Here is a 55825-nt window from a genome sequence, read left to right as displayed (position 1 = left end):
ATGTATTCCTGGTCCTCAGCAGTTGCTTCAAAAGCTGCTGCCAGTTCTTCGATGATTGCAGGATCTGTTCCTTCAGGTGCTACATAACCACGGTTGATGCTCATATTGATATCGTAGCCTTCTTCCTGGAAAGTAGGAACATCCGGCAAGTTTTCAACTCGCTCATCCGTACCGATGGCGATAAATTTCATAAGGCCCGCTTCAACAAATTCATTGGCAGAAGAATAATCGACAATTGCTGCGTCAATATGGCCGCCTGAAAGTGCTTGGATCGCTTCACTTAATCCTTCATAGCCCACCAGGTTGTAGTTGATCTCAAGCTCTTTACCTAATTGCTCCACCCATACGCGTGGAATGCCTGCCACTGTTCCGCCAAAACGGATTTCATTTTCCTTGCCGTAAGCCACAAATTCCTCAAGGGTATCTGCTTCGAAATCGCTCGGCACCGCTAAAATCTGGTCGGAAGAAGACATCGCAGCAATCGGTATGAACGTATCATAATTGATCGTTGTGATATCAGTATGATGTGCCACCAGCAGCCCTTCATGGATTTGGCCTATATTATAGCCGTTGGCTTCTTTCTCAGCCAGTTCTTCAAGGCCCACAGTGCCGCCCACTCCAGGAGAATTGATGACAACAAACGAAGTATCCAGGTTTTGTTCTGTATGCTGAGCAACCAGTCTGCCTTCGATGTCGCTGCCGCCACCTGGAGACCACGGGATAGTCAGTTCAATTTCACGTTCTGGATATGATTCAGCAGAACCGCCGCTTTCTTCGCCGCAAGCCGTCAGACCAAGCGCTGTCAAAGCCATAGCGGCTGTCATCATCGTTTTTTTAAATGTTTTATTGATCATATCAATTCTCCCCTTTGTTTTAAATTCCGGTGACCGCTCCGTATGCTAGAGCCAACGCAATTACCGCTGCCGGATGCACTTTCATCCGCTCCAGCATCAAATAACTTATAGCCATTATAGCAACAGTCTGAATATTTCCAAGTGCGGATTGAGATTCAATTACAAATTGCAATGTCATAAAGCCAATGAGCACAGCGATGACCGGCTTCACCACTTTCGAAATATTTTTTACTTCCGCTGAATCCTTATATTTAAACAGAATCGCCATTAATCCAAGCATCAGGATAAGGGATGGTGCGATTGTGCCGAACAGGCCGATAAACGCTCCCAGCAATCCGCCTTCCATATAGCCGATATAGCCTGCCATTTTTGTGGCGATTGGGCCAGGAAGTGCATTGCCGAGTGCCAGCACTTCACCGAATTCTTGTGTCGACATCCAGCCATACCGCTCGACCACTTCTTCTTCAACGAGCGGAATGGATGCAGGACCGCCTCCATAACCCAGAATACCGGGTATGAAAAATGCAATGAAAATTTGCCAGTAAATCATTTACTCACCACCCTTTTAATAAAGGGAACCAGGACCACCGCAATGAGGGCCGCAATCAGAATTGCCGGATGAACTCCGAGGACTTCCATTACGATGATTGAAATCACGATGAGGAAAATAGCGACGCCCCAGCCAAGAGCTTTTTGAGATTGCTGGACGAAATTCCAGGTGAGGACTCCGAGCATAACCGCAACGACGGGTACGACTGTCTGAGACATATTCTGCACCCACGGTACATCTTTATAGCTCTGGAGCACACCAAGCAGCAGCACCATCAGGACCACTGTCGGAATGACCGACGCCGCGAGCGCAACAAGCAAGCCCCATAACCCGCCGATCTTGTAGCCAATATAGCCCGCCAGTTTTGTCGCGATCGGCCCCGGCATCGTGTTCGACAAAGCGATGGTATCGCCGAACTCATCGTCGTTCATCCAGTGGTAGCGTTCCACTACTTCTTTTTGAAGTAGCGGTATGACTGCGGGCCCTCCTCCGAATCCCAGCATCCCTGATCGGAAAAACGCCATAAAGACGTTGCTGTATCGAATTTTATCTGTTTTTACCAAGCTGCAACCGCTCCGTCCGTCCGAGATTCGGTTCCGCCGGCAAGCACCCCCGTCTCTGGATTTCTCCAGATGATTTGTCCTCTTCCAAAGGTGCCGCCATCCGGCAATACTTCAATGTCGTGGCCTTTGCGCTGCAATGCCTGAACGAGGTAATTTGGGAATTCAGGCTCCACGTGAATTTTCTTGCCGCCGACCCATTGCCATCTCGGCATATCGAGGGCTGCCTGCGGGTTAAGCAGGTAATCCAGCGTATTCACCACAACCTGGAAATGTCCTTGAGGCTGCATATAGCCGCCCATCACTCCGAACGGTCCGACGGCTTTTCCGTCTTTTGTCAGGAAGCCTGGAATGATTGTATGGAATGTTTTCTTGCCCGGCTTCAGCACATTCGGATGGCTTTCATCGAGTGAGAAATCTGCTCCGCGATTCTGCAGGCCTATGCCCGTTCCCGGGATGACGATTCCGGAGCCGAAGCCCATGTAATTGCTTTGAATAAAGGAAACCATATTGCCTTCCGCGTCAGCTGTCGACAAGTAAACTGTCCCGCCTGCCGGAAGATCGTAGGGCACCGGTTCGATTGCCGTGTCGCCGAGAAGAACCGCCCGTTTTTTGGCGTATTCTTCAGACAGCAGATGTTCCGCTGTTACCGGCATATGTTGTTGTTCAGTGATAAATGCCTGGCCGTCCGTATACGCCAGTTTCATCGATTCAATCTGCTGATGAAATGTCTTCGCCGATTGCCATTCAGGTGCGTCGAGCTGACTGAAAATATTCAGCGCCATCTGCGCGACCATGCCTTGCCCGTTCGGTGGAATTTCCCACACTTCGTGGCCTTTGTAAGTCGTTGAGATCGGCTCCACCCATTCCGGCTGATAGCTGGCAAGATCTTCTTTTCGCAGGAAGCCGCCATGTTCCTGCATGAATGCGTCGATCTCGTCGGCAATAGAACCTTCGTAAAACTCTCGGGCATCGCTTTCGCCAATTTTACGAAGCGTCTCTGCGTGACCTGGCGACTTCCAAACTTCTCCGATTGCTGGCGCTTTACCATCTGGCGCAAACGTCTCAAACCAGCCTTCGAATTCTTTTGCCGTAAATGATCCTTTGAAACTGTTATAGGCTTTTTGCCAGAATTTCCCGAGAATTGGCGTCAGCGGATAGCCCTCTTCGGCGTAGCTGATTGCCGGCTGCAGTGTTTCAAGCAATGAAAGTTTGCCGAATTTTCGTGAAAGCTCCGCCCAGGCAGCGGGGACACCCGGCACCGTTACCGGAACCAGGCCGTGCACCGGCATCTTATCGTGGCCGTGGCCTTTCACGGCTTCTATGGTCAATCCTTTTGGCGAAGGCCCTGAGGCATTCAATCCGTATAACTCGCCCTTCACCCATACCAATGCAAAAGCGTCCCCGCCGATGCCATTCGATGTCGGTTCGAGCACCGTCAAGGATGCGGCTGTTGCAATCGCCGCATCAATGGCATTGCCGCCTTTTTTCATAATTTCAATTCCCGCCTGTGCCGCTAGGGGCTGTGAAGTTGCCACCATACCTTTTTTTGCGAATACTGTATTTCTCTTAGATGGAAACGGGTGATTTAAATAATCCAAAATCTCTCCTCCTGACTAATGTTTACAGATCTGATGAACTTTCCGTTTCTAGCTGTTTCATTTTTTTCGTATATCTGATTTCAGTGATGATTCCATACAGAATAGATAGGATTGCCAATACAAGTATGACTCCTGATAAAGGACGAGTGAAAAAAAGCGTCAAATCCGAGCTTGTAGCTACCGCTCTCCGTAAATTTTCTTCTGTCAAAGGACCAAGTATTATGCCGAGCACAAAAGCCGGGAGTGAAAAACCTGAGTTTTTCATCAAATAACCGATTACACCGAACAGCAAGAGAACCCAGATGTCAAAAACCCTGTTGTTTAATGCAAAACTTCCTAAAGCACATAAGATTATGACGACCGGCAACAGGAAGTGCATTGGAATATCATTGATTTTCAAAAATAATCTTATGCCCAGAGACTGGACGACCAGCATCAATATAGCTGAGATAAAGAAAGATAGGAAAATGCCGTATGCCAGTACCGGCTGAGATACGAAAAAATACGGACCTGGCTGGATTCCATGGACCAGTAATGCGCCCATCATCATAACCGTAACAGCACTTCCAGGTATCCCCAGTGCCAGCGTCGGAATCAACGCACCACCTTCTGAGGAATTATTTGCCGTTTCAGCGGCAATAACTCCATCTTTCGTTCCAGTTCCATAAAGTTCTGGTTTTTTGGATAGTTTCTTTGCAACGTCATAACTCATGATATTGGCAATGCTCGAACCTGCTCCCGGAAGAGCACCAATGATTGTTCCGATAATAGAAGAACGAATAACGTTCACAAAAGAGCCGCCCATATCTTTCAATGTTTTCCCTATCGGATATGACAGACTGATTTTCGTATCGACTTCACTTTTTCCACCTGAATGCTTGCCAATTTCAGATAATAACTGGGAAAAAGCAAAAATACCGATCAGTACTGGGAGATAGCTGAAACCTGCCATCATTGATACTGCTCCAAACGTAAACCTCTCAGTGCCAAGAACCGGATCCAGCCCGAACATTCCAAAGAACATTCCCAGCAAACCTGCCAAGATCCCTTTGATCAAGCTGCCATTTCCGAGACTCGCGATTGCACTTAAACCTAATACCATCAGTGCGAAAAATTCCCAAGGTCCAAATTGAATAGCCCATTGAGATAATAGAGGCGCCCCGATTATCAATATGGCTCCACCAATCAAAGAACCAAAAAATGAAGACCATAAGCCGATTGCCAAAGCACGCCCCGGTTCACCTTTCTTAGCCATCGGAAAACCATCAAATGTAGTGGCCACCGACGAAGGTGTTCCCGGAATTCCAAGCAGGATGGATGAAATCAGGCCACCCGAAGCTCCTCCCAGCCAGACACCCATCATCAACGCAATTCCTGATAAAGGCTCCAATCCGAAGCTGAACGGCAAAGTTAAAGCAACGGCCATCGTAATAGTAAAACCCGGTATTGAACCGAAGATTATACCCATAATTACTCCAATTAGCATTAAGAGCAATACTTCCCATTGAGTAACTGCCTGCAGACTCATCATTAAATTCCCCAAAATCTCACCTCTTTAGAAAAATAGCCCTTTTGGCAGATACACTGACAGGAACCTCTCAAATATGAATGTCAGTGTTATTGAAACCACCAGCAAAAACCCTATCGATACAGCATGTTTCTTAACAGTCTTTTTAAGTGGCGTTGCAGTAATAGCGATTAAATAAACAATTGTCATAAATAGAAACGATGAAAAGGTGAAGCCTAAAATGTCTATCAGCAAAATATAGATTGCAAACAAGACAAATATCAACGGAACTTTCCACCATTTTCTTGATGGTCCTGATTCTTCACCTTGTTCGACTTTCTTCACGGCTGCACTTTTAATAAAGAACGATCTTATCAATAACAGCAGAGCAAGCGCTGCGATTCCGACAAGTAAAACCCGTGGAAAGAAAGTGGCTTCCAAGCCAGTCAAATTTTGATTGCTGATTCCAAAACTTTGATAGTAGAAGAACGCACAAAATACTAGAATAACAATACCTGCTATGCGGTCATGATTCATTTTCCGTCTCCCTCTCGCGATTCTTAGAACTTCATTTTTCAATAATATTCTGGCGGGTAAGCATTCCTTCCAGGTGTTCTACATCGTCCTCTAAGTAGTTCGTGTATTCTTCAGTGTCTTTATAATTCACATCGACTCCCATTGCTTCCATTTCTTTTATAAACTCAGGATTTTCAGCTACGTTCTTCAGCGCTTCGTCCATGACATCAACAATTTCCTGTGGAGTGTCTTTCGGGAAGAAGTAGCCCCGATTAGTCGCATTCACGAAATCAATGCCTTGCTCTTTTAAAGTAGGAATATCCGGTAATGCCGGATTTCTTTCTTCAGAAGCGATTCCCAGCATTTTTAATTGATTGGCTTTCATATATTCTTTCGCAGCAGGGATTGTAGTGGATCCGAGGTCCAAATGATTCCCTAATAATGCCTGCGTACGCTGAGCCGTTCCTTCATAGGCTACGATATTGAACTTCACGTCCTGGCTATCCATTATTCCGAGTGGGACAATGTGTGTCGTTGATCCGATACTCGCTCCGAAACTTATGGATTCAGGGTTTTCTTTTAATTCATCGACAACGTCCTGCATATTTTCCCAATCGTTTGCCACGTTTGTCGCTATCAATTGATTTGCAGTCGTCATCAATGATACCGGTTCAAAATCATCGTATGAAAAATCTGCTTTGCCCATGAGATGGGATACTGCGATTGAATCGTGGCCAGCCAGCATGGAATACCCATCCGGATTTTGCTTCATAAATTCCTGAGCTCCGATGGTGCCGCCTCCGCCGCCCATATTCGTCACTACGATTTTCACATCCAACTCTTCTTCGAGATATTTATTGATGGTACGCGCTATTACATCAGAGTCCCCGCCTGCACCCCATGGAAGCATCAATTGAATTTGCTTGTTCGGATATCCCTCTGCCGTTTCTGCCGAACCAGAAGAACCTTCAGATGAACAACCTGCTAATAGTAATCCTGCAGCCACAGCTGCTGTGGCCGTCTTAAACATTTTCGACTTTATGAATATATTCATGAATTTTTTTCCCCCTCAGTTTTTTGTTTTTACTAGATTTATTATCTTATGAAGTTCTTTCGATGTATTTATACAATCCGCCCTCCAACCTTTTCAAAGAATAAATAATTGATAATTTAAACTTATTGCAATCTTACAAAACATTGTATGGATTAGTAAAATTAAATATATTTAATGTTATAATTAATAAAACTCAATATGGAGGTGTACCATGGAACACAAACTTGAAATCTTTGTCACGACAGCCGAACAGAAAAGCTTTACCCGGGCGGCTGAATTACTGCATATGACGCCCTCTGCCATCAGTCTGAGCATTAAAGCTTTAGAAAGTAAACTTGAGTGCCGACTCTTCGATCGGACCAACAAATATGTCGAATTGACACCAGAAGGCTCAGTTGTATACACCCATGCAAAAGAGATTCTTATGCAATACCATGATATGACACAATCACTTATTAACTTGGATCCTTCAAAGAATATACCGATTTCGATAGGCGCCGCTTATACATTCGGTGAATATTTCCTTCCCGCCATCCTTTATGCTTTTAATAAGAAACATCCCAATATCCTTCCTAATATCACCATTCAGAATTCTAAAGTCATTGCGGAACAAATTCACAAACAGGAACTTGACATCGGCTTTATCGTTGAAGCTGATGTCGCCGAATATGATGTCGATGTCAATCTGTTTTCAGAGGAGATGATGCTTATTGTGGCTCGTCCCGACCATCCTATCAATAAAAACTCATCCATTGATATGAAAATGCTGGAAGCAGAAACCTGGATCATCCGTGAAGAAGGTTCAGGAACTCGAGATGTCACTAATAAATTCTTCTCCCAGCTCGGCATTGCGCCAAAACGCATCATGAGTTTCGGAAGCTCGCAGACCATTAAGGAGTCGGTGGCACTCGGGCTTGGAGTCTCATACCTGTCGGAATCGGTCATTAAATCCGATGTACAGGTCGGCACGCTAAAGGGCGTCAGTCTTAGTGATTACCCAAATGAAACCAGTTTCCATTACATCACCCACCAATCGAAACTACACACACAGGCCGTGCAGATCTTTAAAGAATTTTTAGATTCCTATGTACTCGGCGAGAAAATTTCTGTCCACACCAAAAAGAAAATTAAATAAAACTATTGCAGAATTCATAGGAATGTTGATTCCCCATAAATGCGTGTCCACGAAAAAAAGCTGTCTTCCTTTTAACAAGGAGACAGCTTTTTATCATCCCTTCAAATCCATCACCGGATTCACCAGCGTCTCAAATCCGTCAATGCGGCATTCCACCACATCGCCGTCACGGATGACGACGGCTCCCGGTGTGCCCGTCGAGATGATGTCTCCCGGCAAAAGCGTCATGACTTTTGAGTGGAAGGAAATCAGCTGCTGCGGCTGGAAGGTCATATTGGACACGAGGTTATCGCGATGGATTTCCCCGTTGATGACCGTCGCCACCTTTAGTTCGAGCACATCTTCCACTTCTTCCGCTGTCACGAGCTGCGGACCGAAACTGAAGAAGGTGTCGAAACTTTTTGCCCGCGTCAGATAACGCGGGTTTTTCTGGAGAATGTCTTCCGCGGTCATGTCGATGATGGTGGTGTAGCCCGAAATGACGCTGAGCGCCTCTTCCTCTTCAACGTCCTTGCAAATCTTGCCGATGATGATGCCAAGTTCAGACTCCGCCGTTGTCCGCTCGGATTGCAGCGGCACACGGATCGTGTCTCCGGGTCCGATGATCGTCGTATCAGGTTTCATGAAACTGGCCGGCTCCGTGTTCGGCGAGACTTCGCTGAGGTCTGCGGCATGTTCGACGTAATTCAGCCCGATGCCCCAAATTTTGCGCGGATGGCGGTAAAGCGGACCGAATTTGGCGCCCTGAATAACCAATTGCTCGAGCGCTTCCGTATTTTGTCCGGCGACCCATTCTTTGAATGGCTCCAATTTCTCGAGCGGCAGCAGGTCAAAAAGTTGTGGCGGCCACTGCTGGCCAAACTCTTTATTGATGGTTTCGACTGGAATTGCCCCAGCTGCTGTGACGACGGCAGCCGTCTCTTTTCCGTCCAGTCGAATGGTTGCTAAGCGCATATGTATCTACCCTTCCGTATCGTTAGTCTATAGAATAAAACCGCCGCCCACCAATGAGATGGACGGCGATTCCATTTTCCTTATTGTGCCGTGTAGCCGCCGTCCACCAGTATAGTGGCGCCTGTCATGAAATCATTTTCACTGAGGAAGATGATGGCATGCGCGATTTCGTCCGCTGTGCCGAGGCGTCCGATCGGATGTTTCTGGACCAGCTGATCGTAGAATTCCGGTCCCAGTGCGTCGCGGCTGACCATGCCGGATTCCACATAGCCCGGCGCCACTGCATTGACGCGGATATTTTTATTGGCATACTGTAGCGCCAGTGATTTGGTCATCAAGTTGACGGCCCCTTTTGAAGCATTATAGGCAAAAGCCCCGCCCTCCCCGACACTGCCCAGGATAGAAGCGGTGTTGACGATGACGCCGCCGCCGTTGTTCATCATGTGGCGAACGGCATGTTTCGAGCCGAAGAACACGCCATCCTGGTTTACCGCAATGACTTTGTGATAATCTTCATAGCTCAGTTCGTGTGTTTCGCCCAGTGCGCCGATCCCAGCATTATTCACCAGTATGTCGATGGTGCCAAACGTGTCGATGGCAAACTGAATCATGTTCTGAACCGATTCTTCGCTTGCCACGTCCACTTGGACAAATTCCACTTCGCCGCTGCCCTTCAGGTTTTCAGCTTCCTTCTTGCCGCCTTCTTCATTGAAGTCCGCAATCACCACTTTCGCGCCTTTTGCCAGATACGCTTTTGCTGCGGCAAGCCCGATTCCCGAAGCGCCGCCTGTCACTACTGCCACTTTTCCTGCTAAATCCATGTACGTGTCCTCCTTTTTTATGATGGTTCACTCTTATATTATCGAAATAGTTAATTTATTGATAATAAAATCACTTGTCTCTGCCATAAGTCTCTTCGTGTATACTGTTAGTTAAAAAGGGGGGATCCAGTTTGATCATACTTCGACGGCTCTATCTGCAGGCGACAAGCTTATCCTGGCTTATCCTTACGCTAAGCACGGTGCTGCTGATCGCTATCAGCACCCTGCTGCTGCCTGCAATTGAGCCATCCACTTTCACCAGCTATGCCGATTCGTTATGGTTCACGATGACGACCATGCTGACTGTGGGTTATGGTGACCTTTACCCTTCCACATCCGGCGGAAGAATCTTCACTGTCTTTTTCCTGTACATAATCGGCATCGGGCTGTTTGCATCATTTATCGGAAAGGCGTTTGAAAGTCTGAGCCTGCACAAAAAACGCGAAGAAAGGGGTGAGCTGATGTTTAAAGGAAAAAACCATATCGTCATCATCGATTGGTCCCACAAAGCTGAAAATGCAATTGCCGAAATTCTGAAACAGGATGACCAAACCGATGTTGTGGTGATCGACCGGCTGGATAAAGCGAAAGAGATCCACCCGCGCATCCATTACGTGAAAGGCAATGCCACCCACGAAGATGTGCTTCGCCAGGCCAATATCCAGCAGGCCAAGGCGGTGCTGATTTTTGCGGATGACCGGATTGAAGACCAGATGCTGACTGACGGAAAATCCCTGTTGATCGCCACTGCTGTGGAACGGATGTCGCCGGATGTCTTCACGACGGTCGAAGTGGAACGGGAAGAGCATCTCCCGAACTTCTCACATGTCAAAGTCGATAAGTTCATCATGTCCAACGGCACGATCGCCAGAATGGCCGTGAATTCCATTTTTACTGAAACAAGCGAAATGTAAAAAAGAACGCCGGGCTGGCCATTTTTAATGGCTTCACCGGCGTTCTTTTTACTTTACGAGCAGGATTCAATTTTCTTCGTCAGCACAAATCCCATTTGTTCAATAGCGATTTTCAGTGTCGCTTCCATTCTTTCGCCTTTCAGCGAATGGGCGAAATGCGGAACATTCAATGCGATGGATGGAGTGATTCCTGTAATGACCGGGGTCACACCCATGATTTTCAAGATTTTCACCAAATCCAGCAATGGCTGCTCGATTTGCGGATCGATTTCTGTGATTCCTGAAAAATCGATGATCAGAAAATCGAGCTCACCGCCTGCTTTATTGACTGTGTCCTCAATCATCTGTTTGGCACGTGTAAGAGTGATGTGGCCAATGATCGGCAGAATGGAGATGCCATCGGTCAAAGGAACAAGCGGAGAGGAAAGTTTCTGTATTTCCTTTTTGGCCGTTTCCAGTTCCAAAATATACGTCAGCAGTGAAGACATCATCTCGAACATTTCCTGGTCTTCCGGCGTGAAATCATACGGATGCTTATCCAAGCCGCAAATGGTGCCGTAGACCTTACCGTTTTCATAATAAATCGGGATGCCCATAAAAGAACCTTTATCGAAATTGGATGCAATTTCAAGAGTCTGGGCATTTTCATCCTTCGATATATCATCTATCCTGAGCACATCCTGCCCATGCTGGATCGAGAGGTTGCAGAAAGTCTGGTTCAAAGGCGACTCACTGCCTTCTTTAACCAATTCTTCGTCCCGATTAAAAGCTTTTGTGATGGTATTGGTTTCGCCGTCATTTTTCGCGATAAACAAAGTGTTGATATTCATACGGCCGCTTAACATTTTGAGCACCTGATTGGCTGCTTCATTGAAATTTTCGAATTGCCGGGACGAACCCGCAGTTGACTGTGCCATCATATTCCTCCATTTTGGGATTGTACTTTCTCTATATTGCTGCACTTTTACTTACGATCATTTTCAGACACCAACTAATATGATACCCGTCAACGATAAAGTATAACCTTTCAGTGTCAGAAATGCTCACTGGCACGTCCGGTTTCGGAAAGAATTTTCACAGTGGCTTGCCGTGCCGGGAAATCGACTGTTTCTTATGCCAGCCACCTGAAAATTTTCATGAATGAAGAAAAAGACCAGCAGCATAGTTTTTTGTTGCATTTGCAATAAAAATAGAGTAGATTTTATTTATACTAATTAGACGGAGGCTGTTTTCAATGACTGAAATTCTGCGTGAAATCGGCATGATTGCCCGGGCTTTGGATTCCATCAGCAATATCGAATTCAAAGAACTGGATCTGACCAAGGGCCAGTACCTCTATTTGGTACGGATCTGTGAGAATCCCGGAATCATCCAGGAACAATTGCTGGAATTGATAAAAGTGGACCGCTCTACAGCGACCCGCGCTATTCAAAAACTGGAGCTGAACGGTTTTATTGAAAAAGAGCCCGACACCGAAAATAAGAAGATCAAGCGATTGTTCCCGAGTGAAAAAGGAAAAGAAGCTTACCCTTTCATCAAAAGGGAAAATGAGCATTCCAATCACGTTGCGCTGGAAGGGTTCACTGAAACCGAGGCCGAACTGGCCGCCCTCCTGCTGCGACGGATTCGAAAGAATATTGAAAAGGATTGGGAATCGGTCAAAAAAGGACAAAAACGACATTATTAAAGGAGCGCGCTGCATATGCCATTAATCAAATGTACACCTGAACATCTGCCTGAACTTCAGGCCATAAGCCGGGAGACGTTCACTGAAACTTTCAAGGAGCAGAATTCGCCCGAACACTTGAATGCATACTTGGAGAAAGCCTATAATCAGGAGCAATTGGCGCTTGAACTGGAGAATCCGGAATCACGATTTTATTTCGTTCACAGCGACGACGAAGTCGCGGGCTATCTGAAAATCAATGTCGGCGAAGCGCAGTCGGAAAAGATGGGCGCTGATTCGCTTGAAGTCGAGCGTATTTATGTAAAGAAGAAGTTCCATAAAAAAGGGCTTGGCAAGCTCTTGCTGGAGAAAGCTTTTGATGTGGCGGCTGAACTGGAGAAGAAGAAAGTGTGGCTGGGCGTCTGGGAACATAACGAAAACGCCATTGCCTTCTATAAGCAGAAAGGATTTGTCCAAACCGGCGCGCATCCATTTTACATGGGCGACGACAAGCAAATCGATTTGATCATGACAAAAACAATGTGATGCTGTTATTCAGAAAGGCGGATTGAAATGTATATCCCAATGTTCTATAAAGTTACCGATATTGATGAGATAGTGGAATTTGTGCAGCATCATTCGTTCGGCACGCTTGTCACGACAAGAAAAGGCAGGCCTATCGCGACTCATTTGCCGCTGCAGCTGGTGAAAGAAGAGGAAGATTATTACGTAACCGGCCATATGGCATACGGAAATCCCCAGTGGCGGACTTTTGAGCAGGTTGAAGAAATATTGATCATGTTCCAGGGACCGCATTCCTATATCTCCTCTTCCTGGTACGAGCAGGAAAACGTCCCGACATGGAATTACCAGGCAGTCCATATATACGGCGCCGCCCAAATTCTGGACGGTGAAGAATTGAAGCGGGATTTGACGAAGCTGATGGAAAAATACGAGCACCACCGGCCGGATCCCGTTCTGTGGGACAAGCTGTCCCCTTCTCTATTAGAAACAGAAATGAAAGGCATTGTCGGCTTTAAGGTGAAGGTGAGCGATATCCAAGCTGCCTTCAAGATGAGCCAGAACCGCAACAACACCGATTACCGCAATATCATCGAGCAGCTGCGGAATGAAGGCAACGCGGAATCCAGCCGGATGGCGGATGAGATGGAGAAGAAAATGGAGGAGCGTTGAGCTTCTGGTTAAATATAAAAGCTGTCCTGTTGAATTTTCTCAACAGGACAGCTTTTTTGCTTGGAAATTTTTAATTTTCTTCTTCCTTATCACTCACTTCCGCCGAGATTACCAGCACCAGGAATGCAGTGACGATCAGAGCGATGGCCATGATGAGCATCGAATTTCCTCCTCACTATTTGACGTATGGCTATCTTCATCTTCAGATTTTCACGGTTTTTACATATTTGAGCAATTCAGACTAAAAAATTATATATTTTCTAATGAATTTACCAATTTATTGTGTATACTTTAATTAAATAAATATTTTAAATATTTATTTAATTACATTCTATAGGTTTTTAACGGTATTATCCATCCTTTTCAGGAATTAAGTTTTCATCGTCCAACAATAGTCTTTGATCGGCAGATAACAAGCTTCGGCAAAACGACATGCAGATGAAAGGAGGAATTCCGTAATGAAGAATGCTCCGAGAGACACTAACAAGAACCGGGATCATACCGATTCCGCGGAAACATCATTAAAAGGCACCTTTACATCCGTACTGATCATCGCCGTTTTCATGCTGATATCCTGGTTCAGTGTTTTCATCTTATTTTTGGAGCGCAATTAAGAGCGGGCCACTACAGAAATCGGAAAGGAGATTCAACATATGCATATCCATCGTTATGAAAAGCTGTGGCTGATCATCGGTTCCATCATCCTGTTCATCTTTCTTGGCATTGTTGCGGTTCAAACATTCTTCCTGGATATGGGGCCGCCGAGCCATGCAGAAATGATCGATCCCCAAAGTGTCCGGGAATCAGAAATTTTTGCAGATCCGGAGCTGAAAGAAATCGGTGATAACGAATACGAAATTGCCATCATCGCGGAAATGTTCACTTTCCAGCCAGGAGATCTGGAAATTCCTGCAGGAGCAACCGTCCATTTCACTCTGGCTTCCCCGGATGTGACGCACGGGTTTAAAATCACTGACACCAACGTCAATGTCATGGTGGTGCCCGGCCATATCTCGAAAGTCAGCCACACGTTCGACGAACCCGGCGAATACCTGATTCTTTGCAACGAATATTGTGGTCTCGGCCATGAGTTCATGGCAAATACCATCACAGTCAAATAACCAAAGAAAGAAGGGGAAATAATGGCTCATATCAATGAAGCACCGATTCTCCATAAAGGAGTGGCCGTGAATGACGCAGCGGCTTCCGGTATCACCAGCCGCGATATCCGTTTATCCGCCGCCAATTTATCCATTGCTTTTATCGCCCTTATGGTAGGCGGGATTGCAGGCCTCCTGCAGGGACTGGTTCGGAGCGGCTTTTTGGAGCTCCCTTCCTGGATCAGCTATTACGCACTTCTGACCGCTCACGGCGTGATGTTCATCCTGGTGCTGACTTCGTTTTTCAGCATCGGTTATTTATACGCCGGCACTTCCCGGGTCCTTGGCGGACTGGCCGATAAAACAATCGCTTTCGGCTGGGCCGGTTTTGCGCTCATGTCCGTCGGAACGGTAATGGCCGCGTTCTTCATCCTGACGGGCAATGCGAATGTGCTGTATACCTTTTATACGCCTATGCAGGCACATCCCTGGTTCTACGTCGGACTGGCGCTCATCGTCGTCGGCATCCTGTTGAATTGCGTCGGCATGTTCATCACTTATCAAAGCTGGAGAAAACGGAATCCCGGAAAATTGACGCCGCTGTTCGCCTTTTTCGCAAATGCCGTCTTCGTGCTGTGGGTTTTCGCTTCCTTGTTCATAGCAGTGTTTGTTGTCGGCATGGTCATACCTTGGGCATTCGGGTGGGTACCGACCATCGACCCGATGATGGGACGCACCTTGTTTTGGGCATTCGGCCACACGCTGGTGAACATCTGGATGCTGACAGCCATATCCGCCTGGTATGTCTCCATGCCAAAAATCATCGGCGGGAAAGTCTTCAGTGACTCACTTGCGCGTGTAGCAGTGGTCATTCTGGTCGTCGCCAACGTTCCAGGTGGATTTCATCACCAGATTCTCGACCCCGGCTTGTCTGTCGAATTGAAATTCCTGCACGTCATCCAGACATTCATGATCATCTTCCCGTCGCTGATGACTGCTTTTGCGATGCTTGCGACAATGGAACGCGCCGGAAGAGCAAAAGGCGTGCGCAGCTTATTGGGCTGGTGGAAGACACTCCCCTGGTCTGACGCCCGTTTCTTCGCATTGATCGTCGCGATGTTCGCGTTCATCCCCGCCGGTCTCGGGGGCATCATCAACGCCAGCAATCAGATCAACCAGGTGGTCCATAATTCCATCTGGGTCACCGGCCATTTGCACTTAACAGTCGGCACGACGGTCATGCTGACGTTTTTCGGAATTTCCTATTGGCTCATCCCTTATTTGAGCGGGCGGCGGATGACGCAGACCATCAACCGGCTGGCGGTTATCCAGACCGTCGTCTGGGCAGGCGGCATGCTGCTCATGTCCGGCGCGATGCACATCAACGGTTTGCTCGGCAGTCCACGACGCACTGCCAACACGACCTATAACGGCAGCAGCGCCGCTTCCGACTGGGCAATGTACGAAACGCTGATGGCCATGGGCGGGGTCATCCTCGTCATCGGCATGGCTTTGCTGCTTTATATCTGGGCGCAATTGGCGTTCTTCGCACCAAAAGGAGATGCCGACTTCCCAATCGGCGAAGATTACAGCCCTTCTGACGCTTCGCCGCTGTTCATGGATCGCTGGTCGATTTGGGTCGCGCTGGCGACAGTTTCGATTGCCATCGCATATGTAATCCCGCTGATCGATTTTGCATCCGGCATGAATCCAGGCTCACCGCCGTTTTTAATGCCTTGATTCTATTAGAACTGATTTAAGCAAAAAAGGAGGAGGCACGTGACTGTGCCGCCTCCTTTTTTGTCTTTCTCTGTTATTCAGTTAGTCTATAGCAGAAAATCGCTATGAGTCCTGGAACGCTAGCCTAATTTTTTAAAAGTGACCGATTCATACAGCGGCGTAAAATGATACAGCGTCTTCAATTGCTCTTTGGACACCCGCTCCATTTCGCGAAAGACGGGTTCGGATAGTTGAAAATAATATGCGCCATTCGGCAGCTGCTGAATTTGCCGGCTGGCCTGATGCCACGCAACTTCTTCTATTTCCACCCAGACATTCTGATTCCGCTCCGGTGTCTTGATGGACAGCCGGGCGAACAAAGTGATGATCGTTTGGCCCTCTTCGACATGGATGTCTTTCACACGCGATAGATAATAACCGATATTCTTTGGAGGCTCTGTCTGCTTCTGCATAGATCTTCTCCTGTCCCAAATGGATTTGAATAAAAAAAGCCGCAAAGAATCAAAGATTCTCTGCGGCTTTGCAGGCGGCACTATTGTCCCCTGCATTTTACCGATTGCCCTGTTAAATTGTGTGTTAGTGAGTTTTTAGTTATTTAATATACTAAAAGAAGTGCAGCTTTGCGTAAAGCGATAAGGCTTTAATTGGGTTTATCCATTAACTCCAATCCTTCAGCAAATTTGCGAAGCTTGTCGGAAAATCGCATAAAACAGCTATTATAAAACACGGCGGAAAAATTTTTCGCCGTGTTTTTTAAATTTGTTCTGCTTCGTTTGTCCATTTATAGCCGATGCCCCAGACGGTGATGAAATGATCATCGACAGGAAAGCCTGATTGCCGTATTTTTTCGCGGACATTTCGTACATGCGAATCGATGGTGCGTCCTTCCGTCTCAGAGTCATACCCCCAAATCAGCTGAATCAGCTGGTCCCTTGTAAATACTTTGTTGTTATTTTTCATCAGGTGGCCCACCATCAGGAATTCTTTCGGTGTCAGCTTGATGGCGTGTTTGCGGTAACTGAGTTCAAATTGTTCTTCATTCCACAGCAGCCCATTCACTTCAATGATGTTTTTTGGCGTTCTTCTGCGCAATAATGCTGTCATCCGTGCCAGCAGTTCTTCTTCATTGAATGGTTTCGTGATGTAATCATCCGCTCCAAGATTCAATCCTCTTATGATATCTTCCTGTTGCTCCCGGGCTGTCAGCATAATGATGGGCACATCTGAAAACGTCCGGATTTCACGGCACAATTCCCAGCCATCCATTTCCGGCATCATGATATCCAGCAGCACAATGTCGAAAGGCTGCTGCTCCAGATATGAAAGTGCTTCCTTTGCTCCCAATGCTTTTTTGCAAAGATACTGGTGGGGCTGCAAATACAAAGCCAGTAAATCCAACATCCGGTTTTCATCATCAATCAACAGAACTTTCTTCATCCGATTCACCTCTTTTCAACTCAATCCGGACGGTTGTTCCTTGTCCTTGCTCACTTTCAAGAGTGATGTGGCCACCATGCGATTCGACGATCTCTTTGGCAATCGCCAATCCCAGCCCACTGCCGCCGAATTGCCGCGACCTGGATTTGTCTACACGGTAAAGCCGTTCGAATATAAAGGGAATATCCTTCTCGGGTATGCCTTCCCCTTCATCACTGACCCTTATCCAAGTCCGCTGTTCATCACCGCCGCCAGCCAGTGTGACACGCGTCCCTTCCGGCGAGTGCTTGCGGGCATTGTCCAATATATTAAGCAGCACCTGCTGGAACCGTTCGGGATCGATAAAGGCGATTGTAGCTGGATCACATATTATGGACAATTCGATTTTCTTCTCATCGAAAGCTGGACGCACCAGAGCGACGACGGATTGGAAAAGCACATTCAAAGAGAACTCCTCTTTTTGTATCTCAAACTGGTTGTGATCCAGCTGCGCCAATTCGAATAATTGCCGGATCAATTCTGTCAGATGGGCAGTTTCCTCCCGTATGATCGTGATATATTGGGCTTTTTCCTCATCAGAGGCTGTCGGGCGGCTCGCAATATCCGCATACCCTTTTATATAGGTAAGCGGAGTCCGCAGCTCATGGGCGATATCCGCCAGAAATTCATTTCGTTCATTTCTTAAGCGATCCAAGTCACTTGATAAAGTAGTGATGGCAAACGCCAATTCACCCAGTTCATCGTTGCGTTCAATATTCAGCTTCACCTTGTTATTTCCGCTCTTTAATTGTTCTGTGGCTTTCTTCATTCTGATCAGCGGCAATGTGATAAATCGTGATAATAAAAAAATTGTAATGATTGTCAGCCCGAGTGCCATAAGACCCGCAGCGAGAAATTGGTTTCTCAGGTGGCTGACCATCTGCTGGATTTGATTCGTTCCTGCAAACATAAAGACGTGGCCACGATGTTCCCCATCAATCGTAACCGGGCTGTCAGTCGCGATGAATTCTTTTTCGTTCCATCTCTCTTCCACTATTTCCCCTTCGTGCGCAACTTCATCAAAATCCGTATGCTCTAAAACAGCATTCATCTCAGGTTCAATGGAATCCGAATGAATCAATTCATTGCCGGCAGCGTCGGTTATGATGACGATGAAATCGGATGCAGATTCCATCAGGGCCACATGTTCCAAAGTCGCCGGTTCAAAACTGCCGGCCAATACTTCGCTGTGTGTATTGCCTCTTGCAAGCAAGTTTGTCATGACTTCATCGACCCGTTCGTTGACAAAAGTAATATACAAAGTCAAAAACAGAACCGATTCAATAAGTATGATGAACCCCAAAAATAGTAATCCGATTTTTAATGCAAGGCGATTTAGCATAGCGTCCCTCTTTTTAACTCAAATAGTATTTCCTTGCCGCTGACCTTTATTGTCAATAGTATACTTCATCAAACGGGTCATTGCCGTATAGCTTTCAAAACAGTTTAGCGGAAAAGTTTCAAGTTTTTGTGCAGTTTCTTCTACAGTCAAAAACTTTCTTTGAAACTCCCCATGGCCACCGATAATTTCATTGTCCTTGAAATGTCATGGTTCCTGCACACATTGCGCATTCTTTTTGGGTAAAGTGAGAACAGAAAAACATGGAAAGAGGGATTTATATGCATAAAAATAGATGGACGATGGGATTTTTGTCTTTTTTGGCAGCATTGACGTTAAGCGCATGCAACACAGGAAACGATATGCCAAACGAAAACATGGACATGGATCCTGTAAACGAGGACAGCATGAACCACGATTCCGGACACATGGAGATGGACCATTCCGGTTCCGGGAAACTGCCGGCTGGATTGGAAGAAGCCGAAAATCCGTTATACGAAGTCGGCAGCCAGGCCGTCATCAACTCCGATCATATGGAAGGGATGAAAGGTGCTGAAGCTACGATTGTCGGCGCTTATGATACGACAGTTTATGCTGTCACTTATACCCCGGCCAATGGCGGCGAACCGGTTTCCAATCATAAATGGGTAATTCATGAAGAACTTGAAAATGCCGGGGAGGAACCGTTGGAACCCGGAGATGAAGCTGTTCTTGCTGCAGATCATATGAAGGGAATGGATGGGGTTACGGCCACGGTCGATTCTGCTGAGCAAACTACCGTCTATATGATCGACTTCAACACGACGACCGGCAATGATAAGGTGACCAACCATAAATGGGTGACTGAAGACGAGCTTTCAGCGAATTAACGAATATTGAATGCTATGGAAGAACCACTGATTCTTAATCGGATCGGTGGTTTTTCCGTTTTATCATTAAAATGTTTTGCCGGCTTAATTATGCACTTTCTATGGAGTTTATTCATACTTCTAAATGGTATACAAATAGTGAACGGACTTTTCCGGCGGACCATCACATAAACTATGACGAAAGGAGAAGGTTTTATGAACAGTTATTTTAAATTCGGAATCATGATTTTAACTTCGACTTTTCTAATGTATTGGCTGATGTTTTTGAATGTGTTCCAGTTTGAACATGTCACATACAGTGAGACCCGAATCTATATGGCATTGATCATGGGTTCCGTCATGGCCATAGTCATGCTGCTATTCATGTGGCCGATGTATAAGAACAAGAAAGTGAATTCCATCATTTTAGCCGGCAGCGCTGTCGTGTTCGCACTGTCACTTTGGCTGGTCCGCAGCCAGGTGCTGATTGAAGATGAGGGTTGGATGAAAGCGATGATCCCTCATCATTCCATTGCTATCCTGACCAGTGAACGTGCCGACATATCAGATCCTGAGGTCAGAGAACTTGCAGATACGATCATCAAAACACAGCGTGAAGAAATTGCCAAAATGAAAGAACTGATAGAAAAGCTTGAAAACGAAGAATGATTTAAAGCGAAAAAGGAAAGCCAAAAGCGAAGATGTTTCGCTTTTGGCTTTCCTATTTGTTTCGGTATCATCAGGTCATCTTTAACAATTTGCCGACTCTTACTTCTTATCCCTTATTTCTTCCAGCAGTTCAATCAGACGTTTCTTTTGTTGTATCCGGATGACGGCCGCTTTTATTTGTATATGGCTATGGTCCATGTTAGTTTTAGAGTGACCGTTATATCTAAAAACTAAAGGAGGCCGATTCTATGAGTTCTAAAAGAGAAGATTTACTGGTAACCGCAGAACGGCTTTTCTATACCCACGGCTTTCATGCCATTGGCTTGAAGGCGATTGTACAGGAAGCAGAGGTTGCGCTTATGACTCTCTACAATCATTTCGCTTCTAAAGAAGAATTGATTTTAGAAATCCTTAATAGAAGAGAACAGGCCTATTTTGATGTGCTGCGGAAAGTCATCACCGAGGAGACAGGTACTGTGCAGGAAAAGCTTGCTTCTGCCCATCTGGCATGGCTGAAAGACACAGCTTCGAACGGCTGTATGTTCCTGCGGGCGAAAGAGGAATTCAGCAGCGATTCCGATCATCCGATTGTCACCAGTGTGAATTCCCATAAAGAAAATACGATCCGCTTTATACAGGCATACGGATTGGACAGAAGCGAGGCTATGAAATTATCGCTGTTGTTCGAAGGTACGACTTCACTGGCCGAGACCACTGATATCAAAGAAGTGGAAGATGTTTTGAAATCATTTGTGGACTGTATTGAAGTAAGTTGACAGCTTACTTTTTTTACCTCATTTATAGAGTGACCGTTCTATATAAATATAGGAGTTGATTGTTATGTGGAAAATTGTCTTGCCTGGCATATCCATGATCGGCGTTACATACGCATTTGCCAGATATAGCTTTGGTCTCTTCCTGCCGAATATCAGTGCCGACTTGAATCTTTCAGAAAGCCAGGCCGGCTATGTGGGGTCCGCTGCCTATTTAGCCTATACCGCGGCTTTAATCACCGCTTCCATCTTCATCTCCAAATCCGGAGCACGGCATATCGTCCTGTTATCAGGCGTGACTGCCATCCTCGGCATGCTTGGGATGGCGGCTTCACCCAATTTCATCATATTGCTTCTCAGCGCATTTGTTGCGGGTCTTGGCAGCGGCTGGATTTCACCAGCCTTCAGCCAAATCGTGGTTCAATCCTTGACTCCCGATCTGCAGGATAAAGGGAATACATGGATCAACACCGGCACCAGCGTCGGTATTGTCCTGACCGGTCCTGCAGTTTTGCTTTTTTCCGAACAATGGAGATGGGGATATGTCCTGTTTGCGGTCCTCGCTTTTGGTTCGGTCTGGTGGAATGCGGCTGCTTTAACGAATAAAACAGAGGATTCCGCCGCTCCAGCCCGTCTCAAATTCGGGAAGAAGTTATTGATGGACGCCCGTTTTCTCATCATTGCTTCTATTGGCATCGGCTTGGCCTCCTCCATCTACTGGACATTTTCAAGAAGTTACGTAACCATGGTACACGATAACAACACGGCAGAAAGCGCAGTGTTCTGAATCATCATGGGAGGCGCCGGCATACTCGGTGGAATCGCCGGTGCCACAATCAGCAAACTGGGACTGGCCAAGTCTTATCGCTTAGGGATGCTGACTTTATCAGCTTCCCTTTTCTTCCTGACACTCCCTTATCAGGCCAGCATCTACCTGTCTGCTGTACTCTTTGGCATCTCATTCATTTTCATGACCGGCTTAATCATCGTTTGGGGTACCCGACAATTCCCCGATTCGCCTTTCATCGGCGTCAGCATCGCCTTCTTCTCTTTGGGCATCGGGCAGTCGATCGGTTCGGTCATCGCCGGGCTGCTGATTGACGGAACTTCTTTCCCTTTCGCCTTTATCGCATTTTCAATCGCCGGCGCTCTCTTTGTCTTCTGCAAAATTAAGATTTCTGAAAACAAAGCGTGAAGCAAATTAAAAAAAGAACGTCCGCAAATGTCCTGAGACTTTTGCGGACGTTCTTTTATTGTTCAGTGGCATTAATTTTTATTGATTACCTGCGCACCATCCGGCCCCGCCAGAATGACTTTGTCGGTCATATCGATGAACAGGCCTGTTTCGACGACACCGAGCAGCAGTTTAAGTTGGTTGTGAAGGGCGCGCGGGTCTTCAATCGACTCAAAAGCGCAGTCGAGAATGTAATTGCCGTTGTTCGACACGAACACTTCGCCGTCCCGCTCCCGCAGCACGGGCTTGGCACCAAGCGCCTCGATTTTGTCGGCCGTGCGCTGCCACGCAAATTGCAGCACTTCGACCGGCAACGGAAATTTTCCGAGCCGGTCGACCATTTTCGACTGGTCCGCTATGATGATGACCTGTTTGGCATGCGCGTTGACGAGCTTTTCACGGACGAGTGAACCGCCGCCGCCTTTGGTGAGCTGGAAATCCGGATCGATTTCATCCGCTCCGTCAATCGCCAGATCGAGTGTTTCGACTTCCGAGAAATCGGTCAGCGGAATGCCGAACTCCTTCGCCCAGCCTGCTGTCCGGAGTGAGGACGGAATGCCTTTGATATTAAGGCCCTGGTTGACCAGTTCTCCGAGACGCTTCAGCAGCCAGTAGACGGTCGTGCCGGAACCCAGTCCAAGCACCATGCCGTCTTCCACGTATTCCACCGCCTGTTCAGCAGCGGCTTTTTTATAAAGGTCCTGATTCTCTGTCATCCGAAACACCTCCTTAGCCCTGGCTCAAATAGGAAACGACGTCTGCCATCGCTTCTTCCGCATCTTCACCGACAGTACGGATATTGAGTTCGTCGCCATTTCGCAATTGCAGCGTGATCAGTCCAAGGAAACTTTTCAGGTTGATTTCGTAAGGCGTGCCGTTGACCGATTTCTTCAAATAAATCTCCGACTGGTATTTCTGTGTCGCTTTGCTGACTTCGACGATGGTCGTCTTGTCTGAAATATTGACGGTGATGTCTTTCGATACGCTTTTCTCCATGAAAATTCCTCCTTTATTGTTTACAGCTTGTCTTCCAAGTTCACTTTCTCTTTGACGGCTTTATTGACCAGATAGGTCGGGTAATAGCCCGACAGCACATCGGCCACGTTTTCCGCCGTCTTGCGCTTGAGTTCCGTTTCCGCTTCAACAGAATAAAAAGCGGAATGCGGGTTCAGAATGACATTTTCCATTGCCAGAAGCGGGTTGTCGGCGGCAATCGGCTCTGTTTCAAGCACATCAAGGCCGGCGCCGGCAATCGTTCCTGCCTGCAGCGCTTCGATCAGTGCCTGTTCATCGATGATCGGCCCGCGGGCCGTGTTGATGATAAATGCTTCTTTTTTCATCATAGCGAATTCTTTCGTGCTTATCATCTTTTCCGTATGCGCATTGAGCGGCACATGGACAGAAAGGTAATCTGAGCGCTCGCACAATTCTTCAAGAGTCACGAGTTCTACGTTTTGTGCAGCTGCGACTTCCGGTGCCACAAATGGATCATAGGCGATGACGTTCAGATCGAATGCCTTCGCTTTTCTCGCAACAGTCTGCGGGATGTTACCGAAACCGACAAGGCCGAGCGTCTTCCCTTGCAGGCGGTAAATCGGCACAGCGACTTTAAAATCCCAGATGCCGTTTTTCACCGAGTTATTGAGGAGCGTCACTTTGCGCGCCAGCGACAGCAGCAATGCCATCGCGTGGTTTGAAACTTCGTCCAGGCAGTAATCGGTGACGTTCCCGACGATGATGCCTTTTTCAGTCGCTGCGTCAACGTCAATCGTGTTGAAGCCGACGCCGTAACGTGAAATGACTTTGCAATTATCAAGCTGTTCGATGACTTTGCGCGTGATTGGCGCGTATTGGTTGATCAGTGCATCGGCGTCTTTGCAGGCGGCGATGACGTCGTCTTCCGTTTTGCATTGTTCGAAAGTCAGTTTGATGCCGAGCTTGTCCAGAACGGCTTCTTCCGGTGCGAATGTGCTGTATTCATAGTCGGTGACGACCACTTTGAATGGGCTCATGGGGTTCTCTCCTTTTGGTGAATGTAAAAAAAAAAATTATAATAACCGATATTCCGCAAAATAACTCCGCTTTCCTGTGGGCTTGAGCTGAGCTAACTCGGACTCAGTAACCTTCGTCCGAGTGGATCTCAGCACTTCGCTCGAAACGGAGTTGGAAACCAACTCCGTTTCTTTTCCCCTGGGAGTCTTCGTTATTTTGCTCCATATTTCTAGAGATTTCTCTCAGCGCCGGCGCCGTTTGCAATGGTTAACTCATTAATTTTAATCAGTATTTACCACTCAGCAATAGAGCCGTCTTTATGGCGCCATACCGGATTTTTCCAGTTGTGACCGATTTTCGCCTGTTCGCGTACGAAGTCTTCATTGATGGAAATGCCGAGACCTGCGTTTTGCAGCATATCGACATAACCGTCTTTGTATTCGAAGACCGTTTTGTCGTTCAGGTAATCGAGCAGATCGCTGCCCTGGTTGTAATGGATGCCGAGGCTCTGTTCCTGGATGAAGACGTTATGCGACGTGGCATCGACCTGCAGGCAGGACGCCAAAGCGATCGGGCCGAGCGGGCAATGCGGCGCAACCGCTACATCGTAAGCTTCTGCCATTGCAAAAATCTTCTTGCATTCCGTGATTCCTCCTGCATGCGACAGATCCGGCTGGATGATGTCGACGTAGCCGTCCGACAGGATTTTCTTGAAATCCCATTTTGAGAACATGCGCTCACCTGTCGCAATCGGAATATTGGTGATGTGCGCGATTTCACGCAGGGCTTCATTGTTTTCCGGCAAGACCGGCTCTTCGATGAACATCGGGCGGAATTGCTCGAGTTCTTTGACGAGGATTTTCGCCATCGGTTTATGTACTCGGCCGTGGAAATCGATGCCGATGCCGACATATTTGCCGACCGCATCCCGGACTGCCGCAATGCGTTCAACCGCCTGATCGACTTTTTCGTAGGAGTCGATGTATTGCAGCTCTTCCGTACCATTCATCTTCACAGCGCTGAACCCTGCTGCAACAGCTTCTTTGGCTGCCGTGCCGACATCGTTCGGACGGTCCCCGCCGATCCATGAGTAGACACGGACTGAATCGCGGACTGCTCCGCCCATCAATTCTGAAATCGGTGCGTTGTGGTATTTCCCTTTGATATCCCACAGCGCCTGGTCGATTCCGGCAATCGCGCTCATCAAAATCGGACCCCCACGATAAAAGCCTGAACGGTACATCATCTGCCACAAATCTTCGATGCGACGCGGGTCTTTGCCGATCAGGTAATCGCCAAGCTCATGGACAGCAGCTTCGACTGTAGCGGCGCGGCCTTCAACGACCGGCTCTCCCCAGCCGACAATGCCTTCGTCGGTTTCGATTTTCAGGAACAGCCATCTCGGCGGAACGATAAATGTTTCCAGCTTCGTGATTTTCACAATAAAAACCTCGTTTCTTTTTTATGATCTTTATGTCCGGTTTTTCGCTTTTCGTGTGCGAAAAGCATCCGTTCGTCTTTAGATTTTGGTTTTTTGCAGAGATTTGGATGGAAATAAAACCTGATTCTTTTTATATCCTGCTTCTCAGATTGACTTTCTTGCTCACTGATTCGGCGGATTTTCTTATATCAACGTTCAAGAAATTATATCGACGCTCAGGAAATTATATCGACGTTCAAAAAAATATATCAACGCTCAGAAGATTATATCGACGTTCAGCGAGATATATCTACGTTCGCCGATTCGACCGCTATTCTCGGCATACGCAAGCGAAAACAATAACGCAACGTCACACTTCACTCTCTCTCAACGCCAAAAAACGCCCGATTTAACTCCGAGCGTTTTTAATTTTCCCGATAAATTGGCGGGACAGGTCCGTCAATACTTCGTAGCGCTCTTCTGCGATCGCTTTGCTGTCGACTAAAGAGCCGCCAGCTCCGACTGCCACGGCGCCGTTTTTGATGAAGGTTTCGACGTTGTCCAAAGAAACGCCGCCCGTCGGCATCATCGGAATGTGGCCAAGCGGCCCTCGGAGATCTTTGATATAGGCTTCACCGAGTGCGGCACCTGGGAAAATCTTTAACAGGTCGGCGCCTGCGGAATAAGCGTTGACGATTTCCGTTGGCGTCATGACGCCCGGAATGGAGATGCGCCCGTAGCGGTTCGCCATCTGGATGGTGTCGATATCGAAGCTCGGGCAGAAGATGAAGTCCGACCCGGCATCGATGGCCATTTTGGCAGATGGCGCGTCGAGGACGGTTCCAGCGCCGACAAGGACGCGGTCACCGAATTTCTCTTTCAGGTCGCAGATCATGCCGAGTGCGCCAGGAGTGTCCAACGTGATTTCAAGGGCACCGGTACCGCCTTCGACAAGCGCTTCCGCGATTTGGTGGATCTGTGATTGTTTGGGTTTACGGATGACTGCGATGAGTCCTGATTCTTTCAGGCGAATAAGGTTTTCCCATTTTTTCATGGCTGCTTCCTCCTCGGTTTAACGTTTTACGTCTCGGTTGGCGCCGGCTGGTTTCATGAAGCGTTCGACTGCCTCGAATGTCGGCAGCCCTTCGATGTCACCGCTGACACCAACGACCATTGCGCCGATCGCATTGGCGCGGCGGACCGTTTGTTCCAGCGGCTCTTCGCGCAGCAGGCCGCTGATGACACCTGCAGCAAAGCCGTCTCCAGCACCGACAGGATCGACGATGTGGTCTGCCGGAAAGCCTGATATATAAGCTTTCTGTTCGCCTGCATGCAGGTAAGCCCCTTTATCGCCCAGTTTGATGACGATGATTTTTTCACTATCCCCGTCTGCAAGTGCCTGAGCCACTGCTTCGACGTCTGTTTCACCGGTCATCAGCTGGCCTTCATCGAGTCCAGGGAGGATGACATCGGCGTTTGCGGCAATTTCGTTGAACGTTTTCTTCGCCTCTTCAGCGCTCCACAATTTCAAGCGCAGATTCGGGTCAAAAACGATTTTCGTGCCATTGCGTTTCGCGATCTCGATTGCTTCCATAACAGTGGCGCGTGCCGAATCGCTTAGCGCCGGCGTGATACCGCTGATATGGAGAATGCGTGCCGCCGCAATCGCGCCGGCATCCAGTTCTTCCGGCTGCATCAGACTGGCTGCAGACCCCTTCCGGTAATAATAGACGTTCATGTCTTCCGGCGATAATTGTTCTTTGAACAGGAGGCCAGTCGGCGCTTCATCTGTCTGCAGACAGGATGAAACGTCGACGCCTTCCCCGCGTATGCTTTTCACTACAAAACGCCCGAATGGGTCGTTGCCGAGTTTGCTGAACCAGTTGACGGAATGGCCAAGTCTCGTAAGGCCGATCGCGACATTTGATTCCGCTCCCCCGATTTTCTTCGGAAACTGATGGATGTATTCCAGCGGCAGCATCTGCTCAGGCTGGAACAGCACCATCGTTTCGCCAAATGTAAACACTTCTGATTTCTCCATTTAAGACACAACCTTCTCTAACGTAATTCCCGGTTTCATTACTCCGGAATGAAGAACATCGTGATAGCCGGAACGAATGTCAGGAATAATAATGTGATGATCATTGAAAGGACGAATGGCAACACGGCGCGGGACAGCGCTTCGATCGATACGCCGGAAATCCCGGATGCGACGAATAAGTTGACTCCGACCGGTGGCGTGAAGAAACCGATTGCCAGGTTGACGACCATCAGGATACCGAAATGGACCGGATCATAACCGATCTGGACTGCAATCGGAAGCAGAATCGGCGTCAGGATGATGATGGCGGCAAGTGTATCCATGAACATGCCGACGACCAGCAACAACAGCATGATCAGTAAGATGATGACGTACTGGTTCGTGGAAATTGACAGCATCGCCTCAGCAATCTGGTTTGGCACCTGCTCGATTGTCAGGAGACGTCCGAAAGCGTTCGCTGTTCCGACGATGATCAGCACTGTCGCTGTCGTCAGCGCGGAATCGATGATGACTTTCGGCAAATCACGGATTTTCAATGCGCGGTAAAGGACCATCGCTGCGAATAAACCGTAGACGACTGCAATGACAGCGGCTTCTGTCGGTGTGAAATAACCGCCGTAAATACCGCCCAGGATGATGATTGGAATGAGCAATGCCCATTTTGCTTCCCAGAAAGCGACACCGATTTTTTTAAATGAAGTCTTTTCTTCAAGGCCTTTATAGCCTTTACTCTTCGAATAGAAGTAAGCCCAGGCGATCATTGACAGACCGACAAGGATTCCGGGAACGATACCGGCGATGAAAAGATCACCGATAGAAACGCTGCCGGTTACGCCGTAGATGACCATCGGGATACTCGGCGGGATGATGACACCGATCGAACCGGCTGCTGCTACAGTAGCCGTTGCGAATTTGATGTCATAACCCTGGCGCACCATTGCCGGAATCATGATTCCGCCGATTGCCGCAACCGTTGCGGGACCGGACCCGGATATGGCTGCAAAGAACATACATGTGATGATTGTCGCAATGGCGAAGCCGCCGGTTCTGTTGCCGACCAGCGCGTTCGCTACATTGAAGAGGCGTTCGGAAATACCGCCCTTGCCCATGATTTCACCGGCAAGGATGAAGAATGGAACCGCCATTAACGGGAACGAATCGACAGATGTGATCAATTCCTTCGCGAGGAATTCGACCGGCAGACTGCCCGTATACATAATTGTGATAAGTGTTGATAAGCCGATGGCGATACCAATTGGCACCGTCAGGATCAGCAAAAGCGCAAAGCTGCCAAATAACACTGCAATAGTCATTCTATAAACCTCCTAGATGTTTCATTCCGGGACCTACCCTAGTTTTTCGATTTGCTTATCCTGGTTCATTTCATGCTTTAACGCTTTGATGTGTTTCACAAGGTTCTGCACCAGACGGATCAGCGTCAAGCCCATGCCGACCGGTGTCGCCAGGTAGATGAGCCCCATCGGAATCTGGTTGGCCGGAGATTTCTGGCCGAATGCCAGCAGCTGGCTCGCTATGTCGTAGCCATAGCGGATTACGAAGATGGCGAAAGCGATGAACAGCAGATTAGCGATGATCGTCAGAATGATTTTGCCTTTGTTTTTAAGTACCAATAGCAGTACATCCACTTTGATGTGACGGTCTTTTTTGACGCCGTAGCTGATGCCGATATAGACCAGCCAGATAAAGCTGTAGCGCGCCAATTCTTCAGTCCAGGACAAAGAGCTGTCGAGTTGTCTCATGACCACTTGCAGGAAAATGACCGCTACCATGATCGTGGTAAAAAGCACCAATAGCACTTCTTCGATATGCCGGTCTAACCAATGTATGATTTTCATGTCGGTCTCCTTCATCAATAAAATTTTATTTGTCTACAAGGGGAGTAGAAAGATGTAAATTCCATTTCCAGAAAAGCAAGAAAACGGCTTTGAGGAAATATTCCTCCTCAAAGCCGCTGCCTATTTATTATTCTGCCAATTCTGCTTCAGCTTCTGCGACAGCGTCGTAGACTTCCTGAACAGTTTCTTTACCGATTTTTTCTGCGTACTCATCAAGGACCGGCTGAACGATTTTCACCATTTCCGCACGGGCTTCAGGAGATACTTCGTTGTAGTTCATGCCTTCAGCTTTCAATTCGTCAGCATATTCCGCAACAGCTTCACGGTTAAGTTCACGGTTCATTTTACCCGCTTCAACAGCCGCTTCTGTTACGATTGTCTGCTGCTCTTCAGTCAAGCCATCAAAGAATTCCTTGCTCATCAAGAATACGAATGGGCTGTAGATATGGTGTGTTGTAGAAACGTAATCCTGTACTTCGTAGAAACCTTGCAGGTAGATTGTCGGGATCGGGTTTTCCTGTCCATCGACAGTACCTTGCTGCATTGCTGTAAACAATTCACCGAATGCCATTGGCGTCGGGTTAGCTCCAAGTGCTTTAAAAGCATCAAGGTGCAAATCATTTTCCATTGTACGAAGCTTCAAGCCTTCGAAATCGCTTGCAGTTTCAATTGCGCGTTCGCTGTTTGTTACATCACGGAATCCATTTTCCCAGTAAGCAAGGCCTACAAGGTTCTGGTCTTCCAATTTATCAAGGAATTTCTGTCCAACTTCGCCGTCCAATACTTTATCCGCTACTTGCTCGTTCGGGAACAGGAACGGGAAATCAAATACGCTGTACTCAGGTACAAAGTTAGCGATCGGTGCCGTTGAAGGAATTGTTACTTCCTGTGAACCAAGCTGCAAAGCTTCAGTCATTGCGCGGTCATCGCCCAATTGGCTGCTGTGGTAAGTTTCAACTTTGATCGCGCCGTCAGTTTTCTCTTCAACAATTTTTTTCCATTCCAATAATGCCAGGTATTGCGGGTGTGAATCGTTAAGGCCGATACCAGCGCGGATTGTTTTTGTTTCGCCTGATCCTTCGCCTTCGCTTGCCGAACCTTCAGATGCTTCGTCGTTTCCGCCTCCGCATGCTGCAAGAACCAATACCATCATTGCCAATACGAATAAAGAAAAAATCTTTTTCATGTCAGTCTCCCCTTTTTCATGTTTTATTTGATGTAAAATTTGTAAAAGATTTTATGTGGTGAAGCGTGTGTAACTGAACTATTTTTTGACGACTGCGTGGCCGCCGAATTCATTGCGGAGCGCTGCTACGACTTTACCGGTGAAGGTATCGTCTTCCTGTGAACGGTAGCGCATCAGCAGTGACATCGTGATGACCGGAGCCGGCACCTGAAGATCAAGCGCGGTTTCAACCGTCCATTTCCCTTCACCAGAAGAGTTCATGACGCCGCGGATCTCTTCCAGTTTCGGATCTTTCGAAAATGCGCTTTCGACCAATTCCATCAGCCATGAGCGGATGACGGAACCGTTGTTCCAGACTTTCGCCACGCCTTCCAGGTCATAATCGTATTCGCTCTTCTCGAGGATATCGAAGCCTTCAGCCATCGCCTGCATCATGCCGTACTCGATGCCGTTATGGATCATCTTAAGGAAATGTCCGCTGCCGAGTTCGCCGGTATAGAAATAACCGTTTTCGACAGAAACGCTCTTGATGACCGGTTCGATGATTTTGAACGCTTCCGGGTCTCCGCCGATCATTGTGCAGATTCCTTCACGCGCGCCGGAAACACCGCCGCTTGTTCCGCAATCCATGAAGTGGATGCCTTTTTCTTTCAGGCTTTCACCCAGTCTCACCGATTCTTTATAATTGGAGTTGCCTCCATCGATGATGATGTCGCCTTCGTCAAGAAGCGGTTTTAATGTCGCAATGACATTTTCCGTAATCTCGCCGTGCGGCACCAGCATCATCAGAACGCGGGGTTTTTCTAATTGCTGAACGACTTCTTCGAGTGAATATGCGCCAATCGCGCCATCAGCCGCGATTTTGTCGACTTGCTCACTGTTTGCATCGTGCGCCACTACCTGATGGTCATTGTCCATCATGTTCAACGCCAGGTTATAGCCCATCTTGCCGACGCCTATCATTGCTAATTTCATGCTTGTAACCCCTTTCTTTCCACTTCAGAAAACATTCGGCGCCCGTCAAACTTTATCGTATGCCGCTGTCCATTTCAAGAAGTATTTTATTATTTTTTTGCTGTTTTAGTGATTTATCTTCCGAGCCAGCCCCCGTCCACCGGAATGGTGATGCCGTGGAGATAATCGGAAGCAGCGGAAGCCAGAAAAATGGCGGCCCCTTGCATATCCTCAGGTTTGCCCCAGCGTCCCGCCGGAATGCGTTCAAGGATTTGGCGGTTGCGCGTTTCGTCAGCCAGCAATGCCGTATTCATCTCCGTATCCATATAGCCCGGAGCGATGGCATTGACGTTGACGCCGCGATGCGCCCATTCATTGGCCAGCGATTTTGTAAACTGGATCACGGCTCCTTTGCTCGCCGCGTAAGCAGGAACCCGAAGGCCGCCCTGGTAAGAAAGCAGCGAAGCCAGATTGATGATCTTGCCTCTGCCGTTTTCCAGCATATGCGCCCCGAATGTCTGGCACATGAAGAATGCCGCATTGGCGTTGACGTCCATTACAAAATCCCAGTCCTGCTTAGGGAAATCGGTCGAATCATGCCGCTTTTGAACACCGGCATTGTTGATGAGGATGTCGATGCTGCCAGTCAATTCCTTGCAGCGCTCCAGCAACTCGCCGTATTGTTCAAAATTCAGCAAGTCGAATTCGACTTTTGCCGCTTTCACGCCGAGTTTTCGAATTTCATCCAGCACCGCTTCATCGATGGTTCTTGCAACAACGACGATATCCGCTCCTGCTCTCGCCAATCCCAGTGAAATTTCTTTCCCGAGCCCCCGGTTGCCGCCGGTGATCACCGCGGTTTTTCCTGTCAGATCAAAAAGTGATTGATTGATAATCGAACCCCCGCTTTCTGCCGTCGGCTTGACGGTGTGTGTTGAATTGTCCTATGCCAACATATATTACGGAAATAAATTCCGTGGTGCTATTCAGTTAATAATGCGTTTACCTCGCGAAATTATGTGGGTAATTTCATTTGAAAGAAGAGAATGTAAACCCTTCCATAAACTTTATTATAAAGCGTACGGAAATTATTTCAACCATTATTTTAAATTATCGAAAAATGTTTTATCTAAATGCGATGTTACTTACGGAATTTAGTTCCATAAGACTGGTTCACTGGTAGGAGGAGATGTGGAGATTAGGGGAAGTTGCCACGTTATTGGAGATAGGAAAACCGCCTAGTGGATTGGCTGGAGTTATAGGTGTGGGTGAAATACGTTGAATGCTCATAGAATCATTTAAGTGATCATAGAACTGTTTGAGTGATCATAGAATCGTTTGAGTGATCATAGAACTGTTTGAATGATCATAGAATCGTCTGAATGCTCATAGAATCATTTGAGTGATCATAGAATCGTTTGAGTGATCATAGAAATTTTTCTGGCCTTCCACTGATTAAATCCTCGCTTAATATTAGCCAAAAACAAAAAGCGGCAGGCTTTTCGTAGACGAAAAACCTGCCGCTTCATTTTTTCTTCAGATCATTTCCACCCGCAGCCAGCCACGGACGCTATTGATGAACCAAACAGCATCATAATCTTCAAGTTCATCTCTGCGGATGATTTTTTCCTTGATTTCTCCTGCATCCAATAATTGCTGTCGGAAAGTCCCCGGCAATAATCCGCAGCTCACTGGCGGCGTGAAAAACTCTCCATCTTTTTCGACTGACAGATTGCCGATTGCAAATTCCGTGAGTTCCTGTCTTTCATTCCATAGTAATACCGAAAAAGCATCCGCCGACATTGTTTCCGCGGCTTGTTCATAAACTTGGCGTGACGTGGTTTTATGATAAAGAAATGGATTTCCGCTGTCGATGGCGGCGTCAGCCAGACTGCAATGCACCGGCCCAGTGATTGGCGCCGTTTCCTGCGCTTCAACAGTGAATTCTCCGCTGCGACTGAGCAAAAACCGTAATTTGAAGGTTCCCCGCGGAAATTCTTTCGCCAGTTCAGCAAGCTTAGCGCTTATCGCCGCTTCATCCGTCCGAAAGTTAAAATAAGCAGCCGAGTCAAGCAAACGCTTCATATGATATGACTGCAAAGGGTACATTCCGTTCTCGAGCTTCAGCGATTCAAGCAGCTCGAACTCTGGCCTGCGCGTTGTCAGCACTTCGGCTTTCGTCTGCAGTTCTTTGAATTCGCCTTCCGAAGTCGAATCCCAAGTCACTCCCCCACCAACGCCGTAACGCGCGCGATTCGTTTCCTTGTCAACAACCACTGTGCGGATCGGCACACTGAACACTGCATCTTTAGCTGGCGTTATGTATCCGATAGCCCCGCAATATACTTCCCGCGGTGTCGACTCAAGTGCCGCGATCGTCTCCATCGTGCTGATTTTCGGTGCGCCGGTGATTGACCCGCAAGGAAATAAAGCCTTGAACCAGTCCATCATCGTTAAAGCCGGAGTAAGCTCCGCCGTGATTGTCGACGTCATCTGGTGGACGGTCGGATACGTTTCCACTTCGAACAGTTTGTCGACTTTGACCGATCCTCTCTTCGCAAGACGGCTCATATCATTTCGAAGCAGGTCCACGATCATCAGGTTCTCTGCCCGCTCTTTTTCAGAAGCCCGCAGTTTGGCAATGTGCATCTTGTCTTCATCGAGTGTGCGGCCTCTTGGAGCTGTGCCTTTCATCGGCTTGGTTGTCAGCTTGCCATTCTGCACTTTGAAGAAAAGCTCAGGTGAAGCGGACAGGATGCTGTAATCGCCGATATTGAGATAAGCACCATAGCCTGCCTGTTGATTACGCGCCAGCTGGCGGTAAAACGCGAAATCACTGCCACTGAAATCCGCATGCAGCCTTTCAGTGTAATTGACTTGGTAAGTATGGCCTTCCGCAATCGTGTTTTTGATGCTGGCAATGCCGTTTTGGTAATGCGCTGGCGAGCCAGTGAGCTTCCAGTCGCCAACTGAGTAAGTATCAGAATCGGATAAACTCTCTTTCCTAACGTCAGGGTTTTTATAAATCCCAAACCATAATAATGGAAGGGAAGCGATTTCGCGGGTTTTCATTTCAGGGTGAAAAGCCGGTGCCGCTTCGTACGAGACAAATCCGGCGGCGTAATAGCCCCGCTCTGTAGCCTGATCGATTTCTTCTATAATAGAAGGAACTTCTGAAAGCTCCCTTGTTTGCAGAATCCGAACCGGCTCTGAAAATGCGAGCGGTTCAATGTTTCCCTGCTCGTTTTGAAACTCAAAAAGAAGATAGGGTTTCTTCATCTGCCGCATCTCCTTTCTGCGCTGACTTCCAGGCTTTCGCTTGCTCGCAGGCGTTTTTCAACATCTGAAAGCCATCGAGCGTCATGATGGATTCGGGATGAAACTGAATGCCGGTTATGGGCAATTCAAGATGGCGGACGGCCATCACTGACCCGTCATTTGTTTGGGCAGTGATTTCCAGGCAGTCCGGCATTGACCCTGCTTGAGCTTCCAATGAATGATAGCGGGTAATTTGTGTCGGCGAATGGATGCCTTCAAACAACCCTCTCCTATCGTGAGTCATCTCGAATACCTTGCCATGGACGGGCTGGCTGCCTTTGACAATGGCACCGCCGAAATATTCGACAATCGCCTGATGGCCAAGACAGACGCCAAGAATCGGCATTTTGCATCTCAGCTTTTCAAGCACATCGCTGCTGGCCCCTTCCATTGAAGGACGGCCGGGACCAGGCGACAGGACGATGAGATCCGGAGCCAGTTTGTCGATTTCTTCTGCCGTGATTTCGGCATTCTGAAAAACCCGCACTTCGGGGTCCAGCTGTTCAAAATAATGCACAAGATTATATGTGAATGAATCGTAATTATCGATAATAAGAATCATGGAAAACACCTCTTCAATAAGGTTGTCAGGCTGTTTCATTATACGTGTTTCACCGGATAATTGAAAAGCGGACTTCTGCCCAAATATCAGATTGTATCTGAACTGCAAGAAGCCATGGAAAGGATTCAAGGCCAGCTTGCGTTTATCGGCGATTTTTTGGGATTTATCGGCGATTTTTTTACGTTTATCAGCGATTTTTCATGGTTTATCGGCGATTTTTTTGCTTTTATCGGCGATTCCTTAAAATCCACAAGCCACACTCAAGTCCCATTAAATTTTCAAGCCGGGATTCTTCTTCATTCCTTCCCATAGATCCGTTTGTTCAATCTGGCGCGCCAATTGCAGCAGCAGATGCTCCTGCCCTTTGCCGGCCATCACCTGCACACCGAGCGGCAGGCCGTTTTCCGTAACATGGACCGGAATCGATACCGCCGGCTGGCCTGTTAAATTGGCAAGTTGCGTATACGGCGTATAAGTCAGGCTCGGCAGGAACATATCGTAGATGATCTGCTGCTGAGCCGCCATCGTCGAAGCCTGTTCCCAACTGCTGAGCAATCCTGCGCGCGATTCCCGACTATGCGTCAGTTCCCCGACTTTCGGCGCCGGAAAGGCCGTTGCGGGAGTCAGATAGAAGTCATAGCTTTCATGCAGCACGGCCATCTTCGCTGCAGCCGCATCCCATGAAGCGAGACTCGCTGAATAATCGGCAGCCGACACTTTCAGTCCCGCCTGGCTCAGCAGCCACGATTCGATTTCCATATCCCCGGCTGTCAGTTCCCGGCCCGCACCTTTTTCCAGATTGCGTACGAGCAGTGCCATTTCTCCGCTGTTCATCAAGTAATAATCCCGCATCAACCCGATGCCGTCGATGCCATTGCCCTTTTCTTCAACGTGATGCCCTTGCTGTTCGAGCCACTTCGCTGTTTTCATTACCGCTTGGCGCGCATCTGCCGAAACCGGCGTACCAACCGGTGAGTCGATTGAAAAAGCGATTCTTAACGGCCGCTGAAAATCCTTTTCCATTTCTTCGCTGTATTTCCCGGGAAATAAAGGCGTGTGAAAAGCGGCTGCCGGCTGCACTGTCTGCAATAAATCCAGCATGGCCGCACTGTCGCGGATTGATTTCGTCAACACGAAATCGATGGAGGCCCCTTGCCATTGCCGCCCCGCACCCGGTCCGACGGGCATGCGTCCGCGCGTCGGCTTTAATCCGAACAGTCCTGTAAAAGAAGCCGGAATGCGGATCGACCCTCCTCCGTCACTTGCTCCGGCAATCGGCACAATACCGGAAGCGACCGCGGCAGCTGAGCCGCCGCTTGACCCGCCCGGGGAATGATCCGGATTCCACGGGTTGCGGCTCGGACCATAAAGTTCCGGTTCGCTGATATTTTTCAACCCGAATTCCGGTGTATTCGTATGCCCCACAAATGTAAAACCGGCACTTCTGAGTTTCGCCGTTAAATGGGAATCCTGGGCAGCTTTCATTTCTTTCAGTAATTTCGAGCCGGCCGTCAGCCCTTCACCTTTCAACGCCTGTGAAATATTTTTCAAAGCCATAGGGACGCCGGAAAACCCTCCGTCGGCCAGCCCATCCAGCGATTGTTCCGCCAGCTCCCTGCGTGTTGCGGTGAAAGCATTCAGCGCCGGCTCTACCTGCTCCAGCCGTTTAAAGCTGAGTTCCAGCAATTCCGCAGCACTCACTTCTTTATTCTTCAAGGAAGCGGCCATTCCGACTGCATCCAGTTGCATATAATCCTTCAAGTTCATTGTGATTCCCCTTCTGTTTCAAATTTCGTTTCATGTACAAAAAGTATAGCATCTATTTTTTTCCATCACATATGTCGGTAATAAGAAGATGGTTTATTATTCTTTGTATAATATTAAAATTTTATGATTTAGGCATTGACTTTTAGTTTCACATCACTACAATTGATATTGAGAATCATTTTCATTTAAAATAAAAGGAGAGAAATTATTCATGAAAAAGCTTTTATTTCTTGTCATTGCATTATCAGCTTTGATCCTTGCTGCATGTGGCGGCCAGGCGAAAGAAGAGGAAACAGACAGCAAAACTGCTACTGAGGCAACAGACAGCAAGGAAGTTAATCTTTATACAGCACGTCATTACGACGTCGACGATGAATTATACGCAAAATTCGAAGAAGAAACAGGCATCAAAGTGAATGTCATCAAAGGCGAAGCCGATGAATTGCTTGAGCGCATCAAGCGTGAAGGCGACGCGACACAGGCAGACCTGTTCCTGACAGCTGACGCCGGCCGTCTGCACCGCGCAAAAACAGATGAATTGCTGCAGCCGGTTTCAAGCGACCTGTTGGATGAGCAAGTTCCTGAAAACTTCCAGGACAGCGACCAGATGTGGTATGGCCTGACGAAACGTGCACGTGTCATCCTGTATGATAAAGAAACAGTAAAACCTGAAGATCTTTCCACTTATGAAGCTTTGACGGAAGACGAGTGGAACGGCCGCGTGCTGATCCGCAGCTCTGAAAACGTTTATAATCAATCCCTGTTGGCATCGTTCATCGAAATTAATGGCGAAGAACAAGCCAAAGAATGGGCAGCAGGCATGGTCAATAACTTCGCACGCGACCCTGAAGGCGGAGACCGCGACCAGGCGAAAGCCATCGCTGCAGGTATTGGCGACGTGGCAATCATGAACACGTATTACTTCGGCCAGATGCTGAATTCCGAAGATCCTGAAGAAGTGAAAGTTGCTGAAGGCCTTGGCGTCTTCTTCCCGAACCAGGACACAACCGGCACACACGTCAATGTCAGCGGCGCTGGTGTTGTCAAAGCAGCGAAAAACAAGGATAATGCAGTGAAGCTGCTTGAATTCCTTTCCGCTCCGGAAGCTCAGGAAACTTTCGCTTCCGCCAACTATGAGTATCCGGTCAACCCGAATGTTGAACCGAGCGAATTATTGGCATCATGGGGTGATTTCAAAGAACAGGATATCCCGTTATCCGTTCTTGGCGACAACAATTCTAAAGCCATCCTGATCTTCAATGAAGTCGGCTGGAAATAAAGAAAAGCGGAAACGGCCGTTCAGCTCCGATAAGCGTAAGACGATTTGGCGAAATGGCGTCTTTTCAGCCATGCAGCCAAAGTGGCTTACGACTCGAGGAGCTGGCCGTTGGAGTCTGGACACGAATAGACTCATACAAAGAAACTTCAAACTTTTAATAATTTGATTTTCTTATCCATTAAAGAAAAGCGCAAGCCCTTGCTGCAACTACAATTGCAGCAGGGGATTTCTTGCGATTGGAAAGAGGTGCCAGAAACGTGCAGCACAGATTCGCAAATATAAATGCCTGGACAGTCGGCGCGGTGATCATCATCATCCTGCTGTTCCTGCCGAACCTGACGATTGTATCCGGTCTGTTCACCCCTTCCAACGAAAATTGGGAGCACATGAAAGAATTTGTGCTATGGAGCTTTGTAAAAAACTCGTTGATCCTGACTGCCGCAACGGCCTTTTTCACCATCATGATCGGTTTGAGCCTGGCATGGCTCATCGCACAATATGATTTCCCGATGCGCCGTTTCCTGAAATGGGCGCTGATCCTGCCGCTCTCCATCCCTCCGTTCATCGGTGCCTATACCTATCACGGCATGCTGAGCCATACGGGAATCATTCAAACGACATTGCGCGATACGTTTGGTGTCGCTCTTAATCCGGCGTTTTTCGATATCATGAATTTGCCTGGTGCGATTTTCATTTATACGATGTTCCTGTTTCCTTATGTATATTCAATTACGCAAGTTTACCTGTCCCAGCAATCCGCTTCGTTGATCGAGAGCACACGCATCCTCGGCAAAGGGCCATGGAAGACTTTCTTTCAGGTCGTGCTGCCGATTTCGCGGATTTCCATCATTGCGGGAGCCAGCCTGGTCGTTCTGGAAGTACTGAATGACTATGGTGTGGTAAAATATTATGGTGTTCAGACTTTTACAACCGCTATTTTTCAAACCTGGTTCGGACTCGGTGATATCGAATCATCGATCAAACTTGCGGCATCGCTGATGGGCTTTGTCATTTTGATCCTGATGATTGAGAAACTTCTCCGGGGCCGGCGCCAATACAGTTATTCAACTACAAAGGTCCGCCCGCTTCCGCTGATTTCATTATCAGGCTGGAAAGCGGCTGCGGCGACAGGATACGGCTTCATCATCCTGTCACTGGCCTTTTTTATACCGGTCGCTCAATTGATTGACTGGACCGTCCTCACCTTCGGCACCATTCCGATGGGTGAATTTATGAGTTACGTGAAAAATTCCGTTTTCGTTGCCGGACTCAGCGCGAGCTTAATCATCATTTTCGCACTGATTGTCGGCAATTTCGCCCGTATGGTGCGCGGCCGCCTCGGCAAATTGCTGCCGCGTTTGACGGTTCTTGGCTATTCGATACCCGGTGCCGTCATCGCCGTCGCAGTGGTCACCGCCTTTATTGGGCTGGACCGCTTCCTGGCACCGGTTTACGTATGGGCCGGCTTCAGCACGACGCTTGTCCTGAGCGTCAGCATCGTGCTGCTGGTGACAGCGTATATTATCCGGTTCTTTGCCATCGGCTATAATTCCATTGAAACAGGTTACGATAAAATCGGCACCAATTTCCGGGACGCTTCCCGCACTCTCGGGCTCGGCGTCACGAAAACATTCTTTAAAGTCGATATGCCGATGATGAAAGGCGCCATTATCAGCGGCTTTATCCTGGTATTCATCGATGTTTTGAAAGAAATCCCGTTGACGCTGATTTTGCGTCCGTTCAATTTCGATACACTTTCCACCAAAGCTTTTCAATACGCAAGTGATGAAAAAATCATGGAAGCTTCACAGGCTTCCTTGCTGATTGTCGGTATTAGTGCCCTGGCCATTGTTTTCTTTTATAAGTTCCTTGAAAGGGAGTTGGATTAGCATGTTTGTGGCGATCGAAGATGTCTGTTTTTCGTACTCAAATGCAGAAACCAAAGCACTGGATAATTTCACACTGAAGATTGAAAAAGGGGAAGTCATCTCCATCCTCGGACGCAGCGGCAGCGGAAAAAGCACGGTGCTGCGCTTATTGGCAGGCCTTGAAAAGCCTGAGAAAGGACGGCTCGTCATTCAGGATGAAGTACTTTTTGACAATAAAACCTTCCTGCAGCCTGAAAAACGCGGCATCGGCATGGTATTCCAGGATTACGCACTTTTCCCTCATCTGACCGTTGCCGAGAACATCCTGTTCGGCTTGTTCCGGATGAAAAAAGCAGAGAAGAAAAAACGCCTCCAGGAAGTCTTGGAGCTAGTGGAATTACAGGATTTCGGAAAACGCTACCCGCATCAATTGAGCGGCGGCCAACAGCAGCGTGTCGCCATTGCGCGCGCCGTTGCACCGAATCCTCACCTTATCCTGCTGGATGAACCGTTCAGCAACCTCGACGCGGAACTTCAAGGTAAAATCCGCGAAGATCTGCGCGATATCCTGAAAAGAGCGAATATCACATCGATTTTTGTTACACACGATGAAAAAGATGCCCATATTCTCGCCGACCGCATCGTCCGTTTAAAAGATGGGCGCATCGATTTTGTCGGACGCCCTTGCGATATGCTCGATACCTATCGCCAGCCGGGTGTGCAGCAATCTACAGAAGGCTTCGTCGAGAAAAACCTGATCGGCGTCAATTGATAAAATCCCCGTTGCTCGGTTGAAGAGCAACGGGGATTTTTTCGGCGTCTTTCGGATGCACGAATAACACCATGAAAGCCTGATAATTATTAAGTCGAGCATAAACCTGCTATTTGCGCGCATAACCATGCCTGTCCCGCGCATAAAAGTCTGTTTCCCGCGCATAACAGTCAGAAAACACTACCTAAAATAGCGGCCCGGAATTCTCCTGGCCGCTATTTATGCATTAATCTCACCTATAAAATCGGCGAAACCAGCTTCGCAATGTCCTGTTTCCCTTTCTCAAGCCAAGTTTGATTCTTGAAAGTCTCTTCCGTTAATTCGACTGACAGCTTCTTGTCCTGGAAGAAGGTGTCCGCCATATTGCGGCTCGCTTCCGCGTCGAAGACGAACGCGTTCAATTCGAAATTCAAAGCGAAACTGCGGATATCCATATTCGCAGAACCGACCGTATACGCTTTTTCGTCCACAATCAGCGTCTTCGCATGCAGGAACCCATTCTTGTAGCTGTACACTTTCACCCCGTCCGGCAGCAGCTCCCGCACGAAAGACAGTGTCGCCGAATGCACAAACATATGGTCTGCCATGTGCGGAATCATGATTTGAACATCGACTCCTCCGAGAGACGCGGTCTTCAGCGCGTCCATTATGGATTTATCCGGAATAAAATAAGGCGTCTGCAGATAGATCGATTCGCGCGCATGATGAATCATCTTCAAAAATCCATTTTTAATGTCTTCATGCGTTTCCAGTGGACCGCTTGCAACAATCTGCATAGGCACCCCTTCTTTATTGTCCAGCTTCGGAAAATAATTTTCGGCGTACTTCATCGGGTATTTGGCGGCCGCCTGATTCCAGTCGATGAAAAAGCGGTTTTGCAGCGAATGGACAATCTCCCCTTCGACGCGGAGATGCGTGTCCCGCCAGTAGCCGAACTCTTTTTTCCTGCCTATATATTCATCGCCCACATTAAAGCCGCCGATATAACCGACCTTTCCGTCCACCACCACCAACTTTCGGTGATTCCGGTGGTTCAGCCTCGGATTGATGCTCGACAAAATCGCGGGCAGAAACGCTGCTGCCCTTCCGCCGGCTCTATTCAACTCCTCGAAGAAATCTTTCGGCAGACTTCTGGATCCCAGGTCATCATAGAGGAACAGGACTTTTACCCCCTGCTGTGCTTTTTCCGTCAATAAAGCCAGCAGCCGCTTGCCGATATCATCGTCTTTCATAATGAAATACTGCAAGTGGATATGATTTTGCGCCTGCCTTATGTCATTGAATAAAGCTTCAAATTTGTTTGCTCCGTCGTTATAAATGATAATATCCGTGGCTGTCGACAATGGGGCTTCCGTCCGGATCATGTTCATCTGGACAATATCCTTCATTTCCTTGGCGACAGGCGAAGAAATTGCTGATTCCCCTGATTTTATTTCTTTTAGCTGCTGGTCCACCATCGCTTCAAAATCATCATTTTCGTAGGCAGCCGGCCGTTTCAGCCGATCTCTCCGCAACGGTTTTCCGAATAACAGGTAAAGGATGAAGCCCAGAATCGGGATGAAAAAGAGGATTAGGATCCAGGCCCATGCGGAAGAAGCTGTTTTTCGTTCAAAAAACAGGATAAAAAATGCCAGCACTATATTCAAGATGATAAACAAGTTACTTAATGTACTGATCCATTCGAATGAAATCTGAATCCCTCCTCCAGTTCCGGCTTTTGTTTATAAAACATACTTATTTAATTCATACCCGCCGAACTTGTGTTTAAAAAGTAAAAAAAACCAACCGCATTTTGCGGTTGGCTTGTTCAGTCTTCCTCTTCTTCGTCTTCTTCGCCTTCTTTCGGCTCTTCTTCCGGAATAATTTCTTCTTCGCCTTCTTCCGGCGTTACATCGATATCTTCGTCGTTATTCTGTTCGTTTTCTGCATCACCACAGGCAGCCAGCATACCGACAGAAAGAAATGCGGCCGCACCGAGTTTTGCCCATTTGGCTTGTGCCATCTGAATTCCTCCTTTTCTGATCGGTTGTTCTATGCTATACCTTTACCCTCTGTGCTTGGGTTAAACACATTTTGAAGGCAGACTGTCGCCAGGTGAATTATTCTTCGCTTTCTGCCAACCTGCTGGAACGGGTGATTTGAAAAATATTTTTTCCTTCCATCTTGTTTAAATATCCGGTCAAATCCAACGATGCGCTATCAAGCTCCACTTGCTCAGAATCGAAAATCCCGCTCGGCAATTCCATATCAAAACGGATCGTCTTACCAGCTTCAATATTATAGAGCCGGTTGTCGACCTCGAATGGATTACCGCTGTTGCCGTTCTCGATTTTAATCGGATGGCTCATCCGAAAAACACCATCGATGATGTCATGCTCTGTTCCATTTACCAACTCAATGGTATAAACCCGGTTCACTTCATCCACTTGCTGCTCTTCAACAATCTCAAACTCGATGCCTTCCAAGTCCTGGACGGTATAAGCCATTTCACCATTCGCCGGCGCCATATAATCGGTATCGGATCCCGCTTCCAATAAGCCGGAATCCGTTGCATATATGAATCCGAGAAACAGGAACAACACTGCTGCCGATGCGAACACCGTCCAATACATAGGCTGGACACGCCGGGCTGCAGGTTTAACGTCTTTTGTCTTCTGGCGGATCGCCATTTTTTCTTCCTGTGAAAAACGGACGTTGTCAGTGGCCACCCGTTTTAATTTTGCTGAAATGTCACGGTCAAACCCTTCCATTGCCGACACCCCCTTCAAGTTTTGCCTGCAGCGCCTTCTTGCCCCGCAGCAGCCGGGATTTCACGGTGTTCAACTTGATTTCCAGTACATCCGCAATCTCCTGCATCGTCATTTCCTGATAATAATAAAGGATAAGAACTTCTTTATACTTGCCTGGCAGCGCTGCAATTTGCGCCGCCACTTCTTTGGCATCTTCTTCGCCGATCAATTCCTCTTCAGCGGAGCTGCTTCCTTTCAGGAGTTTCACGGCTGGCTTGTAAATCAGATTCCGAATGCTCCAAAGCCGGTGATAATCTTTGCATTTATTGATGGTCATGCGGATCAGCCAGGTTTTATAGCTCGCTTCATGACGGAACCCCGACAGGTTCTTGAAAGCGCTGATAAAAACTTCCTGAATGATGTCTTCACATTCCGCCTGGTCCTGCACATATAAAAACGCAATCCGCTTGAGTTCTGAGCCATACTGCTGCATCAGATCTTCGAGTACTGTATGTTCATCGGCAGTCGCCTGCCATGCTTCCCTATTCGCCGTTTCCATGCGCTAATGCAACTCCCTTCAAAGAATAGACGGGTGCCGAAACCGTTTTGACCCCTAACTTTTTATTATAAATGAAAAAATGGCTCCTCAATTGCGGAGCCTTTGGAATGATGTAAAAGTCACTGTTTCAATTACTCCAGGCGGCTGCCTGTTTTCTTAAGCGGCCATAATATGACCAGATGCGCACGATGAATGTGCCAAATATCAGTACTGCCAGAAGCATCATGCCGCTGCTGTTCCATAAAAACCTATCCTGAATTGTATCTGCACTGATCATAATATTGATGATGAAATAAATATAGAAAGCAACAAGCGGCGAGAACATGGCCGTATAAGTCAGCGCAATTCTTTTCGCGTGTTTAAGGCGGCTGCTTTGATCGCTGTACAGTTGCGGCCGCTCTTCGGTTTCACCGTAAGTTTTGCTCCAGATCGTCCACTTCTCCATATTCGAAAACGAAGTGAACTCTTCATGCCATCCCGCTTCATGGTGGATGGCAAAATAACTCTCGGTCGGCCCTCGCTGATAATCTATACTGTATACAATCCGACGGGGCTCACCTTTAACGAAGTGGAAGATGGTACCGATTTTATTGACCCGGTAAAGGTTCAAACCGCGCTGTTCCATCGACTCCAGCCATTTTTCCATTTTATCGGGTGAATACATCCAGCTGAATTTCACCTTCGTCACCCAGCGCCCGGCCCTCTTCAATTCCTTTTCACTCTGCTGATCGATTTCATCGACTGGCCAGAATCCATCTGTCGTTCCATCAAGTTCCTTATTCGTCCCGGTGATTTTGGCGATCGAATAAATTCCGAGAACCATAATTCCCAACAGGATCGCGAAGAAGATAAATGTCAGGAGCCACAACGGACTTTCCACTATATCAACGCCGCCGTCCTGTCTGTAGGAAGAAGCGAGCATTGAAATATTCGCCATCAGCATACCGGCGACATAAAAGGAAATTCCATAGTAAATGTATGTAATCATGCGGTTATGCTTAATGATTCCATCACGAACCAGGGTTGTCTTAATAGCGTTTTCAGGCTGCTCATTAAAAATGAACTCCCATTTCCCTGCAGTACCAGCCTTTTGCCAGCCTTCCGCCTGCAGCGTTTTCGGCAATACGGATGTTTTCATCTTATCGTATGCTATGCGGTACACCCGAGTCGCCGGTTCCTGCTCTTGAAAATAAAAGCAGCGCGTCCAACGGTTCAGCTTTGTAAAGATCAACCCTTGTGCCGCCATCTCTGCCAGCCAGTCTTCTGTTTGCTTCACATCATAACTCCAGAATGGCCTGTAAATTTTCTTCATCCGAATTCCCCCTCGAACGCAATTGCATTGCGATGCACTTCTTTAATCCTCGTTATTTCCGCTTTCATCAATTCTTTGCCGGCATCCGTGATCTCATAGACGGTCTTCCGCTCTTCATCAGCGAACACCGTGATCACGCCGTCTTTCTGCATCTTCGTCAACGTGCCGTAAACTGTGCCGGAGCCAAGCACCAGGCGGCCGGCTGTGATGTCTTCCACATGCTTGACGATGCCGTAGCCATGCCGCGGCTCTGTTAATGACAATAAAATATAGAAAGCCGTCTCGGTCATCGGCACATATTTCTTCAGCATTTTCTGGATTTCCACGGGCAGCCCTCTTCTTCACTATGTCGTACCTTGACTATATCACGACGTGACATAAAAAGGTAGATTTATTTTCTGATGAAATGTGCGAGGCTTGTGGAGGTTTTACGTTTATCGGCGATTACTGAGGATTTATCAGCGATTTTCCCCTGTTTATCGGCGATTTTTTTGGGTTTATCGGCGATTTTCAGACGTTTATCGGCGATTTTTTCTAATTTATCAGCGATTCTCCATAAATCTCTCAAAAAAACGCAAATCGACTCCACTTTCAAGTCGCTTTGCGTTTTCTCTTTTCATCAGCTGCCACCAGTCGCCTGACCACTGCTCCCACAAATTTTTCACACCGCACCAGATCTTGTTCCTGGGGCATCAGTTCGATCTTCAGCGTCGCGGCCAAATTGGTATGGACGTACAGCATGTCACGGAAGCGGTCGACCGCTCCGCAGAATTCCGCAAAGAAGCTGTCCCCTGTCCCGAACACGGCCGTCACCAGTTCGGGACGCCGCAATTCTTCAAATGCTTCAAACAGCTCCTGCATTTCTGCCGGAATTTCTCCGCTTCCCCATGTATACGTGCCGACGATAACTATATCGTAACGTTTGAGTTTATTTATATCGAAATGACCGATCTCATAGACGTTGGGCAAAAAGCCTGCAGCCCGGAAGCGTTCCGTCAAAACTTCAGCCACCGCCCCAGTATTGCCGGTGACCGATGCATAGACGAGAGCGATTTTCTGATTACAATTCATCAAACCCATTGGACTGGGACACTTTCGAATACGTGCGCGATTTCTGTTCAAAGAAATCCGATTTGGTGCCGTTCATCATGTCGTCGCCGAATACCTGGATCCACGGCATGGGATTGCTGCGCTCTTCGTAGAGGTTTTTCATGCCCAGCTGCCGCAATCGTTTATTGGCCAAGTATTCCACGTAGTCACCGAATTCAGCCAAATCAAGCCCTTCGATATCCCCCAGGATATACGCGGCCCATTCCTTCTCTAGCTGCACCGCCTGATCTACTGTCCGGTAAATATAGTCGATATTTTCTTCATTGTTCAACTCTGGATTCTCCGTCAATAAAATACGCACGAACTGACCGATAAAGTAAGCATGCTGCATCTCGTCACGCTGGATATAGCTGATCATCGTGCTCGTCTTCAACATCTTCTGCTGGCGCGCCAGGTGATAGAAGAATGCGAAGCCTGCATAAAAATAAATGCCTTCGAGGTTGATCGAATTGATGCCGAGCTTGAAGAGGCTCTGCGGCGTCGGATTTTGCCGGAATTCCTCATAAGCACCCAGGATCAAATCATTGCGCTTCCGCACGACCGGATCGCTTTTCGCCTGATCGAAGCGCGCATTTTGTTCCGCGACCGATACAAGCGAACTCAATATATAGGAATAGGATTCGTTGTGGACCGCCTCCTGCTGGGAGATGACCGCAAAAATCGCTTTGAAACTTGAGTCGGTCACGTAATCCATCGCCATCGTCATCGTCGGTGTCTGCAAGCTGTCGAGCGACGCCAGCTGTGTATTGATGCGCAGGAAGACATCCCGCTCCGTATCCGTCAGATGATCCCATTGCTTGATGTCGTCCTGCATATTGATTTCCTGCGCTTTCCAGAAATTCGACAGTAACGTTTGATACAGATCATACATCTGCGGATAGGCAATATCGTTCCAATTCAATAAACCCGACGATTTACCGTTCAGGATGCCTGTCGATTTATTCGGATGTTCCGGATTGAGCAATTTGATCTTTGTTAAAGGTGTGTCGATTGCCATTAGAAGTCCTCCCTTAGCTTTGGCACGCTTCACATTCATCGATTTCTGCCTGCGAAGTGCTGCGTACGTAATAAGTCGTTTTCAATCCCTGCTGCCAGGCTTCCAGGTGAAGCTCCAGCAATTCCTTCGCCTTGATGGTATGCGGCACATACAGATTGAAGCTGATTGCCTGGTCAATATGGCGCTGCCTTGCCGCATTCTGGCGGATACTCCATTTCTGGTCCAATACGTGTCTCGCGCGGCGGTAATAATCGTACGTCCGGTGATCAAGATCCGGCGCCGTCACTTTGAATTTGAAGTTCTTCTTCTCTTCCGCATATTCCACGGCGTAGAGCGGATCGATGCCGTCTGTCGAGCCGCCGATTTTCGCGGTTGACGAGTTCGGTGCAACGGCCATCATCCAGCCATTACGGACGCCGTTTTCTGCAATTTCCTGTTGCAGTTCTTGCCATTTCTCCCCTTCATAGCCCTTGCGTTCGAAATACGCGCCAGTCTGCCATTCCGATCCGGCAAATTCACTATAGCCGCCTTTTTCTTTCGCAAGCTCCATGGATGAGCGGATGACATGGTAGGCGAATTCTTCGTATAAACTATCCGCATATTCCACCGCTTCTTCCGTCTCCCAATGGATTCCTTCGAGCGCCAGAAGATGGTGCCAACCGTAAGATCCAATTCCAACAGCGCGATATTTTTTATTCGTGGCATCAGCCTGCCCTACAGAAATCGTGTTCAAATCGATGACGTTATCGAGCATGCGCATCTGAATCGGCACCAAGCGCTCCAGTACATCCGCTTTCACCGCGCGCGGCAAATTGATCGATGACAGGTTGCAGACCACGAAATCACCGGGTTTCCGTACCATGACCAAATTGCCGGCTTCGTCTGTGTATTCTTTAACGATTGTGGTAGCTGACATGTTTTGCGCTATTTCGCTGCACAAATTACTGCAATAAATCGACGTCAACCCGCGTCCGCGCAGGTGCTTGTTCGGATTCTGGCGGTTGACTTCGTCGCGGTAGAACATATACGGCGTGCCGGTTTCCAGCTGAGACACCATAATGCGCGCCATGATATCCATTGCCCGGTAAGTCTTTCTTGGCAATAAAGGATTAGCGACCGCCTCTTCATATTTTTCGGTGAAGTAGGCACGGTCGGTGTCATCATAGAAATCTTCCAATCCAAGCGCGTTGCCGTTCGCGTCTTTCCAGCCCATCACCTGCTTGACCTGATGCGGGCAGAATGTATTCCATTCGCCGATGCTGCGGCCGTTTTCATCCGTTTCCTGCAATTTCTCCATAAACAGATCCGGAATTGAAACGCCTGTGAAAATGTCGTGCGCTTTGCGGCGCTCATCGCCGTTATTCGTTTTCAGATCCAGGAAGCCGTTCATGATGTCTTTATGGAAAACGTCCAGGTAAACCGCTACCGCACCTTGCCGCTGACCGAGCTGATCGACGCTGACCGCCGTATCGTTTACAAGACGGATCCAAGGAATTACGCCGGAGGAATTGCCTTTGAATTTCTTGATATCTGACCCAAGCGCCCGCACTTTTCCGTAATAAATGCCAAGTCCGCCGCCGTCTTTGCTGAGCCGCGCAATGTCCCAATTGTTCAGGTAGATGCCGTCCAGTGAATCATCCACCGTGTCGATAAAGCAGGAAGACAATTGACCAAAGCTTTTGCCTGCATTTGACAGGGTCGGCGTCGCCACCGTCATATACAGATTGCTCATTGCCCAGTATGCTTCCCGCACAAGTTCTGTCCGCTTCTCAGCCGGTTCGTTCTGCATCAGCGCCATGGCGATGACCAAAAAGCGCTCCTGCGGCAATTCATGAAGATTCCCTTCGTAATCTTTCGCCAGATAGCGGTCCGCCAACAGGAACAATCCGATGTAATTGAATAATTGGTCGCGTTCCGGATCGATCACTGCCCCCAGTTCCCGAATTTCAGTTTCCGAATAAGCAGTCAATAAGTCATTCGAATAAATGCCGATGCGTGATAACTTTTCAACAAGCTGATAGAAATCACCGTACTTTTCCTGTGCTTCATAACCACGGCTCGCAGCCGCTTGCCGGTAAAGCTCGCTGCAATAAATTTCCGCCGCAAGGAATGTCCAGTTCGGTTCATCCATCGAAATGCGGTTCAGCGCATAAAGCATGGATTGTTCCGTATCAACCTTGCCATCCAGCTCGCCGATTTTATTGCGCAACGCTGTAGTATCGAGACCATGCAACCGCTCGGCACGTTCCAATACTTTTTCGACTGCATCCATTTCTGTTGAGATTCCCATTTTCATATCAGACCAGCTCCTTCGCGAATTCGTTCAGTTTCATGCGGCGTTCTTTCCGTGCCTGTGCGCTTTTAAAAAGATTCTTTTCTTTGTCTGTTTCAGGAATGACTCCGGGAACAGGTGTCGGCTTGCCGTTTTCATCCACAGCTACCATCGTCAGGATGGCGGTGGTCGTCAGCGTCCGGCCGCGCGTTTCAATATCCTGGCATTCCGCTTTCACATACACTTCCATCGAAGTCCGGCCGGTTGAAATGACCACGCCTTCCAGGATCAGCACATTGCCGATCCTTGCCGACGACAGGAAATTGACCGTATCAATCGATGCCGTCACAACGACTTTTCCGCTGTGCTTCATCGCCGTGATCGCTGCGATTTCATCGATATAGGCGAGCACCGTTCCGCCAAAAATCGTACCCATGTGATTCGTATCCGGCGGCAGCACCAGCCTCGTTTGAATTGTCCGTGATATGCCTGCTGAAATCTGCTGTTCCATTAAATCCATCATCCCTTCAAATAAAACACGCCCATAGAAAAAACCCCATCTTCTCCGGAGAGAAGATGGGTTGAATAACGCAGCATAAAAGGAACCGAACAGCCGAAAATTGCGCTGTTTCCTGATATCACCATCGTTACACCCCCCAGCTCCCGGAGAAGGCAATTAACATATAACGAAGGCAGGTCTCCTGGCTTGTGCGTCATCCTTTGCTATGGCCTTCCCATCTTTCGACAGTGGTTTCCATAGCTCGTCAGCACTTACAGTTGCGGGTACAGCTCCGGATTTTCACCGGCTTCCCTATTAAGCCTTTTCAGGCACCTTTGTTATCGGTTTTTACTATATATTGTGTTTTCTTATGTAATATACACTAAATATTGTATTTCTAAACTATATCTTAGCCAGTATTTTTTGGCAAGGGCAGATTTCATTTTTTCTTAAAATCCACTCTCTCGATTATAGCAATCCAGCACAAATATGAAAGGGATAAATGATTATCTGAAAATAACAATTATCAGTTAGATTTCATTTCTATTACTGTAGTCTTATATACTTTATTTCAAAATTAATTATGCTATGATAAGAAACTGATGTTTGAGTACTAGATTTACATATCGATGCTGTATTACGGAATAAAAATTTAACTGGAGATGCAATTTTAAGATGAAACAATTCGCCCCTAACAACTTCCACTATGGCTGGGTGATCGTCGCGATTGCGGCGTTATCGCAGTTCTTCTCAGGTCCCGGACAAACTTATTCAAACTCGATTTTCATCGATTATTATATACAGGACTTTGGCTGGAGCCGTTCGACGGTGTCCGGCATCTATTCAGGCGCAACGCTAGCTGCGGGATTTCTGCTGTTTTTCGTGGGACGGCTGATCGACCGGAATGGTTCGAGGAAAATGGCGGTGATCGTATCGGGATTACTGGCGGTTGCCTGTCTGTTCAACAGTTTCGTCACCAGTCTGCTTATGCTGTTCATCGGTTTCTTCTTCATCCGTTTATTGGGACAAGGTTCGATGGCGCTGATTTCGAATTCATTGATTCCGCAATGGTTTGTGAAAAAGAGGGGACGCGCGCTCAGCATCGCTGCAATCGGCGGACTGGTCAGTTCGGCGGCGTTTCCACTGCTCAATGTCTGGCTGATCGAAGCGTTTGGCTGGCGCATGTCCTGGATGGTGCTTGGCGCGATCATCATTGTGCTGTTCACACCGCTCGCCCTTTTCCTGATTCGGAATTCTCCTGAAGATGTCGGTTTGCTGCCGGATAACGGAGCTGCGGAAAAAGCGGATAAAAAGAAAAAGCTGGTCGAAGAAGTCAGCTGGTCTGTCAGCGAAGCTTCCAAAACACGCGCTTTTTGGCTTCTGCTCGTCTGTGCCGCCATCCCCGGTATTGTGAACACCGGATTGACGTTTCACCTGGTGTCTATTTTCAAGGAAAATTCGCTGTCACTTGAAGCCGCTGCAGGCATCCTGAGTTTAACGGCGCTGATTGGTCTGCCAGTCACTTTCCTGACAGGCTTGCTGCTCGATAAAGTGAAAGTGCAGTATATGCTGGTGCTGGTGTTTGCCGGCGAAATCGTTTCTCTCCTGCTGCTGCAAAATGCGAACTTCATGGCGGCTGCCGTTATCTTTGGTCTGGTTTGGGGAGTGAGCATGGGGATGGAACGCATCGTCATGGCTGTAGTCTGGCCAAATTATTTCGGTCGCAAACACATCGGCAGCATCAGCGGCATTTCGATGGCGATGATCGTCACCGGTTCGGCGCTCGGCCCGTTGCCACTCGGCATTGCTTTTGACGTATTCGGCGGCTACGCGGAAATTCTATGGGCATTGATGCTGTTCCCGGCAATGGGCATGGCGGCTGCTTTGATGGCGAATCCGCCGGTCAAAGCAACGGCAAAAGAAAAGACGGCTGCATTACCGGCACCGCAAACTGCTAAGCAAGTACCGCTTCCAAGCGAATAAAACAGGAGAATTCTCAATTGAGAACGCTCCTGTTTTTTGTTTCCAGTTTTCTGGTAGAATGAAGATAGAATTATCAAAAAATGGAGGTGTCCGAAAATGACGTGGTTTTTCGTAATGGTATTCGGCATGATCGGGTTCGCAGGTTTTATTGATTGGAGAAGAAAACGGAATAATAACACAGCGCTGAAGTCGATCAATTCACATGCAAAGCCGGGTGAAAGTTCTAATTATACTGCAGGGGGTGGGAACACTGACCATTATGGAGGCGGACACTGATTTAACACAATTATCGCTTCCACCATTAAGATGAAGCCAGCCGCAAACTATCCAGATTGCGCATCGCTTTTTCTGTGCCGAGCGCAACACAGTCCATCGGATTTTCCGCAAGTATGACCGGCACCTTGATTTCTTCAGCCATCTTCTTGTCTAGCCTATGCAAAAGAGACCCGCCGCCGGTGAGGACAATCCCCCGGTCGTGGAGATCTGCTGCCAGTTCGGGTGGCGTGACTTCCAGTGTGCGCCGCACGCCGTCGATAATGCCTGCCACTGTTTCTTCCAGTGCTTTTTCTACATCCAGCCCCGTGATTTCAATCGTTTTCGGCCGGCCGGTCATCAGGTCATTCCCGCCGATTTCCATTATTTCTTCACGTTTTCCATCCGTCAGTCCATAAGCCGTCCCCAGACGGATTTTCAATTGTTCTGCTGTCCGGGAACCAATCTTCAATTCGTAGTTTTTCAGGATATACTCTGCCACTACACGATCCATCGCCTGCCCCGCATTCTTCAGGGACTGGCTGACAGCAATGCCATTTGACGAAATGACCGCCATTTCTGTAGTTCCTCCGCCGATATCCACCACCATCAGGCCTTCAGGTTCCCACACAGGCAGATTGGCTCCAATGGCCGCCGCTAAAGGCTCTTCTATCGTCAGTGTTTCCCGGGCACCCACCCTTTTGGCCGCTTCGATGATCGCCCGTTTCTCGACCGAGGTAATGCCGATTGGCACACTGATGACAAAGATTTTCCGCTTTAAATTCCCGACGGTTTTGGTGACTTCCTTCAAAAAGCGGGCAATCATCACAATGGCTTTTTCGTGATCCGCAATCACGCCCCAGCGCATCGGATAGCTGACTTTAATGCCGCCGGAAGTGCGCCCGTTCATTTCATAAGCGTCCCTTCCGACAGCTATCACCTCACCGTTTCCGCCGTCCACCGCCACCATCGACGGCTCCCGCATAATAATTCCTTTGTTTTGAAGCACTAATAAGGTGTTGGCGGTACCAAGATCGATTCCCACCTCTCTTATACCAAAGTTCAACATACGGTTTCGTCCCTTCCATTGCTATCTAGTGGAGTCATGCTGTGAGCGCCGGGCCCAGTCAATGGCGCTTGAAAGTCGGCTTGTCCTGTTCTTCCATCGCATAGTCAATTTCCTTCAATTTCCGCCGGCAGCTGTGAACCAGGTTCTTTGCCGATTCGCGCAATGAAAAATAATGCTGCCGAATATGTGATTCATTTTCCATATTGATCGGAATTTTAATGATTTTTGCGTACTCCTCGGTCCACCGGCTGAAGTAGCGAAGCATTTCTTTCGAACGGTACTTTTCGCTTTTCAACTCTTCCTTCAGCTCTTTTTTATCATGAAGCAGCGTATCCTTGTCCCTGCGCAATAATTGGACCTCCCGCTTCAGCACCTGAATCTCCCATAAGGCATTTTTGGCAATTTCCTGCTCATGCCCACTCAGCCTTTCAGTAAATTCAGTAAAGGCTCTTTCCCTGTAAAAATGATTAGTTGAAGTTTCTGTGTTTTTCATGAAGTCCCCTTCCTTCTCGATTATGCCGTCAATAAGGTTGGCTGTTTCCATTTATTCCGTAAGCAATGTTTCCATCGGAACGCCGAAAAAGGCTGCCAGACGTTCGGCGTGATCTTCTGAAATTTGTTTGGTGCCGTTTTCGTATGCCCATATCGCGCTGGTTGCGACGCCGATTTGCTGGGCAAGTTCTTTGGAAGACATTCCTTTGGCTTTCCTCAAGTCACGCAATCCACTGAGCGCATTCACCATCTTCCATGACCTCTTTTCCATATATTTTAGTTGGACAGTTTCCCCGATTGTGGGCGGTTATGCCTGGTGCAAGCCGATTATGCCATTGCGGCGATAGATGAATTGTTTGTCTTCCAGGGTTTTCAACACCCGCGTCAAGGCTGCATGCGACATATTCAAATCTGTAGTGATTTCTTTTATCGTTTTAAATAAAACACCTTCCGACGAGCAGTTATTCAGGAAATAAATCATGAATACCTCCCCGTTTCTTATACTTTTATCGTCCTGTCCCGCGAAGCATTGCCGTGATTTCTTCAGCAGATCTTTTTCTTCCATTCTTAAGTTGCCATATACTGCAGATTTACCAACCACATCTAGCACCTCCTATAAACTTACAAATATATATTTCTTCTTACATATTTACCCTGCATAATAATAGCTAATCATATTTTTAATAGATTTATCAGAAAATAATATTTGTAACACGAAATACTTTTTATCAACCGTTCCCGTGTGCTCCCTGAAGCCTGTTGTTGTATGAGTCCATAGAAAAACCGCCCGTGAAGTCATGACTTCAAGGCGGCAATATTACGGTTCAATTTGATATAGTGGAATGGGTTTTTTGGAAATTTTTCATTAAATCCATCGCTTTTTGGCGGGAATTTTTATCGAATACCGGCGCAAAAGGATCTGCAAAACCATGTTCTCCAGGTAAACTCACTGCTTCTATGGAACCGTCGGCAACTTCGGCTATAAAATCGGCTACATTGAACGACTTTTCACGCTCACCATAAATCAGGAG

General features: G+C 47.8%; 62 protein-coding genes and 1 riboswitch (2 of these 63 cut by a window edge). Of the genes, 18 read left to right on the top strand and 44 right to left on the bottom strand.

Annotated features, from left to right (window positions below; all coding sequences use genetic code 11):
- The 7 genes in view from CXF70_RS01995 to CXF70_RS01965 are tightly spaced (at most 31 nt apart) and all read right to left on the bottom strand, a layout consistent with a single transcriptional unit that may run on beyond the window.
- Nucleotides 1-854 carry the 5' portion of a Bug family tripartite tricarboxylate transporter substrate binding protein gene (locus CXF70_RS01995; protein ID WP_101801288.1) on the bottom strand. Its footprint begins 118 nt before the window's first position, so 854 of the gene's 972 nt are visible here — the first part of the coding sequence; its start codon is at nucleotides 852-854; its stop codon lies off the left edge, out of view.
- Nucleotides 855-873: 19 nt separating this feature from the next.
- A complete protein-coding gene (locus CXF70_RS01990) occupies nucleotides 874-1404 on the bottom strand; it encodes a chromate transporter (RefSeq protein ID WP_101801287.1) in 531 nt (176 codons plus the stop codon).
- Nucleotides 1401-1949 (bottom strand): chromate transporter, encoded by a 549-nt coding sequence (locus tag CXF70_RS01985; protein WP_101801339.1) that lies wholly within the window; start codon nucleotides 1947-1949, stop codon nucleotides 1401-1403. The genes CXF70_RS01990 and CXF70_RS01985 overlap by 4 nt, the downstream gene beginning before the upstream one ends.
- A gap of 11 nt (nucleotides 1950-1960) precedes the next feature.
- Complete coding sequence (locus CXF70_RS01980; RefSeq protein WP_101801286.1) at nucleotides 1961-3565, bottom strand: gamma-glutamyltransferase family protein; 1605 nt, start codon at nucleotides 3563-3565, stop codon at nucleotides 1961-1963.
- 22 nt (nucleotides 3566-3587) lie between these two features.
- Entirely contained in the window at nucleotides 3588-5108 is a 1521-nt protein-coding gene (locus CXF70_RS01975) for a tripartite tricarboxylate transporter permease (protein WP_101801285.1), read from the bottom strand.
- A gap of 12 nt (nucleotides 5109-5120) precedes the next feature.
- Nucleotides 5121-5609 (bottom strand): tripartite tricarboxylate transporter TctB family protein, encoded by a 489-nt coding sequence (locus CXF70_RS01970; protein ID WP_101801284.1) that lies wholly within the window; start codon nucleotides 5607-5609, stop codon nucleotides 5121-5123.
- Between the two features lie 31 nt (nucleotides 5610-5640).
- The gene (locus tag CXF70_RS01965; RefSeq protein ID WP_233208516.1) at nucleotides 5641-6642 is read right to left on the bottom strand and encodes a tripartite tricarboxylate transporter substrate binding protein; all 1002 of its coding nucleotides are present in this window, start codon (nucleotides 6640-6642) and stop codon (nucleotides 5641-5643) included.
- Between the two features lie 211 nt (nucleotides 6643-6853).
- Here CXF70_RS01965 and CXF70_RS01960 point away from each other — a divergent pair, with 211 nt between their 5' ends.
- Nucleotides 6854-7777, top strand: a complete 924-nt coding sequence (locus CXF70_RS01960) for a LysR family transcriptional regulator (RefSeq protein ID WP_101801283.1) — start codon at nucleotides 6854-6856, stop codon at nucleotides 7775-7777.
- Nucleotides 7778-7870: 93 nt separating this feature from the next.
- Here CXF70_RS01960 and CXF70_RS01955 read toward each other — a convergent pair whose 3' ends face one another.
- Both CXF70_RS01955 and CXF70_RS01950 read right to left on the bottom strand, forming a co-directional pair.
- Complete coding sequence (locus tag CXF70_RS01955) at nucleotides 7871-8731, bottom strand: fumarylacetoacetate hydrolase family protein (RefSeq protein WP_101801282.1); 861 nt, start codon at nucleotides 8729-8731, stop codon at nucleotides 7871-7873.
- Nucleotides 8732-8811: 80 nt separating this feature from the next.
- Entirely contained in the window at nucleotides 8812-9552 is a 741-nt protein-coding gene (locus CXF70_RS01950) for an SDR family NAD(P)-dependent oxidoreductase (RefSeq protein WP_084243776.1), read from the bottom strand.
- A gap of 131 nt (nucleotides 9553-9683) precedes the next feature.
- On the opposite strand from CXF70_RS01950, the gene CXF70_RS01945 reads away from it, so the two are divergent.
- Nucleotides 9684-10466, top strand: a complete 783-nt coding sequence (locus tag CXF70_RS01945) for a potassium channel family protein (protein WP_101801281.1) — start codon at nucleotides 9684-9686, stop codon at nucleotides 10464-10466.
- Nucleotides 10467-10519: 53 nt separating this feature from the next.
- Here the strand turns inward: CXF70_RS01945 and CXF70_RS01940 are convergent, their stop codons facing one another.
- Nucleotides 10520-11383, bottom strand: coding sequence for a GAF domain-containing protein (locus CXF70_RS01940; protein WP_101801280.1), 864 nt, complete (start codon nucleotides 11381-11383; stop codon nucleotides 10520-10522).
- Nucleotides 11384-11700: 317 nt separating this feature from the next.
- Here CXF70_RS01940 and CXF70_RS01935 point away from each other — a divergent pair, with 317 nt between their 5' ends.
- The 6 genes from CXF70_RS01935 to CXF70_RS01910 all read left to right on the top strand — a co-directional run bounded on the left by CXF70_RS01935 (nucleotide 11701) and on the right by CXF70_RS01910 (nucleotide 16166).
- Nucleotides 11701-12153, top strand: a complete 453-nt coding sequence (locus tag CXF70_RS01935) for a MarR family winged helix-turn-helix transcriptional regulator (protein WP_101801279.1) — start codon at nucleotides 11701-11703, stop codon at nucleotides 12151-12153.
- Nucleotides 12154-12162: 9 nt separating this feature from the next.
- On the top strand, nucleotides 12163-12678 hold the full coding sequence (paiA, locus tag CXF70_RS01930; protein WP_101801278.1) for a spermidine/spermine N(1)-acetyltransferase: 516 nt from the start codon (nucleotides 12163-12165) through the stop codon (nucleotides 12676-12678).
- Between the two features lie 27 nt (nucleotides 12679-12705).
- Nucleotides 12706-13326 (top strand): FMN-binding negative transcriptional regulator, encoded by a 621-nt coding sequence (locus tag CXF70_RS01925; RefSeq protein ID WP_101801277.1) that lies wholly within the window; start codon nucleotides 12706-12708, stop codon nucleotides 13324-13326.
- A gap of 458 nt (nucleotides 13327-13784) precedes the next feature.
- Nucleotides 13785-13940 (top strand): cytochrome c oxidase subunit 2A, encoded by a 156-nt coding sequence (locus CXF70_RS01920; RefSeq protein ID WP_101801276.1) that lies wholly within the window; start codon nucleotides 13785-13787, stop codon nucleotides 13938-13940.
- Between the two features lie 39 nt (nucleotides 13941-13979).
- Complete coding sequence (locus tag CXF70_RS01915; RefSeq protein ID WP_101801275.1) at nucleotides 13980-14447, top strand: cytochrome c oxidase subunit II; 468 nt, start codon at nucleotides 13980-13982, stop codon at nucleotides 14445-14447.
- Nucleotides 14448-14468: 21 nt separating this feature from the next.
- Entirely contained in the window at nucleotides 14469-16166 is a 1698-nt protein-coding gene (locus CXF70_RS01910) for a cbb3-type cytochrome c oxidase subunit I (RefSeq protein ID WP_101801274.1), read from the top strand.
- A gap of 119 nt (nucleotides 16167-16285) precedes the next feature.
- On the opposite strand, the gene CXF70_RS01905 is transcribed toward CXF70_RS01910, so the two are convergent.
- From CXF70_RS01905 to CXF70_RS01895, 3 genes are all read right to left on the bottom strand, one after another.
- Nucleotides 16286-16618, bottom strand: a complete 333-nt coding sequence (locus tag CXF70_RS01905) for a hypothetical protein (RefSeq protein ID WP_101801273.1) — start codon at nucleotides 16616-16618, stop codon at nucleotides 16286-16288.
- Between the two features lie 301 nt (nucleotides 16619-16919).
- Complete coding sequence (locus CXF70_RS01900) at nucleotides 16920-17603, bottom strand: response regulator transcription factor (protein WP_199172771.1); 684 nt, start codon at nucleotides 17601-17603, stop codon at nucleotides 16920-16922.
- Nucleotides 17581-18984: a sensor histidine kinase gene (locus CXF70_RS01895; RefSeq protein ID WP_101801272.1), complete on the bottom strand. Its 1404-nt coding sequence runs from the start codon at nucleotides 18982-18984 to the stop codon at nucleotides 17581-17583. The genes CXF70_RS01900 and CXF70_RS01895 overlap by 23 nt, the downstream gene beginning before the upstream one ends.
- A gap of 278 nt (nucleotides 18985-19262) precedes the next feature.
- Here CXF70_RS01895 and CXF70_RS01890 point away from each other — a divergent pair, with 278 nt between their 5' ends.
- The 5 genes from CXF70_RS01890 to CXF70_RS18290 all read left to right on the top strand — a co-directional run bounded on the left by CXF70_RS01890 (nucleotide 19263) and on the right by CXF70_RS18290 (nucleotide 22466).
- Nucleotides 19263-19850, top strand: a complete 588-nt coding sequence (locus tag CXF70_RS01890) for a YdhK family protein (RefSeq protein WP_101801271.1) — start codon at nucleotides 19263-19265, stop codon at nucleotides 19848-19850.
- A gap of 195 nt (nucleotides 19851-20045) precedes the next feature.
- Nucleotides 20046-20498 carry a DUF305 domain-containing protein gene (locus CXF70_RS01885; RefSeq protein ID WP_101801270.1) on the top strand — a complete coding sequence of 151 codons (453 nt, stop codon included), beginning with the start codon at nucleotides 20046-20048 and terminating at the stop codon, nucleotides 20496-20498.
- A 248-nt stretch (nucleotides 20499-20746) separates the two neighbouring features.
- Nucleotides 20747-21274 carry a TetR/AcrR family transcriptional regulator gene (locus CXF70_RS01880; RefSeq protein ID WP_101801269.1) on the top strand — a complete coding sequence of 176 codons (528 nt, stop codon included), beginning with the start codon at nucleotides 20747-20749 and terminating at the stop codon, nucleotides 21272-21274.
- Between the two features lie 64 nt (nucleotides 21275-21338).
- The gene (locus CXF70_RS18295) at nucleotides 21339-22058 is read left to right on the top strand and encodes an MFS transporter (RefSeq protein WP_199172770.1); all 720 of its coding nucleotides are present in this window, start codon (nucleotides 21339-21341) and stop codon (nucleotides 22056-22058) included.
- Between the two features lie 6 nt (nucleotides 22059-22064).
- Nucleotides 22065-22466, top strand: coding sequence for a hypothetical protein (locus tag CXF70_RS18290; RefSeq protein ID WP_199172769.1), 402 nt, complete (start codon nucleotides 22065-22067; stop codon nucleotides 22464-22466).
- A 71-nt stretch (nucleotides 22467-22537) separates the two neighbouring features.
- Here CXF70_RS18290 and rpiA read toward each other — a convergent pair whose 3' ends face one another.
- The 14 genes from rpiA to CXF70_RS01800 form a co-directional block, all read right to left on the bottom strand.
- Nucleotides 22538-23221 (bottom strand): ribose-5-phosphate isomerase RpiA, encoded by a 684-nt coding sequence (gene rpiA, locus CXF70_RS01870; protein WP_101801268.1) that lies wholly within the window; start codon nucleotides 23219-23221, stop codon nucleotides 22538-22540.
- Nucleotides 23222-23234: 13 nt separating this feature from the next.
- The gene (locus CXF70_RS01865) at nucleotides 23235-23501 is read right to left on the bottom strand and encodes an HPr family phosphocarrier protein (RefSeq protein WP_084243760.1); all 267 of its coding nucleotides are present in this window, start codon (nucleotides 23499-23501) and stop codon (nucleotides 23235-23237) included.
- A gap of 20 nt (nucleotides 23502-23521) precedes the next feature.
- Nucleotides 23522-24517 (bottom strand): C-terminal binding protein, encoded by a 996-nt coding sequence (locus CXF70_RS01860; RefSeq protein WP_101801267.1) that lies wholly within the window; start codon nucleotides 24515-24517, stop codon nucleotides 23522-23524.
- Nucleotides 24518-24789: 272 nt separating this feature from the next.
- Nucleotides 24790-25938 (bottom strand): galactonate dehydratase, encoded by a 1149-nt coding sequence (dgoD, locus tag CXF70_RS01855; protein ID WP_101801266.1) that lies wholly within the window; start codon nucleotides 25936-25938, stop codon nucleotides 24790-24792.
- Between the two features lie 388 nt (nucleotides 25939-26326).
- Entirely contained in the window at nucleotides 26327-26971 is a 645-nt protein-coding gene (locus CXF70_RS01850; protein ID WP_101801265.1) for a bifunctional 4-hydroxy-2-oxoglutarate aldolase/2-dehydro-3-deoxy-phosphogluconate aldolase, read from the bottom strand.
- Between the two features lie 18 nt (nucleotides 26972-26989).
- The gene (locus tag CXF70_RS01845) at nucleotides 26990-27958 is read right to left on the bottom strand and encodes a sugar kinase (protein WP_101801264.1); all 969 of its coding nucleotides are present in this window, start codon (nucleotides 27956-27958) and stop codon (nucleotides 26990-26992) included.
- Nucleotides 27959-27996: 38 nt separating this feature from the next.
- Nucleotides 27997-29271, bottom strand: a complete 1275-nt coding sequence (locus CXF70_RS01840) for a TRAP transporter large permease (protein WP_084243755.1) — start codon at nucleotides 29269-29271, stop codon at nucleotides 27997-27999.
- A gap of 33 nt (nucleotides 29272-29304) precedes the next feature.
- Complete coding sequence (locus CXF70_RS01835) at nucleotides 29305-29814, bottom strand: TRAP transporter small permease (RefSeq protein ID WP_084243754.1); 510 nt, start codon at nucleotides 29812-29814, stop codon at nucleotides 29305-29307.
- Between the two features lie 127 nt (nucleotides 29815-29941).
- Entirely contained in the window at nucleotides 29942-31000 is a 1059-nt protein-coding gene (locus tag CXF70_RS01830; RefSeq protein ID WP_101801263.1) for a TRAP transporter substrate-binding protein, read from the bottom strand.
- Nucleotides 31001-31078: 78 nt separating this feature from the next.
- Entirely contained in the window at nucleotides 31079-31975 is an 897-nt protein-coding gene (gene gnd, locus CXF70_RS01825) for a phosphogluconate dehydrogenase (NAD(+)-dependent, decarboxylating) (protein WP_101801262.1), read from the bottom strand.
- A 113-nt stretch (nucleotides 31976-32088) separates the two neighbouring features.
- Nucleotides 32089-32847, bottom strand: a complete 759-nt coding sequence (gene kduD, locus CXF70_RS01820) for a 2-dehydro-3-deoxy-D-gluconate 5-dehydrogenase KduD (protein ID WP_084243751.1) — start codon at nucleotides 32845-32847, stop codon at nucleotides 32089-32091.
- 643 nt (nucleotides 32848-33490) lie between these two features.
- The gene (gene pabB / locus CXF70_RS01815; RefSeq protein WP_101801260.1) at nucleotides 33491-35233 is read right to left on the bottom strand and encodes an aminodeoxychorismate synthase component I; all 1743 of its coding nucleotides are present in this window, start codon (nucleotides 35231-35233) and stop codon (nucleotides 33491-33493) included.
- Nucleotides 35208-35834 carry an anthranilate synthase component II gene (locus tag CXF70_RS01810; RefSeq protein ID WP_101801259.1) on the bottom strand — a complete coding sequence of 209 codons (627 nt, stop codon included), beginning with the start codon at nucleotides 35832-35834 and terminating at the stop codon, nucleotides 35208-35210. The genes pabB and CXF70_RS01810 overlap by 26 nt, the downstream gene beginning before the upstream one ends.
- 270 nt (nucleotides 35835-36104) lie before the next feature.
- On the bottom strand, nucleotides 36105-37601 hold the full coding sequence (locus CXF70_RS01800) for an amidase (RefSeq protein ID WP_101801257.1): 1497 nt from the start codon (nucleotides 37599-37601) through the stop codon (nucleotides 36105-36107).
- Between the two features lie 211 nt (nucleotides 37602-37812).
- Between CXF70_RS01800 and CXF70_RS01795 the strand changes: the two genes are divergently transcribed.
- The 3 genes from CXF70_RS01795 to CXF70_RS01785 all read left to right on the top strand — a co-directional run bounded on the left by CXF70_RS01795 (nucleotide 37813) and on the right by CXF70_RS01785 (nucleotide 41520).
- Nucleotides 37813-38880 carry a Fe(3+) ABC transporter substrate-binding protein gene (locus tag CXF70_RS01795; protein WP_101801256.1) on the top strand — a complete coding sequence of 356 codons (1068 nt, stop codon included), beginning with the start codon at nucleotides 37813-37815 and terminating at the stop codon, nucleotides 38878-38880.
- A 257-nt stretch (nucleotides 38881-39137) separates the two neighbouring features.
- Complete coding sequence (locus tag CXF70_RS01790; protein WP_101801255.1) at nucleotides 39138-40769, top strand: ABC transporter permease; 1632 nt, start codon at nucleotides 39138-39140, stop codon at nucleotides 40767-40769.
- Between the two features lies 1 nt (nucleotide 40770).
- Entirely contained in the window at nucleotides 40771-41520 is a 750-nt protein-coding gene (locus CXF70_RS01785) for an ABC transporter ATP-binding protein (protein ID WP_101801254.1), read from the top strand.
- A gap of 236 nt (nucleotides 41521-41756) precedes the next feature.
- Here the strand turns inward: CXF70_RS01785 and cls are convergent, their stop codons facing one another.
- The 12 genes from cls to CXF70_RS18505 form a co-directional block, all read right to left on the bottom strand.
- Entirely contained in the window at nucleotides 41757-43196 is a 1440-nt protein-coding gene (gene cls / locus CXF70_RS01780; protein WP_101801253.1) for a cardiolipin synthase, read from the bottom strand.
- 131 nt (nucleotides 43197-43327) lie between these two features.
- Nucleotides 43328-43522, bottom strand: coding sequence for a hypothetical protein (locus CXF70_RS18090; RefSeq protein ID WP_084243744.1), 195 nt, complete (start codon nucleotides 43520-43522; stop codon nucleotides 43328-43330).
- Nucleotides 43523-43619: 97 nt separating this feature from the next.
- Nucleotides 43620-44270 (bottom strand): hypothetical protein, encoded by a 651-nt coding sequence (locus CXF70_RS01770; protein WP_101801252.1) that lies wholly within the window; start codon nucleotides 44268-44270, stop codon nucleotides 43620-43622.
- The gene (locus CXF70_RS01765) at nucleotides 44257-44808 is read right to left on the bottom strand and encodes a sigma-70 family RNA polymerase sigma factor (protein ID WP_101801251.1); all 552 of its coding nucleotides are present in this window, start codon (nucleotides 44806-44808) and stop codon (nucleotides 44257-44259) included. Before CXF70_RS01765 ends, CXF70_RS01770 begins: the two co-directional genes overlap by 14 nt.
- 127 nt (nucleotides 44809-44935) lie before the next feature.
- Nucleotides 44936-46120, bottom strand: a complete 1185-nt coding sequence (locus tag CXF70_RS01760) for a DUF2812 domain-containing protein (RefSeq protein WP_101801250.1) — start codon at nucleotides 46118-46120, stop codon at nucleotides 44936-44938.
- The gene (locus tag CXF70_RS01755; protein WP_199172768.1) at nucleotides 46117-46446 is read right to left on the bottom strand and encodes a PadR family transcriptional regulator; all 330 of its coding nucleotides are present in this window, start codon (nucleotides 46444-46446) and stop codon (nucleotides 46117-46119) included. Before CXF70_RS01755 ends, CXF70_RS01760 begins: the two co-directional genes overlap by 4 nt.
- Nucleotides 46447-46511: 65 nt before the next feature.
- A complete protein-coding gene (locus tag CXF70_RS18085) occupies nucleotides 46512-46688 on the bottom strand; it encodes a hypothetical protein (protein WP_158241145.1) in 177 nt (58 codons plus the stop codon).
- Nucleotides 46689-46711: 23 nt separating this feature from the next.
- Nucleotides 46712-47200: a flavodoxin domain-containing protein gene (locus CXF70_RS01745; RefSeq protein ID WP_101801247.1), complete on the bottom strand. Its 489-nt coding sequence runs from the start codon at nucleotides 47198-47200 to the stop codon at nucleotides 46712-46714.
- The gene (locus CXF70_RS01740) at nucleotides 47181-48227 is read right to left on the bottom strand and encodes a ribonucleotide-diphosphate reductase subunit beta (protein ID WP_101801246.1); all 1047 of its coding nucleotides are present in this window, start codon (nucleotides 48225-48227) and stop codon (nucleotides 47181-47183) included. The genes CXF70_RS01745 and CXF70_RS01740 overlap by 20 nt, the downstream gene beginning before the upstream one ends.
- Before the next feature lie 13 nt (nucleotides 48228-48240).
- Nucleotides 48241-50523 (bottom strand): ribonucleoside-diphosphate reductase subunit alpha, encoded by a 2283-nt coding sequence (locus tag CXF70_RS01735; RefSeq protein ID WP_101801245.1) that lies wholly within the window; start codon nucleotides 50521-50523, stop codon nucleotides 48241-48243.
- Nucleotide 50524: 1 nt separating this feature from the next.
- A complete protein-coding gene (locus CXF70_RS01730; RefSeq protein WP_101801336.1) occupies nucleotides 50525-51010 on the bottom strand; it encodes an acyl-CoA thioesterase in 486 nt (161 codons plus the stop codon).
- Between the two features lie 8 nt (nucleotides 51011-51018).
- Nucleotides 51019-51144 carry a hypothetical protein gene (locus CXF70_RS18505; protein WP_255400058.1) on the bottom strand — a complete coding sequence of 42 codons (126 nt, stop codon included), beginning with the start codon at nucleotides 51142-51144 and terminating at the stop codon, nucleotides 51019-51021.
- Between the two features lie 29 nt (nucleotides 51145-51173).
- Nucleotides 51174-51350, bottom strand: a riboswitch (cobalamin riboswitch).
- A 323-nt stretch (nucleotides 51351-51673) separates the two neighbouring features.
- Here CXF70_RS18505 and CXF70_RS01725 point away from each other — a divergent pair.
- Together CXF70_RS01725 and CXF70_RS01720 are read left to right on the top strand one after the other, a co-directional pair.
- Nucleotides 51674-52981 (top strand): MFS transporter, encoded by a 1308-nt coding sequence (locus CXF70_RS01725; protein ID WP_101801244.1) that lies wholly within the window; start codon nucleotides 51674-51676, stop codon nucleotides 52979-52981.
- Between the two features lie 96 nt (nucleotides 52982-53077).
- Nucleotides 53078-53257: a hypothetical protein gene (locus CXF70_RS01720; RefSeq protein ID WP_101801243.1), complete on the top strand. Its 180-nt coding sequence runs from the start codon at nucleotides 53078-53080 to the stop codon at nucleotides 53255-53257.
- Nucleotides 53258-53282: 25 nt separating this feature from the next.
- Here CXF70_RS01720 and mreB read toward each other — a convergent pair whose 3' ends face one another.
- The 5 genes from mreB to CXF70_RS01695 all read right to left on the bottom strand — a co-directional run.
- Nucleotides 53283-54302, bottom strand: coding sequence for a rod shape-determining protein (gene mreB, locus CXF70_RS01715; protein WP_101801242.1), 1020 nt, complete (start codon nucleotides 54300-54302; stop codon nucleotides 53283-53285).
- 58 nt (nucleotides 54303-54360) lie between these two features.
- Entirely contained in the window at nucleotides 54361-54795 is a 435-nt protein-coding gene (locus tag CXF70_RS01710) for a hypothetical protein (protein WP_145990696.1), read from the bottom strand.
- Nucleotides 54796-54846: 51 nt separating this feature from the next.
- Nucleotides 54847-55044 (bottom strand): helix-turn-helix domain-containing protein, encoded by a 198-nt coding sequence (locus CXF70_RS01705; protein WP_158241144.1) that lies wholly within the window; start codon nucleotides 55042-55044, stop codon nucleotides 54847-54849.
- Nucleotides 55045-55101: 57 nt separating this feature from the next.
- On the bottom strand, nucleotides 55102-55395 hold the full coding sequence (locus CXF70_RS01700; protein WP_233208513.1) for a MarR family transcriptional regulator: 294 nt from the start codon (nucleotides 55393-55395) through the stop codon (nucleotides 55102-55104).
- A 223-nt stretch (nucleotides 55396-55618) separates the two neighbouring features.
- A protein-coding gene (locus CXF70_RS01695; RefSeq protein WP_158241143.1) for a dienelactone hydrolase family protein crosses the window boundary here: on the bottom strand, nucleotides 55619-55825 show its final stretch. Its footprint extends 402 nt past the window's final position; 207 of the gene's 609 nt are visible here — the last part of the coding sequence; its start codon lies beyond the right edge, outside the window; it ends in the stop codon at nucleotides 55619-55621.

Origin of the sequence: Planomicrobium sp. MB-3u-38 (assembly GCF_002836425.1) — a bacterium.
GTDB lineage: Bacteria > Bacillota > Bacilli > Bacillales_A > Planococcaceae > Planococcus > Planococcus okeanokoites.
The sequence above is the reverse complement of the archived record's forward strand: the minus strand, read 5'-3'. Positions and strand labels throughout refer to the sequence as shown.

What these genes read in the sequence shown, in the direction of transcription:
- CXF70_RS01990 (WP_101801287.1), bottom strand. Translation starts at nt 1,404, where the DNA reads ATGATTTACTGGCAAATTTTCATTGCATTTTTCATACCCGGTATTCTG.
- CXF70_RS01970 (WP_101801284.1), bottom strand. Translation starts at nt 5,609, where the DNA reads ATGAATCATGACCGCATAGCAGGTATTGTTATTCTAGTATTTTGTGCG.
- CXF70_RS01965 (WP_233208516.1), bottom strand. Translation starts at nt 6,642, where the DNA reads ATGAATATATTCATAAAGTCGAAAATGTTTAAGACGGCCACAGCAGCT.
- CXF70_RS01960 (WP_101801283.1), top strand. Translation starts at nt 6,854, where the DNA reads ATGGAACACAAACTTGAAATCTTTGTCACGACAGCCGAACAGAAAAGC.
- CXF70_RS01955 (WP_101801282.1), bottom strand. Translation starts at nt 8,731, where the DNA reads ATGCGCTTAGCAACCATTCGACTGGACGGAAAAGAGACGGCTGCCGTC.
- CXF70_RS01950 (WP_084243776.1), bottom strand. Translation starts at nt 9,552, where the DNA reads ATGGATTTAGCAGGAAAAGTGGCAGTAGTGACAGGCGGCGCTTCGGGA.
- CXF70_RS01940 (WP_101801280.1), bottom strand. Translation starts at nt 11,383, where the DNA reads ATGGCACAGTCAACTGCGGGTTCGTCCCGGCAATTCGAAAATTTCAAT.
- CXF70_RS01935 (WP_101801279.1), top strand. Translation starts at nt 11,701, where the DNA reads ATGACTGAAATTCTGCGTGAAATCGGCATGATTGCCCGGGCTTTGGAT.
- CXF70_RS01925 (WP_101801277.1), top strand. Translation starts at nt 12,706, where the DNA reads ATGTATATCCCAATGTTCTATAAAGTTACCGATATTGATGAGATAGTG.
- CXF70_RS01920 (WP_101801276.1), top strand. Translation starts at nt 13,785, where the DNA reads ATGAAGAATGCTCCGAGAGACACTAACAAGAACCGGGATCATACCGAT.
- CXF70_RS01915 (WP_101801275.1), top strand. Translation starts at nt 13,980, where the DNA reads ATGCATATCCATCGTTATGAAAAGCTGTGGCTGATCATCGGTTCCATC.
- CXF70_RS01910 (WP_101801274.1), top strand. Translation starts at nt 14,469, where the DNA reads ATGGCTCATATCAATGAAGCACCGATTCTCCATAAAGGAGTGGCCGTG.
- CXF70_RS01905 (WP_101801273.1), bottom strand. Translation starts at nt 16,618, where the DNA reads ATGCAGAAGCAGACAGAGCCTCCAAAGAATATCGGTTATTATCTATCG.
- CXF70_RS01900 (WP_199172771.1), bottom strand. Translation starts at nt 17,603, where the DNA reads ATGAAGAAAGTTCTGTTGATTGATGATGAAAACCGGATGTTGGATTTA.
- CXF70_RS01895 (WP_101801272.1), bottom strand. Translation starts at nt 18,984, where the DNA reads ATGCTAAATCGCCTTGCATTAAAAATCGGATTACTATTTTTGGGGTTC.
- CXF70_RS01890 (WP_101801271.1), top strand. Translation starts at nt 19,263, where the DNA reads ATGCATAAAAATAGATGGACGATGGGATTTTTGTCTTTTTTGGCAGCA.
- CXF70_RS01885 (WP_101801270.1), top strand. Translation starts at nt 20,046, where the DNA reads ATGAACAGTTATTTTAAATTCGGAATCATGATTTTAACTTCGACTTTT.
- CXF70_RS01880 (WP_101801269.1), top strand. Translation starts at nt 20,747, where the DNA reads ATGAGTTCTAAAAGAGAAGATTTACTGGTAACCGCAGAACGGCTTTTC.
- CXF70_RS18295 (WP_199172770.1), top strand. Translation starts at nt 21,339, where the DNA reads ATGTGGAAAATTGTCTTGCCTGGCATATCCATGATCGGCGTTACATAC.
- CXF70_RS18290 (WP_199172769.1), top strand. Translation starts at nt 22,065, where the DNA reads ATGGGAGGCGCCGGCATACTCGGTGGAATCGCCGGTGCCACAATCAGC.
- rpiA (WP_101801268.1), bottom strand. Translation starts at nt 23,221, where the DNA reads ATGACAGAGAATCAGGACCTTTATAAAAAAGCCGCTGCTGAACAGGCG.
- CXF70_RS01865 (WP_084243760.1), bottom strand. Translation starts at nt 23,501, where the DNA reads ATGGAGAAAAGCGTATCGAAAGACATCACCGTCAATATTTCAGACAAG.
- CXF70_RS01860 (WP_101801267.1), bottom strand. Translation starts at nt 24,517, where the DNA reads ATGAGCCCATTCAAAGTGGTCGTCACCGACTATGAATACAGCACATTC.
- CXF70_RS01850 (WP_101801265.1), bottom strand. Translation starts at nt 26,971, where the DNA reads ATGAAAAAATGGGAAAACCTTATTCGCCTGAAAGAATCAGGACTCATC.
- CXF70_RS01845 (WP_101801264.1), bottom strand. Translation starts at nt 27,958, where the DNA reads ATGGAGAAATCAGAAGTGTTTACATTTGGCGAAACGATGGTGCTGTTC.
- CXF70_RS01840 (WP_084243755.1), bottom strand. Translation starts at nt 29,271, where the DNA reads ATGACTATTGCAGTGTTATTTGGCAGCTTTGCGCTTTTGCTGATCCTG.
- CXF70_RS01835 (WP_084243754.1), bottom strand. Translation starts at nt 29,814, where the DNA reads ATGAAAATCATACATTGGTTAGACCGGCATATCGAAGAAGTGCTATTG.
- CXF70_RS01830 (WP_101801263.1), bottom strand. Translation starts at nt 31,000, where the DNA reads ATGAAAAAGATTTTTTCTTTATTCGTATTGGCAATGATGGTATTGGTT.
- gnd (WP_101801262.1), bottom strand. Translation starts at nt 31,975, where the DNA reads ATGAAATTAGCAATGATAGGCGTCGGCAAGATGGGCTATAACCTGGCG.
- pabB (WP_101801260.1), bottom strand. Translation starts at nt 35,233, where the DNA reads ATGAAGAAACCCTATCTTCTTTTTGAGTTTCAAAACGAGCAGGGAAAC.
- CXF70_RS01810 (WP_101801259.1), bottom strand. Translation starts at nt 35,834, where the DNA reads ATGATTCTTATTATCGATAATTACGATTCATTCACATATAATCTTGTG.
- CXF70_RS01800 (WP_101801257.1), bottom strand. Translation starts at nt 37,601, where the DNA reads ATGAACTTGAAGGATTATATGCAACTGGATGCAGTCGGAATGGCCGCT.
- CXF70_RS01795 (WP_101801256.1), top strand. Translation starts at nt 37,813, where the DNA reads ATGAAAAAGCTTTTATTTCTTGTCATTGCATTATCAGCTTTGATCCTT.
- CXF70_RS01785 (WP_101801254.1), top strand. Translation starts at nt 40,771, where the DNA reads ATGTTTGTGGCGATCGAAGATGTCTGTTTTTCGTACTCAAATGCAGAA.
- CXF70_RS18090 (WP_084243744.1), bottom strand. Translation starts at nt 43,522, where the DNA reads ATGGCACAAGCCAAATGGGCAAAACTCGGTGCGGCCGCATTTCTTTCT.
- CXF70_RS01770 (WP_101801252.1), bottom strand. Translation starts at nt 44,270, where the DNA reads ATGGAAGGGTTTGACCGTGACATTTCAGCAAAATTAAAACGGGTGGCC.
- CXF70_RS01765 (WP_101801251.1), bottom strand. Translation starts at nt 44,808, where the DNA reads ATGGAAACGGCGAATAGGGAAGCATGGCAGGCGACTGCCGATGAACAT.
- CXF70_RS01760 (WP_101801250.1), bottom strand. Translation starts at nt 46,120, where the DNA reads ATGAAGAAAATTTACAGGCCATTCTGGAGTTATGATGTGAAGCAAACA.
- CXF70_RS01745 (WP_101801247.1), bottom strand. Translation starts at nt 47,200, where the DNA reads ATGGGTTTGATGAATTGTAATCAGAAAATCGCTCTCGTCTATGCATCG.
- CXF70_RS01740 (WP_101801246.1), bottom strand. Translation starts at nt 48,227, where the DNA reads ATGGCAATCGACACACCTTTAACAAAGATCAAATTGCTCAATCCGGAA.
- CXF70_RS01735 (WP_101801245.1), bottom strand. Translation starts at nt 50,523, where the DNA reads ATGAAAATGGGAATCTCAACAGAAATGGATGCAGTCGAAAAAGTATTG.
- CXF70_RS01730 (WP_101801336.1), bottom strand. Translation starts at nt 51,010, where the DNA reads ATGGAACAGCAGATTTCAGCAGGCATATCACGGACAATTCAAACGAGG.
- CXF70_RS18505 (WP_255400058.1), bottom strand. Translation starts at nt 51,144, where the DNA reads ATGGTGATATCAGGAAACAGCGCAATTTTCGGCTGTTCGGTTCCTTTT.
- CXF70_RS01725 (WP_101801244.1), top strand. Translation starts at nt 51,674, where the DNA reads ATGAAACAATTCGCCCCTAACAACTTCCACTATGGCTGGGTGATCGTC.
- CXF70_RS01720 (WP_101801243.1), top strand. Translation starts at nt 53,078, where the DNA reads ATGACGTGGTTTTTCGTAATGGTATTCGGCATGATCGGGTTCGCAGGT.
- mreB (WP_101801242.1), bottom strand. Translation starts at nt 54,302, where the DNA reads ATGTTGAACTTTGGTATAAGAGAGGTGGGAATCGATCTTGGTACCGCC.
- CXF70_RS01710 (WP_145990696.1), bottom strand. Translation starts at nt 54,795, where the DNA reads ATGAAAAACACAGAAACTTCAACTAATCATTTTTACAGGGAAAGAGCC.
- CXF70_RS01705 (WP_158241144.1), bottom strand. Translation starts at nt 55,044, where the DNA reads ATGGTGAATGCGCTCAGTGGATTGCGTGACTTGAGGAAAGCCAAAGGA.